This window comes from Hymenobacter guriensis (assembly GCF_015773195.1).
GTDB lineage: Bacteria > Bacteroidota > Bacteroidia > Cytophagales > Hymenobacteraceae > Hymenobacter > Hymenobacter guriensis.
Window position 1 is genome coordinate 684296 of sequence record NZ_JADWYK010000001.1, and the last position, 56347, is coordinate 740642.

Below are 56347 nucleotides of genomic sequence, written 5' to 3' on the forward strand. Positions count from 1 at the left end.
GTTTTCGCCGGTAGCGGCGTCGCGCACGTAGCCGCTGATGGTGTGCTTTTGCTGGGCCTGCGCCAGACCGGGCAGCAGTAGCAGCAGGCCCGGCAGCCAGCCGCGTAAACGTAGTTTCATAGCTGAGGATAAAGGAAAACAGAGCGGCAGGAAGATGACCTCTTGCTCCTGGCAAGAGTCCGGGCTGTGCAGGCAGGTTGCAGCGCGCCTCGGAAAAGTGTTGCGCAAAAAAACACCCTCCGGCCGTTCTCAGCCAGAGGGTGCCGGGCTTCCAGGCGCGGCGGCCCGATTAGTCTTTGGAAGCGGTGGCAATGCGCACAATAGCCAGCAACAACCCTACGCCCAGCACAATCCACAGGGCTTTGCTGGACTTGCCTTTGCGCCGCTTTACCGGCTGCAGGGCCACGGCGGCCTCGTGCGCCGGCGCTACGGTTCTGTGGGGAGCGGCAGGCACAGAGGCCACCACGGCAGGCGCTGGCCCCGTAACCGGGGCACTGGCCAGCACAGCGGCGGCCTGTTGCGCCGGGGCTCCCAGGGAAGCAGGGGCCGCAGCCAGGCTAGCCTGCGGGGCATCGGCAGCCGGCTCCGATGTCGGCGCTACGGGCATTGCCGCATAGGTGGGCACGGCGGGGCGAAACGCGTATTCGGCGCGCTGACAGCTGCCCAGCAGGGCGGTCAACAGCAAGCCGTATAGGAAAGAAGGATATGGGTTACGCATATGAAAAGATAAAAAGTGGCCCCTCCTGAATCCTGTATTCAATCGGGTAAGCCGAAAGATAACGTTACGGCGCACCTTCCCCAAGCCGCGTCCGGTTATTTCCCGGCTCAGCATCAGCAGCTTTGCGCCGCTACCACTTCTCCCTGACGCACAAAGCCCCCGACGCTGGCAGCATCAGGGGCTTTATGGTTACCGCGCAACGGCAACACCTTACTTCTTCTTGTAGGCGGCGTTCAGGTCGGCCAGCACTTCCTTGGTGATGTCGATGTCTTTGCGGCCATAGGCTATGGCGCCGCCGGGCGCCGAAATCAGGATGAGGCGGTAGCCATTGGCTTTGCCGTAGGCTTCCACCTGCTTGTCTACACGGTCCAGCACCTGCTTGGTCATGCGGGCTTCTTCCTCGGCGGCCTGCTGCTGCAGCTTCTGCTGCTCCTGCCCCCCCTTGATGCGCTGCATCTCCAGTTGCTGCTCGGTGGCGGCGCGCTGCTCTTGGGTGAGGGCCCCGGCCGTTTGCTGGTATTTCTGCACGGCGCTCTGGAACTGGCGGCCGATGGCGTCGTTCTGGGCACTCCACTTTTTCACTTTCGCCTCGAAGGCTTTGCGGGCATCCTTCATGGCTTGGTAGCCGTCGAGCAGCTTTTCCGACTCCACGTAGGCTACTTTATCGGTGTCGGCTACCGCTTCCAGGGCAGAGGTGGCCTGGCTAGTAGAGTCGGTGCTGATGGCTACTTTGCGGACCGGAGCCGCCGGGGCAGCCGTGGGCTTGCTGGCAAAGTGCAGGTAAAACAATACGGCCACGGCAATGACCAGTACCGCGTCAATAACGAGGCGCAAAGGGTTGTTCATTAGAAAAAGAAAGAAAAAACGGGTAAGCAGCCGGTCAATGGCTCCCCAAAGAAACGGAAAATGCGGCAAGCTGCCGCATCCCCTACCCTCGAACTACCTCAGCCCGTGCCATCAGACCTGGGCGGGCTGCTCGTTCGCGTCGGGTTCATCGTCTTCCGGCTCGGGCTCGGTGGGGCGACTGGGCTTTTCCTCGAAGGGCGGGCTCAGATCTACCCGGCTGAAGGCAGCATCGGTGCGGCCAATGTGCAGCAGCGCGTCGCCCTGGTTTACCACGGGCATGTGGTTGAGCCCTACCACGTAGCCGCTCACCATCGACTCCAACTTCACCGACATCTGCCCGTAGGGGTCGGTGATGGTACCGAACACCTGCCCTTTTTCCAGGTAGTCGCCCAGCTGCACATCGGCCCGAAACAGCCCCGCGAATTTGGCCCGTAGCCAGGTATGGCGGGGGCAAATGATGCCGGGCCGGGCCACCGGGGCGGCGGGCGGGGCCATGCCCAGGTGGTGCAGCACCCGAAACGTGCCCGCCAGCGCCAGCTCAATCCCAGCCTCGTCAAACCGCAAAGACTCCCCGGTTTCGTACACAATAATGCGCCTTCCCTCCCGCATGGCGGCCTCGCGCAGGGAGCCCGGCCGCAGCCCCGAGTGCAGCGTGAATGGGGCGCCGAATGCGGCCGCCAGGGCATCGGTTTCGGCATCTTCGCCCAGCAGGCACCGCACCTGCGGAGCATTGGAGCGGGCCGCGCCCCCCGTGTGGAAATCGATGCCGTAGTCAACTAAAGGCATGATTTCGCGCATGAAGCGGTGGGCCACGCGGCTGGCCAGGGAGCCGCGCGGGTTACCCGGAAACGAGCGGTTCACGTCCTTGCCGTCGGGCACCTCCCGCGAGAAGTTCAGGAAGCCGTAGATGTTGAGCAGGGGAATGGCAATGATAGAGCCCCGCAGTGGCCGCAGCAGCTCCCGCCGGATCAGGCGCCGGATGGTTTCCACCCCGTTCACCTCGTCGCCGTGCATGCCTGCCATCAGCAGCACTGTGGGGCCGGGCTCCGTGGAGCGGTACACGTTCACGGGCACATCAATGACGGTTCCTGAGGGCAGCTTGGAAATCACCAGCCGCGTGGTGGCCTGCTCGCCCGGCTTAATGGTGAGGCCATTGAGGTGAAAATCGGCGGGCGTGGCGGATGAGGTCATGCAGGAGAGAAGCAAGCCAAGGCAGGAAACATAGTTTTTCTACTAGGCAATGAAATGTAGGCTTCCCTGCCCAGCCGGGCGCATACCCGTCGCAGCCGTAGAGTACTGGGCTGGACATTGTGGTGCAGCTAGGTAGGCTAATCGGCCTGGGTGTCGGGCATGGCCTTAGCCTTGGGGGCAGGCTTGCCGGTTTTGGTGGCTTTGGGCTTGCGCGTACGGGCTATTTCGGCGGTGTACTCGATGATTTTGCCGGCTATATCGAGGCCGGTGGCTTTTTCGATGCCTTCGAGGCCGGGGGAGGAATTAACTTCCAGCACCAGGGGGCCGCGGGCACTCTGGAGCATGTCCACGCCGGCTATGCCCAGGCCCAGGGCTTTGGTGGCGAGCAGGGCGGCGGCTTTTTCGGCCCGCGTGAGTTTCACCAGCTTGCCCGTGCCACCCCGGTGCAGGTTGGAGCGAAACTCGCCCTCCTTGCCCTGGCGCTTCATGGCGCCCACCACTTCCCCGTTCACCACAAAAGCGCGCAGGTCGGCGCCCTTGCTTTCGGCAATGAACTCCTGCACAATGATGCGCGCCTTGAGGTTATGAAATGCCTCGATAACGGACTGGGCGGCCTTTTCGGTTTCGGCCAGCACTACGCCCAAGCCCTGGGTGCCCTCCAGCAGCTTGATGATGACGGGCGCGCCGCCCACCTGCCGGATCATTTCGGGCACTTCCTCGGAGGAGTTGGTGAAGGCCGTTTTGGGCATGCCCACGCCCGCCCGGCTTAGGATCTGCATGGAGCGGAGCTTGTCGCGGCTACGCACAATGGCCTGGCTTTCGATGGCCGTGCGCACCTTCATCATCTCAAACTGGCGCACCACGGCCGTGCCGTAGAACGTAACGGAAGCGCCGATGCGGGGTATAATGGCATCGAAGCCGATGAGGGGCTGGCCCTGGTAGATAATGCTGGGGGCGCCCTTTTCGAGCACCAGGTTACACTGCAAGTGGTCGATGACTACGGCCTCGTGGCCGCGCTGCACGGCCGCTTCCACCAGACGGGTGGTAGAATACAGCTTCGGCTCGCGCGAAAGAATCGCCAGTTTCATGGAGAGAGGTGCTTGGAGAAGGGAGAGAGCAGAAGCGGGCGGCAAAGATGCGAAAAGCCCAACAGGTTTAGCGGGGCCGCGCGGCCCGGTGCGTTTCGCGGTACGACACATTGCGGCGCAGCACATCCACCACCAGCCGCCGTTGCCGCAGCAAAGAACGGCCAATCAAAACCGGATACCGCATATCGGAGCGGTCGGAAAGCGAAAATTCCGTTTCGATATCCTCATTGAACAGGCGCAACACGGCCCGAATGACGTATCGTTCCTGCACTTCCCCGTTGGAGGAGCGAATATCCCGCCGCGAGAAGGCCGCGAACTGCATGGGCCGGCCGTCGAAGTTGGGGTGCGAGGGGTCGAGCAGCTGCACGTGCAGCACCCGCCGGCCATCGGGCCGTACTTCCTCGTGCATGTTGGAGCAGTGAATGGCGCCGGTGTACGCGCCGGTATCTACCTTGGCCTCCACCCCCCAGAGCTGCAATTCCGGAAAATCGACCAGCTCACGCCGTCCCACTACCCGCTTCGGTACCCGCTGCTTTTTCATGGCAGGCAAGATAGAGTTAATGTGCTAATGTGGGTTTAATGTGCTGCGCTTCGCTAATGTGCTAAGGTGGGGAATGTGCTGAAGTGCTAATGAGGGGAATATGTTGAGATGAAGGAAGGTGCTGTTATGGCGAGAAGGCAGGACGACGCCATGCGTCATAGGCAACGTATCAGACCATAAGATGTGAAAAGCCCTTTCCCGCTGCGTACGGGAAAGGGCTTTCTGGTAGAAAAACGGAACGAGCATTGACCAGCCCAGATGGCGTCGCGCTGCTCGCCATGACACATTACCCTGTTAACTCATTATCCACATTAGCACATCAGCGAAGCGCAGCACATTAACTACCCTTTGTAACTGATGCGGTAGACGGCGTCGTTCTGGTCATCGGAGACGAGCAGGGAGCCATCGGCCAGCACCAGCAGGCACACGGGGCGGCCCCAGCTTTGCTGTCCCTGGAGCCAGCCTTCGGCAAAGGTTTCGTAGCCCAGAGCCTTTTTACCGGTGGCATCGAGGCGCACCAGGCTGATGCGGTAGCCGAGCTTTTTGCTGCGGTTCCAGGAGCCGTGCTCGGGAATAAATATCTGGTTGCGGTACTGGGTCGGAAACTGCTTGCCGGTATAGAACTTCATCCCCAGCGCGGCCACGTGCGGCCCCAGCTTCTGGGCCGGTGCCACGTAGGTGCTCTGGGTTTTGCCGGTGCCAAACTGCGGGTCGCGCACGTCGCCAGCGAAAAAGTACGGGAAGCCGAAGTGCTGGCCGGAGCTGGCGGCGCGGTTCAGCTCGTCGGCGGGCAGGTTGTCGCCCAGCTGGTCGCGGCCGTTGTCGGTAAACCACATGGCCTTGTCCTGGGGGCTCCAGTCGAAGCCCACGGTATTGCGCACCCCGTAGGCCACGGTTTCGAGGCCGGTGCCGTCGGCATTGAGGCGGTTGATGGTGGCGTAGATAGGCTCTTCCGGCTCGCACACGTTGCAGGGCGCCCCCACCGGCACGTAGAGCTTGCCATCGGGCCCGAAGCTGATGTACTTGAAGCCGTGCCACTCTTTGTTGGGCAGCTTATCGTAGACCACCACAGGCTTGGGCTTCTGCTTGAGGCGGGCGGCTATGTTGTCGTAGCGCACAATGCGGTGGATTTCGCCCACGTACAGGGCCCCGTTGCGCACGGCCACGCCGTTGGGCGAGTTCAGACCGGTAGCTACTGTCACCACTTCATCGGCACGGCCGTCTTTGTTGCGGTCGGGCAGGGCGTACACCTTGTCATCCTTGGTGCCTACGTACACGGTACCATCGGGGCCTACAGCCAGCTCCCGGGCACTTTTCACGCCCTGAGCAAAGTAGCTGATGACGAAGCCCTTGGGGAGCTTGATTTTGGCGAGGTTGGTATCGGCGGCCGTGGGCGCGGGCGCCGTGGTGAAGGCCAAAGCCAGCGCGGCCAGCGCGGCCAGCGCGGCCAGCGGAAGAAGGTGACGCAGTTTCATACTGCCTGAAACCAACTGACGCCTGCCAAGGTTGCAGCCGGGTCTCGTTTTAAGCCCTGCGGCAGCTGTAGCCACTACAGCTGTCCTTCACGCCGGCGCAGCAGCCGCTCGTACTCGCGCTCCGAGAGCTGCCCGCGGCTGACATTGCCGTAGGTGCCGATGCCCTGGAAAAACACGCCAATACCCCAGAACAGCGTCGACCACACCGGCCAGGGCAGCGGGTCGGCGTCGCGGCCCGTCACAAACCAGATAACCCACAGCAGGGTGTTCACGAACACGTACGTGAACAGGTGGGACTTGAATCTGGCCCGGGCCTTTGCCATACGCCAGAGTTGAGGGTCGCGGGGAGTGGTGGTCGTTTCCATGATGCAGGGCTAGTTTTGAGGTGATTGATGATTCAAACCTACCCGGCTTCTTCGCGCTTTCCTGCTTTACTTTACCGAAGCGTCGATTCCCCAGGTTGAAGCGTTGAAACTGCCTACCGAACGAAAATCCACGCTTCTACTTACGCTGCACTTCGCTCATCTATGCCCTCCCCCACTTCCCCTTCTTCCTGGCGCGACGCCCCCATCTTCGGGCGCATCCGCCTCTACCAGGGCGACATCACCAGGCTCGATACCGAAGCCATTGTAAATGCCGCCAACACCAGCCTGCTGGGCGGCGGAGGCGTGGACGGGGCCATTCACCGGGCAGGCGGTCCGGCCATTCTGGAAGCCTGCCGGCAAATCCGGGCGCGGCAGGGAGGTTGCCCGCCCGGCGAGGCCGTGCTCACCCCTGGAGGCCGCTTGCCGGCGCGCTACGTCATTCACACCGTGGGGCCGGTTTGGCAGGGCGGCCACAAGCAGGAGCCGGAGCTACTGGCCCGCTGCTACCGCAACAGTCTGGCCCTGGCCGAGGAGAAGCAGCTGGAAAGCGTAGCGTTTCCCGGCATCAGCACGGGCATCTATGGCTACCCCAAAGCCGAGGCGGCGGCTATTGCCGTGCGGGAAGCACGGACGTTTCTGGCGGAACATGCATTTCCCGCCACGGTGGTTTTCGTGGTGTTTGATGAGGAAGCCCGTCGCTTCTACGAGCAGGCGCTGCAGACCTGAGCTACCAGCGCACCTCGGGGTGACGGCGCAGGTAGGCAGCCACTTCGTAGAGCAGCCCACCGTGCCCGGCCTCCAGCAGCACAGTCTGCGCTTTTTTGATACTGGCAATAAACCGCGCCAGCCCGGCGTGCGGAATCACCCGGTCGTGGCGGCCCAGGAAAAACGTGACGGGTATCTGGTGCTCGTTGAGGAGCCGACTAAGCTTCGGAAGCTGAAACGTGAGTTGCCGAAAACCCAGCCAACTGCGGTACACGCGCAGGCGCTTTTCGCGGCTGTCGAGCTGCCAGCGGGCAAAGCGCACGAGGCCACTGTGTACCAGGCGGCGCTCCTCCAGTGTATCAAGCAAGCCCAGCAGGCGCTGGGGGCGCAGCACGGCCCGGCCCAGCACCCCGCGCATCCAGGGCGGGTAGGTGGCCAGCGTGTACCAGAACTGGCGTTGCAGACCATCGGGGGCAATCAGCCAGAGCTTTTCTACCCGCTCGGGGTGCTGCTCCAGCAGGGTAAGGGCAAACTTAGCGCCCATGCTAAACGCCAGCAGCCCGAAGCTTTCAACGCCTTCCCGTTCCAATACCTCAGTCAGCAGCTCGCCCAGGCGCTTTTTGGTGAGTGGAGCATCGGCGCGGGCCAGGCGGCTGCGGCCGTGGTAAAACAGGTCGAAGCTCAGCACCGCAACATCCGGCCCCAGCGCATCCAGCCAGCTGCGCCAGTAGCTTTCCTGCTGCCCGTAGCCATGAAACGCCAGCACCACCCGCGGCCCCTTTCCGTAGCGCCGGTAGTGCAGCAGGGTTTTCATGGGGACGGGGATAAGGTAACAAGTAACGGGTAATACGTGACACGGTGCGTAAGCGTCCGACAATAGCCGCAATAAGCGGCGCGGAGCCGGATGGCCGCTGGGGCGGCCGCCAGTCAAGAGACTGGCTTCTATCCGTCGGCGGGCAGACGCGCCCGCGGTACGGGCTAAGTCTGCCGCCAGGGCTATCTGTCACGTGTTGCCTGTCACCTCATCACGCACTTACAGCTTCGAGACGCCACCCGAGACGATGAACTTCATGACTTCGCTGCTGGGCAGCTCTAGGTAGGTTACGCTTTCCTTGGGCACCAGCTGCAGCTCGCCAGAGAAGTTGTAGGAGTGCGGATAGTACACGGCCATCAGCTCGGGGCGGTGCAGACCGGCAATGTCGTCGCAGGTGGCAAAGCCAAGGCGGTAGGCTTTGGTTTCCTCGTTCACGCACACCAGCACGGGGCGGTTGAACTTCTGGTTGTCGCCCACGAAGGCATCAAACAAGTCCTTCAGGCTGGAGTAGATGATGCTGACCAGCGGAGTGCGGTGCAGAATCCGCTCGGCCAGCACCAGCAAGGGGCGCACAGCCAGGGAGCGGGCAATAAACCCGACCACCGTCACGAGCACAAACATGGTGAGCAGCCCCAGGCCCGGGTATTTTTCACTGTCGATGTTCATCAGTCCGTCGACCCAGAAAAACAGGGCCACCAGGATGTACACCGTCAGCACGATGGGCGCTACCAGCAGCAGCCCGTTGAGAAAATATTTAATGAGTTTACCCATGGCAGGCGGAAGCTACGCAAGAAAGCCCGGCCAAAACGGCCGGGCCTGAGAAAATTACTACACTCAAATCAGTTGACGGATCTAGACGGCCGCTTCAGGCACAATCGAAATCCGGTCGGCTACGCGCTGCATCAGCCACATGGGCGTGCTGGTAGCTCCGCAGATGCCCACCGAGTGCGCCTCCTCAAACCAGGATTCATCCAGTTCCTGCTCGTTTTCCACGAAGTAGCTGCGCGGGTTGGTTTGATTAACGACCGAGAACAGGGCCTTGCCGTTGGAGCTTTTGCGCCCGCTCACGAAGATGATAACGTCGTGCTCGGTAGCAAAGCGGCGCAGAGCCGGCTCCCGGTTGCTTACCTGTCGGCAGATGCTGTCGTTGGCATCAAAGGCCTCCAAAGAGCCGCCGGCCGCCTGAATGCGCTCCTCGATAAGCTGCTTCATGCGGTAGAAGCCCGCCGTGCTTTTGGTGGTCTGGCTGAACAGGGTAACGGGCCGCGTGAAGTCAATCTGTTCAAGGTCTTCCTCGTGCATCACAATGATGGCGCGGTTGCCGGTCTGTCCGTTCAGGCCCGTTACCTCGGCGTGGCCAGGCTGGCCGTAGAGCACAATCTGGCCATCCTGGCGCGTGGTGACGTCGAAAGCGTGCTTTACGCGGTTCTGCAGCTTAAGCACCACCGGGCAGGAAGCATCAATCAGCTCCAGGTTGTTCTGCAAGGCCAGCTGGTAGGTTTCCGGCGGCTCGCCGTGGGCCCGAATCAGCACCTTGCAGTCGTGCAGGGTGCCGAGCTGCTCCCGGTCGATGATGCGCAAACCCAGGGCGTGCAGGCGCTCCACTTCCATACGGTTGTGCACGATGTCGCCCAGGCAATACAGCGTCGGCTCGTGCGCCAGCTCGTCTTCGGCCATCTGAATGGCAAATTCGACGCCGAAGCAGTAGCCGGAATTTTTATCGATGGTAACGTTCATGGATTCTGTGTCTACAACGCAAGCCCGCGTTTGGTGCAACTTTCGCGCCCGAATATGAACAGCCGCTAGCGCACGGATTCACTGCCGGCCCACCAGCCCGAGTCGGCGGCGGCCGTAGCCAGTAGTACGGCCGAAACGCGTTCCAGGACGAAATCAACCTGCTCGTCGATGGTGATATGCGAGGTATCGAGCAGCACCGCGTCGGAAGCCCGGCGCAGGGGGCTTTCGGCCCGCGTCGAATCGAGGTGGTCACGCTTCACGAGGTTGTCGATGATGTCTTCCAGCGCTACCTGCTCGCCCTTCACGGCCAGCTCTTCCTGGCGGCGCAGGGCGCGCGTGCGGGTGTCGGCCGTCATGAAGATTTTCACCTCGGCGTCCGGAAATACGGTGGTGCCGATGTCGCGCCCATCCATCACGATGCCGCGCTTGCGGCCCATGCGCTGCTGCTGGCGCACCATGGCGTGGCGCACGGCCGGAATCACCGACACTTCGCTCACAGAGTTGGAAATGCGCATCTGCCGGATTTCGTCTTCGCGAATGGTGCCATCCAGACACAGTTCGTTGCGGCCCGTGCGGCGGTTGCGCTTAAACGAAATCGTCATATCGTGCAGAGCCTGCTCGATGCGCGGCAAATCGTCGAAACTGATGCTGTGCTCCAGCAAATACAGCGTCACTGCCCGGTACATGGCTCCCGTGTCGATGTAGGCGTAGCCTAACTCAGCGGCAACGGCCTTGGCCGTGGTGCTTTTTCCGCACGAGGAGTAGCCATCAATGGCAATGACGAGTTGTTTCATGATGAAATGGATCGGCGCGGGGGCAAAGGTAGCGGTATCCACGTTCTCCGCGTTACGGCTACCGGCGCCAACGTGGGCGCCACCTCCCGAAACAAGCTCAATACGGCGTCGACGGCGCCGTGCAGCAGCTGTTTTTCGACGGTTCCGAAGGGGTTGATAAAGGTGCGGCTGCCCAGCCGGATGCCCACTTCCCCGCTGTCGGTGCGGTGCCAGTGGCCCCCAAACGTGCGGGCAATACACTCGCCCAGGAAACACCCAAGGGCATTGATGACGCCGGCCTGCTCGTTGGCAGGCACGCTGGCGCGCTCTTTTTCAATGAACTGAGCCAGCGTTTGCACGGCTTTTTCGTCGAAGGACGAAATGTTCAGGTTTTGCCGCACTGCTTCGGCGGCTGCACGTAGTTCTTCCACTGCTCGTTGCGACCAGCTTCTCAGCTGACCAGTTTACTCAACCATAGGTGTGTTTCCGGGTGGACTCAGGGTGGGTTGAGTAAGTATATTTAATCAGCGCGGAAAAATGAAATTTTTGTTTGAAAATTCTTATTTAATCCAGCTTTTACGCTGTCCGGTAGTTGCCAAACGGGCCGGAATACCAGCAAAAAAACCGGCCACCGACTGTTCCCGGCCCTTGGTGAGCTGCTCACTCACCAGATAGAAGGGGTTGAAAAATAATTTACCTGCCAGGCCCACACCCGTGCTGCCATCGGGCCCGGCGGCCCACTCGCCCCGGTAGGTATCTACCAGGCACTGGCCCAGAAAACAGCCCAGCGCCATCACCACGCCTTCGCGGTCGGCGGGCTGGATGGTGGCGCGCTGCGCTTCGATGAAGTCGGTGAGGCGCTGCACGGCGGCAGCGTCGAAGGTATTTACCTGAAGCTGCTGGCGCACGGCCTCGGCGGCGGCGTGCAGGGCGGCAAGGGGAGATTCGGAAGGCATGAATGACAAATTTGAGCTATTGCTGGCTGCTGGGTTGTGAGTTTGTACGCTGCCACTGGATGTAGGTGGTCAGAATTTCGCGCAGGTGCTGCTTGCCCAGTTTGCCTGCCTTGATTTTAGTGGCTAGTTCCGGACAATCACCAAACAGGGGCAGCATGGCTTTTTCGAACGCCCCTCTGGCGGCAGGCACCCGCACCCCGTCGCCGGTACGTGGCTGGACGATCAGGCTATACTGTTCCGTGACACCGGAAGCCAGGAAGCCCGCTGCCCCCGGAACTCCATGCTCCAACTCGAAAACGGTGAAACTGCCTGCCCGGTAAAGCTGCCTGGCAAAGGCGCTGGACAGGCGACGGCGGGCCGAAATATCCACTCCCCGCACCACTCTGAAAGTGTCGTTAGCCAACACGAATGTTTGCACTTCGATGGGTTGGTATTCCGTTATCTTTTTATCGTTGGGGTTGCGTACCCGCAGATGCTCGCCGGCATCGGCGTACAGCTGACCGGTATGCCAACTCCCATCCTGCAGCTGGTAAACGCCCGGCTTGTACGTGATAATTTTCGGCAGGGCATTATTTCCGTACTGGGCCTGCGCTGAGCTGGCCAGCAAACCCAGCCCTACGGCAAATAATAGCTTATAGATAGCAGTTGGTCTCATACTGATATGCTTTATGCATTAAAATAAACACTGCCAGCCTAATGACTTTCGCAGGGGCAGGGAATCTTGCCGCTCTTGGCTTTGCGCTTGTAGGAGGCCGTTTTCTTTTGCAGGGACGAGTGGCGCGCGCAGCCTGTAGCGGCACTGCCCACGGAAAGCAGCATGCACGCGACCAAAAACAGGGAAATACTCTTTCTCACGGCGGAAACCTTGCTAAAATGTACGTAAAGTTAAGGTTCTTTACCCCGCAACGCCACCCGTTGCCCTTGTAGTATGCTGCCTATGTCTGCCGATTTCTCCCTGCTGGCCAACGTGGTCGACTTGTTTGCCAACACCATCCGCCCCGCCACGGTGCGGGTAGCCGCCGGTCGCATTGCGGCCATTGAGCCTACCGGTGCTACCGAGCCCGATGCGGCCCTCCCCTACGCCCTGCCGGGCTTTGTGGATGCCCACGTGCACGTGGAAAGCTCCCTGCTGGTGCCCTCGGAGTTTGCCCGACTGGCCGTCACGCACGGCACCGTGGCTACTGTGTCGGACCCCCACGAAATCGGGAACGTGCTGGGCGTGGCGGGCGTGCAGTACATGCTCCAAAACGGGGCTCAGGTGCCGTTTAAGTTCTGCTTCGGAGCCCCATCGTGCGTGCCGGCCACGCCATTTGAAACAGCCGGTGCCGAAATAACGGCCGCCGACATCGAGCTGTTATTCAAAGAGCACCCTGAAATCGGCTACCTGGCTGAAATGATGAACTGGCCCGGCGTGCTAAGCCGCGACGCCGGCGTGATGGAGAAAATCAGGCTGGCTCAGCAGTACGGACGCCCGGTGGATGGACACGCGCCCGGCCTGCGCGGCGCGGAAGCCCGCCGCTACGCCGAAGCCGGCATCAGCACCGACCACGAGTGCTTCACGGCCGAAGAAGCCCTGGACAAGTTGGCCGTGGGTATGAAAATCCTGATTCGGGAAGGCTCCGCAGCCCGCAATTTCGAGGCCCTGATTGACTTGTTGCCGGCGCACTACGAAAACCTGATGTTCTGCTCGGACGACAAGCACCCCGACACGCTGGTGCTGGGCCACATCAACCAGCTGGTGCAGCGCGCCGTGGCCCGCGGCCAGGAGGTGCTGAAGGTGCTGCGCGTGGCCTGCCGCAACCCCGTGGAGCACTACCGCCTGCCCGTAGGTTTGCTCCGCGTGGGCGACGCGGCCGACTTTATCGTGGTAGACGACCTGACCGATTTCCGGGTACGGCAAACCTACCTGGATGGACAGTTGGTGGCCGAAAGCGGGCAGACGCGCATTCCGGCCGTGCCCGTAGCCGTGGTAAACAACTTTGTGGCATCCACCGTGCAGGCTGCCGACTTCGAGCTACAAGTGCCAAAAACCAAAAACCAACAATCAACCATAAGAGTCATTGAGTGCTTCGACGGGCAGTTGATTACGGCCCGCCACGACGTGCCCGCCCGCGTAGGAAACGGCCTGGTGCTGCCGGATGTAGCGCGGGATATTCTGAAGCTGAGCGTGGTGAACCGCTACCAAGCGGCCGCGCCGGCCGTGGCCTTCATCCAAGGCTTCGGGCTGAAAGGCGGCGCCCTGGCCAGCTCCGTGGGACACGACTCCCATAACATCACGGCCGTGGGCTGCGACGATGAAAGCCTGGCTCGGGCCGTGAACCTGGTGATGGAAGCGCGGGGCGGCCTGGCGGCCGTGGGCCCCAACGGGCAAGAGCTGATTCTGCCCCTGCCGGTAGCCGGCCTTATGTCGGACCGAGAAGGCTACCACGTGGCCGAAGCCTACGCCGCCGTGGATGCCCTGGCCAAGCAGCTCGGCTCCCCACTGCAGGCCCCGTTCATGACGCTGTCGTTTATGGCCCTGCTGGTGATTCCCAGCCTCAAGCTCAGCGACAAAGGCCTCTTCGACGGGGAAGCCTTCCGGTTTGTGGAAGCCGTGGTGTAGCTGCAAGTATTGTTTTTCGCGGTCATTGCGAGGCATGTGGCGCATCAAGCCATTGTCCGAAGCAATCCGTCCTGGGCAACGCACCAAACCCTGAGACGTGAAAAGCCCCTGACATCCACGCGGATGTCAGGGGCTTTCTGGTAAAAGAACGGGGCTGGTATTGTTCAGGACGGATTGCTTCGCGCTGCTCGCAATGACACGTTACTTACCCGCCATACGGGTTAAAACCGCTTTTTCAGCAGTTTCTGTATTTTCTCCTCGGTGAGGGGTTTGGCCAGGTACTCCACGCCGGGATACTGGGCCACGCGGGCAGTGTCGGCGGCGTGCATGGAGGTAGTGAGTACGGCCATGACGGTTTTTTCGCGCACCGCCTCGGGCAGCTTATTGAACAGCTCCAGGAACTCGAAGCCATCCATACCGGGCATTTTCAGGTCTACGAACACCAGATTAGGTGCGTCGGCGCGGGGCTCCGCATTTTGGCTGCCCCACAGTTCCTGAAATGCCTGCTCGGCCTTGGAAAAGGTCTGAATCTGCTCGGCCACTTCCAGGCGGTTGAGCAGGCGGTTGTTCAGGAAGCTGGTAGTTTCGTTGTCGTCTACCAGGACGATGCTTTGCAACTTCTGCGTCATAGGAAATACCATAAGGCCGGGGCGAAAACGGAGGTGGCTTACAGCCAGCCCTGGGCGCGCATCCAGTCGTCGTTGTATATTTTGCCGAGGTAGCGCGTGCCGTGGTCGGGCAGGATAATGACCATGGTGTCGCCCTCCTTGAGGTGTTCTTTTGCGTATTCCAGCGCGCCATGTACGGCCGAGCCGCACGACCAGCCCACGAACAGCCCTTCTTCTTTGGCCAGGCGCCGCGTCATCACGGCGGCATCTTGGTCGGTTACCTTGATGAACAGGTCGATGAGGTCGAAGTTAACATTCTTGGGCAGAATATCTTCGCCGATGCCCTCGGTCTTGTAGGGGTAAATTTCGTTTTCGTCGAAAATGCCCGTCTCCTTGTACTTCTTGAACACCGAGCCGTAGGTATCCAGCCCTACCGCCACGAGGTCGGGATTCTGCTCCTTCAGGTACTTGGCCGTGCCGCAGATGGTGCCGCCGGTGCCCACGCCGCAGGCCAGGTGCGTGATGGTGCCTTCCGTCTGACGCCACAGCTCGGGGCCGGTGCTTTCGTAGTGGGCCGCCGTGTTCGACATGTTGTCGTACTGATTGGGGTAGAACGAGTTGGGCGTTTCCTCGCTCAGGCGTTTGGCCACGGAGTAGTAGCTGCGCGGGTCTTCGGGGGCCACGTCAACCGGGCACACCACCACCTGGGCGCCCACGGCCCGCAGAATGTCCTGCTTTTCCTTGCTTTGCTTGTCGCTCATCACGAAGATGCACTGGTAGCCTTTGGCAATGGCGGCCAGCGCCAGACCCATGCCGGTATTGCCGCTGGTGCCTTCGATGATGGTGCCACCCGGCTTAAGCAAACCGGCTTTTTCGGCATCCTCCACCATTTTCACGGCCATGCGGTCCTTCACCGAGTTGCCGGGATTGAAGTATTCCACTTTGGCCAGCACGGTGCCTTTGATGCCATCGGCTACTTTATTGAGCCTGACCAGGGGCGTGTTGCCAATGGCTTCAACAATGTTATTGAGGTACATTATCAGAAAAGATCATCTGGGTGAGAGCCGGCAAAGGTACGGATTTTGGATGGGCGGCTTCGGTAGCGGGCCAGAGTTGGCGGCAGAATCAGGGTAAACACCTTGGTAAGCTCTACCATATTCCGGCCTGGCGGTGGAATGGCAAACAAGGCTTCGCGCTCCACCTAAAAAAGCCTACTTTTGCCCCGCCGCGGCCATTGACTGCTGGCGAAATTCCCACCCTCAACCCGCAATTTTCCGCTAACCCCACTTCTATGAGTGTTCTGGTCAACAAGGATTCCAAAGTGATAGTGCAGGGCTTTACTGGCTCCGAAGGCTCGTTCCATGCCCAGCAGATGATTGAGTACGGCACCAACGTGGTGGGCGGCGTGACGCCCGGCAAAGGCGGCACCCAGCACCTCGACCGGCCCGTATTCAACACCGTGGCCGAGGCCGTAGAGCAGGCCGGCGCCGATACCAGCATCATTTTCGTGCCCCCGGCTTTCGCCGCCGACGCCATCATGGAAGCTGCCGACGCGGGCATCAAGGTGATTGTGACCATCACCGAGGGCATTCCTACCAAGGATATGATTGCGGTGAAGGAATACCTGAAAGGCCGCGAGGGGCTGCGCATGATCGGGCCAAACTGCCCCGGCGTGATGACGGCCGGCGAGTGCAAAGTGGGCATCATGCCCGGCTTTATCTTCCAGAAAGGCCGCGTGGGCATCGTGTCCAAGTCGGGTACGCTGACGTATGAGGCCGTTGACCAGCTCACCAAAGCCGGCCTGGGCCAAACCACGGCCATCGGCATCGGCGGTGACCCCATCATCGGCACCACCACCAAGGAAGCCGTGGAGCTGCTCATGAACGACCCCGAAACCGAGGGCATCGTAATGATAGGCGAAATCGGCGGCGGTATGGAAGCTGAGGCGGCCCGCTGGATCAAGGAAACCGGCAACAAGAAACCCGTGGTTGGCTTTATTGCCGGCCAGACGGCGCCTCCCGGCCGCCGCATGGGCCACGCCGGTGCCATCGTAGGCGGCGCCGACGACACGGCCGCCGCCAAAATGGCCATCATGCGCGAGTGCGGCATCCACGTAGTGGATTCGCCCGCTGAAATTGGTGATACGATGCTGCGCGTGTTGAGCGGAAAGTAATTTTTTCGTTCATTCCTGTTTCCAGAAAAGCCCCGGTACATTTACCAGGGCTTTTTTGTATCCTCAATTATTTACGTCTTACCCTTATGCTGACCACGACCAATCTTTTTCTTGCTGCCTCGGCTTTGCTACTTACTACGGCCTGCCGCAAGGAAATAGAGACAGTTGTAGTCAAGGAAGTAGATAAAGTGTACAGCTGGACGGAGATAAAGCAGGCGGTGGGCACCAGCCGGTACATTCTGAATATGACCAAGGATGAGAACCAGCTTTATCTACAAACCCCTTATTACCTGGGTATTCTCAGCCCAAACAATAAGCGACGTTACTATGAACAGGTTGGAGCTGGATTTCCCACGAACATTGACTTGCGCATGGCTATGTCCAACGTATTTACCGCCTATCCTGTGCGCGATACGGCGGTAACTATCCTACAAACCAAGGCCCCGCTGAGCGGAGGTGGCAGGTCGCTGGAAATTATTCCGCGTCAGCTTGATCCTAAGGCTACCTATGTTCAGACCAATAATGTGCGCATCCATGGCAGTTTCGCTGCTATCAACCGCAACAATTATCTGCTGTTCGCCTATTCTACTGCGGCGGCTCCCGACCCGAACGTGCATTTTATCCTGACTCAGCTTAGTGTACAGGCTGGGCAAATTCAGGCACAGCCCCTGGTAATAACCGCTCCGACGCCGAGCATTTTTCTAACCGGGCGGCTTCGCTGGATTGTATCATTTGATGACTACTTTCTAGCAGATATGGGAGACGCCGGTATTTACAAAATATTGCAGGATGGTACCATTCGGCTCGTGACGGTAAACACACCAGAAAGTACCATACGGGACGCCTGCTATGAATGGCAAGGGCGGTTGTACATCGTAGAGGAGTATAACTCCATGCTGGTGTCGCTGGATAAGGGCGTAACCTGGCGGCGCTACACCGATACTCCTGACGCCTTTACCTTCACGGAGTATTACACCGTTGGAGACAGTCTGGTAGGTATTTCTCATGCTGGAACTACCAATCAATTATTCACGCTGCGCTGGAATAACTTCAGCTACAAGCTTAGAGCACTCGAAAATGACGGCTTAGAGCGGGTTGACATCAGCAACCTGGCGGTCTTGGGCGATACTGTCTATGTGGGCACTAATGGTGGGCTGTTCAAGCGTCCGTTGAGTGCCTTTTTTGAAACCAAGCAGTAAAAGCCTCTACGCTGCCAACTTCTTCTATCCTATAGATGGCAAATAGCTGTGCCCCGCTTACTTTGCGCCATCCTTTCGCCTTATCCTTTCGCCCATGAACGACCCGCACACCGCCGACGCCAACCTTCGCCAGTGGGCGACTTACCTGCACCTTTCCCAACTGGCCGGGGTAGTGGTGCCCGGGGCAGGCTTCATCGTCCCCATCATCCTGTGGCAGATCAAAAAAGATGAAATTCCCGGCCTTGATGCCCACGGCAAAATGGTGGCCAACTGGATTATCAGCACCCTGATTTACGGGGCAGTGGCCGGGCTGCTGTGCATTGTGCTGGTGGGGGTTCCGTTGCTGCTTGCGCTGGGGCTGATTTCGGTGATTTTCCCGATTATCGGGGCCGTAAAGGCCAATGAAGGCACTTTGTGGTCGTATCCGCTCTGCCTGCGCATCATCTCTTAAACTGGCCGGACTCTTACGTATCTGTCCTGCAGCAACGACTGAGAGCTGATGACCCGGCACCGTGATGCAACGGTGAAGCAGCCCTATGCAGTCGGTAATGCTTAAGTAAACCTGTCGTTCTTAATATATATGTCCCGAAGCGTCCTCTCCGCGCACGGCGCTTTTTTGCTGTCCGGCCTGTTGAGCAGCCTTCCCGTCTTTGGGCAGATTTCCCAAGTCGACTCGGTTCTTCTGCACCGTACTTTGCCCGAAGTAGCCGTGCGTATACATCCGAAGGCCCGCCTGCTGAGTGCGCCCGGCGAAACGCGCGGTCTGTACACTTCGTTTGGGCACGAGCTGCTCCCCACCAGCCGCGTGGCCGTGTGGCATGGCCCGCCGGACAGTACGCGCACCTACCTCGTGCGGGCCGTACGCGTGCGGCTGGGCTCCCGAATGCCCGAGAAGGCCAGCGGTTTGTTTGAGACGCGCCGCAATTTCCAGGAAGGCCGCGTGCACCTCTGGCTTAGCCCCGGTACCCGCGCCCAGGCCCCTGAGGCTGCCCAGAACCTGCTGGCGCAAAAGCTGCTGCTGACGCCGGACAATGCGGGCGAAAAGAAGGGCTGGCTGCGCTTCGACGTAGCCGCCCAACGGGTGGTGGTTCCGGCTCAAGGGCTGTTCATCATAGCTGAAGGGCTGACCACACAACCACAGGAAACCTACGTGCGCCGCCGCATTCTGGTGCGGCCCCTGGATGGCCAAACGCCGCCCGAAGACCTGGACCTGCATCACCCCAAACTAAAGAAGGGCGAGAGTGTGAGAACTTATTCCTACGTAGAGGTTTCACAGCCTTCTGGCTCCCAGCGGCTGGCGGCGACCGGGCTGTTTCCTACGCTGGCGTTTCGCATGGTGGAGGGCTCCGGGCAGTGCCAGAGCTGGGTGTGGCGCCCCTTGGTGGTCAACCAGCCCGCCCGGTGGATGCCCGTTACGGAGGTGCAGGCGGGGCTGCGCAAGCGGGAGCCCAAAGCCACCTACGCGCTGGATTACAACTTCGACCTGGAGCTGGAAGTAGAAGAATTGTAAGCCGCTCCACAGCTCAGGCTCGGCTACTTCCCTGCATCCTTCCCTCGGCTGCTATACGAAGAGCCCGCCTGGACGTCCAGACGGGCTCTTGATATAGCAGCCTACAGCGTTTATTTGCTCAGCTTGGCTTTCAGGTTTTCGTCCAGGGCAGCCAGGAACTCCTCGGTGTAGAGGTAGTCGCGGCCGTGCTCCACGTTGTTGCCGTGAATGCAGACGGCCAGGTCCTTGGTCATCTTACCACTTTCCACGGTTTCGATGCACACGGCTTCAAGCGCCTGGCAGAAGTCGATGAGCTCCTGGTTGCCATCTAGCTTGCCGCGGAACTCCAGGCCGCGCGTCCAGGCGAAGATGGAGGCAATGGGGTTGGTACTCGTGGGCTTGCCTTTCTGATGGTCGCGGTAGTGGCGCGTCACGGTGCCGTGGGCAGCTTCGGCTTCCATAGTGCCGCCGTCGGGCGTCACCAGTGTGGAGGTCATCAGGCCGAGTGAGCCGAAGCCCTGGGCCACGGTGTCGCTCTGCACGTCGCCGTCGTAGTTTTTGCAGGCCCACACGAAGTTGCCGTTCCACTTCAGGGCCGAGGCCACCATATCGTCGATGAGGCGGTGCTCGTAGGTGATGCCGGCTTCCTTGAACTTGGCCAGGTAGTCCTGCTCGTAAATCTCCTGGAAGATGTCCTTGAAGCGGCCATCATACTTCTTCAGAATGGTGTTCTTGGTGCTCAGGTACAACGGCCAGCCCTTCATCAGGGCCTGGTTGAAGCAGGCGTGCGCAAAGCCGCGGATGCTTTCATCAGTGTTATACATGGCCAGAGCCACGCCGTCGCTCTTGAAGTTGAACACCTCAAACGACTGCGCCTCGCCGCCGTCTTCGGGCTGGAAGGTGATGGTGAGCTTGCCCTTGCCCTTGGTCACGAAGTCGGTGGCGCGGTACTGGTCGCCGAAGGCGTGGCGGCCGATGCAGATGGGAGCCGTCCAGTTAGGTACCAGGCGCGGCACGTTGCTCATCACGATAGGCTCGCGGAACACGGTGCCATCCAAAATGTTGCGGATGGTGCCGTTTGGCGACTTCCACATCTGTTTGAGGTTGAATTCCTTTACCCGCTCCTCGTCGGGCGTGATGGTGGCGCACTTGATGCCTACCCCGTACTGCTTGATGGCGTTGGCCGCGTCGATGGTCACCTGGTCGTTCGTTTCGTCGCGGTACTCGATGCCGAGGTCGTAGTATTTGATGTCGAGGTCGAGGTAGGGCGTAATCAGCTTGTCCTTGATAAACTTCCAGATGATGCGCGTCATTTCGTCGCCATCAAGCTCTACTACGGGGTTGGCTACTTTGATTTTGGTCATGGTGGTGAGCGGGTTTAGCTGGTGTTTCGGGGTATTGGCGGGCTGTACTGCGGGCCAGCGTATGACTGAGCCGTGCGCGGCCGCGCATTTCTCAGGCCAATAATAAGGGAGTATTCTTCATCACCCGCTACCCGACCTCTACAAACCGCCCGGAAACGGTGCCGGCCGGTACGGTTAGCGCCTTCCCTGCTGCCCGCCCACGCTGAAGATGAGGCCGAAATTGAACACGGAGTTGGCGGCCTTCATGTACTTGCGGTGGCGCAAGCCGAAGTTGCTGCCGCTGATAAACTGGAACTGCACCGGCCCGAACAGCCCCACGCGCGTCCAGGTAATAGGCTCAAGCAGAATGTTGGTTTCATTGGGGCCGGGCTGGTTGTTCAGGCGGAAGTCGTACATGTTCATGTAGCTCACGCGCAGGGCCGTGCCGTAGCTGATGGGCCAGTCGCGCTGGAGTAGGTGCACGGTTTTGCTGTCCTTGGAGGAGTAGTTTACCTGCACGAAATACTTTTCGAGGCGGGCATCTCGGCGGTCCGTAACGAGGCCTTCCCGGGTGCGCTCGGTGCGGTGGCTGGTGCCGAAGCCGTAGCCGGCGTAGGCTTCGATGACGCGCTTATCCTTGAGGCGGGTGAAATAGCCTACGCCCAGCTCGCCGAAGTCGTGGTCGAGGGCCTTTTTCTTTTTATCGGTATGCAGGAAGGAGGCCGTGCCGATGATGCCCAGGTGGTTGGTGGCCGCGTAGGCGCCCTGGGCGGTGAAGTTGCCCTGAAAGTTGACCTGGGCGGCTCCGCTGGCTTCGCCTTTCTGGGTGAGCAGGGGCGCGTTGGGAGCAGGCGGGAAGTACATGGAGGCGCAGCTGCTCAGCGTCAGCGGCAAGCCGGCCAGGGTTACTCGGAAGGCGTTTCGCATCGGTTGCGGGGATGGTGGACGGGGCCAGAACGACGAAAGGGCGGTTTGCGTGTGTGGGCGTGGGGTAGTTAGCGGAATTTGTGGTTATTGGAGCTCTGTACAATTCACTGCCCTACGCTATGGAATCGTCTTCTTTTCTGCAGAAACTTGGTACCTGCCTGGTAGCGGGGCTGGTAGTGGCGGCGCTACTGCTGGTGCTGGGCAACAGTGGCAGCCTGGCGTGGTTTCCGCCGATAGTGGTGTTTTCGCTGGTGGGCGCGGCGCTGCTGGCGGCAGTGGTTTTTCCGGTGGTGTGGCAGGGGCTGGAGCGGCGCCAGCGCATCAACTCGGAGCAGGTGTATGGCTGGCTGTACGGGATTATCCGCTACTGCCTGGCCTTCAACATTGCCAGCTTTGGCTGGAAAAAGCTGTTTGGGCTGCAGTTCGTGGTACCGGCCGAAGTAGCCGCGCAGCCCATGAACCAGCAGTCGGGGGAGTGGCTGACGTGGTACTACTTCGGGTATTCCGTGGCGTTTGGGCTGGTTGTGGCCGGGCTGCAGATCGTGGGTGCCGGGCTGCTGCTGTTTCGGCGGACGCTGCTGCTGGGGGTGTTTGTGCTGCTGGCGGTGATGGGCAATCTGGTGCTTATAAACGTGTTCTACCACCTGAACGCGGGGGCACTGGTGCAGTCGGTGGTGCTGACGGTGGGGCTGTTGTTTTTGCTTTGGACGGAACGGGCGCGGGTGGTGGCCCTGCTGCTGCGGGCGCACTCAGCAGTGCCCACTCCTACGCTGGCGGGCAGCACGAGGCTCCTGCTACGGTTGTCGGCGCTTGGCCTTTCCCTGCTGTTTGTGTGGTATCTGGCTTCGCAGCTGCCGTAACTTCTATCCATACCTTTCAGGCATGTTGCCCTCGGAGCGCTGTTAGCACTTTCAGCCAAGTCACACCGGATTCATATCTCCAATAACAGAAACGCCCGCCGCAACTCTCGTCGCGGCGGGCGTTTCTGTCATTACTATTTCTCCCCTACTTGGCGTAGGATACGGCGCGCATTTCGCGGATGACGGTGATTTTGATCTGGCCGGGGTACTGCATTTCCTTTTCGATTTTCTGGGAAATTTCGTAGCTCAGCTCCTGGGCGCGGTCGTCGGTCACGTTGTCGGCGTTTACCATCACGCGCAACTCGCGGCCAGCCTGGATGGCGTAGCACTGCAGCACGCCATCAAAGCTCACGGCCGTTTCTTCCAGCTGCTTGAGGCGCTTGATGTAGCTTTCCATCATCTCGCGGCGGGCACCAGGACGGGAGCCGCTGATGGCGTCACAAGCCTGCACGAGGGGCGAAATCATAGCCGTCATTTCGATTTCGTCGTGGTGGGCGCCGATGGCGTTGACCACGTCGGGGTGCTCCTTGTACTTCTTGGCCATTTCCATGCCCAGGATGGCGTGGGGCAGCTCGGGCTCCTCGGTGCTCACTTTGCCAATATCGTGCAGCAGGCCTGCGCGCTTGGCGTGCTTCACGTTCAGGCCCAGCTCGGCGGCCATAGTGGCGCAGAGGTTAGCTACTTCGCGGGAGTGCTGGAGCAGGTTTTGGCCGTAGGATGAGCGGAAGCGCATGCGGCCCACCATCTTGATAAGCTCGGGATGCAGGCCGTGAATGCCGAGGTCGATGATGGTCTTCTCCCCGATTTCCACGATTTCCTCGTCGATGTTCTTGCGGGTTTTAGCCACAATTTCCTCGATGCGGGCCGGGTGAATGCGGCCGTCCTTCACCAGCAGGTGCAGGGAAAGGCGGGCCACCTCGCGGCGTACCGGGTCGAAGCCGGAGATAATGATGGCCTCGGGCGTGTCATCCACAATGATTTCAACGCCGGTAGCGGCTTCGAGGGCGCGAATGTTGCGGCCTTCGCGGCCAATGATTTTGCCTTTTACGTCGTCACTTTCAATGTTGAAAATGGACACGCAGTTCTCAATGGCGTGCTCGGCGGCCGTGCGCTGGATGGTTTCGAGCACTACCTTTTTGGCGTCTTTGGTAGCCGTAAGCTTGGCCTGGGCCACCACGTCCTTGATGTAGGAGCTGGCCTGAATCTGGGCTTCGTTCTTGAGACTTTCTACCAGCTGCTCGCGGGCTTCGGAGGCAGTGAGGCCGGAAATGGTTTCGAGCTGCTGCTGCACTAGGCGCTGCTTCTCGCCGAGGTCCTGGCGGGTGGTTTCGAGCTCATCTTCCACTTCCCGCTCGCGCTGCTCCAGCTTCGCCAGCTGATTTTCGAGCACGCTTCTGCGTTTTTCTTCCTGGGCCTCCAGCCGCTCGCGCTGCTGCTGGGCCTGGGTTTCAATCTTTTCGCGGGTGGCGTCCAGCTCTTTTTCCTTGCGCTGAATCTGCTCGAGCTGCTTCTGGGTGGTCTGGGTGAGCTGCTTGATGCTTTGCTCCTGCTCCACGACGGTGGCCCGGCGCTCGGTGAGTTCTTGGTCGAGGGCTTGCTTCTGACGGCGGCTTTCCTGCTCAAACTCCTGCTTGAGGGTGCGGAACTTGTCTTTGGATTGCTGAATCCGCTCGTCGCGCATGCGGTTGGCCTGCTGTTCGGCCTCAGTCAGCAGCTGCTGGGCGCGGGCTTTGGCGTCGGCTTCGTGGTCCTGGCGGGCCTTGCCGGCCAGCAGGCGCCCCAGCACTATGCCAACCCCAAGGGCCAGCACGGCAGCTAAGACGATATAAAGAGTTTCGGACATGAGCTATGGTTTTGGAAGGTGAGGAAACCCATAGCAGAGAACTGCGAAGCCGCGGGCCACGGAGCCGTTTGCTCCCTGGCCCCGCGGGCTCCTAAACGTACGCGGCTACGCCGCTACCCGAGTACTACCCCCGACAACAGCTCGTCCAGGCGCGCGAGGCGCTCGGTCAGGGCTGCGTCGGTACCGTCCTTCTCCTTACCCACTTTCAGGCGGTCGGCCATGGTAGCCAGGGCCAGCATGGCCAGCAAGTCCTGCTTGTCCTGGATGCCGTACTGGTCCCGAAACTCGCGCAGCCGCTCGTTGAGCATGCGCCCGGCCAGGCGCAGACGCTCCTCGTCCTGGGCAGCTACCCGCATGGGGTAGTCACGGTCGGCAAGGCGGATTTTGATGGAAAGCTCGGACATCAGCAGGCGGATGGGCAGGATTGGATGGTGGTTACTCCCTCAAATAGGCAAGGCACTTATCTATTTCGCGGATGTATTCGTTGAGGCGAAGTTTTAGCTCGTTGACGTTGGCAGGTTCTCCTGCTATGGTATTGACAAGTTTAGTGATATTCTCCTGATTCTGGAAATCCTTGAGCTGCCGCTCCCGGTCGCGCACGTCGGCGCGCAGGTGCTGGATGGTGGTTTGGGCATCGGCCAGCTCCTCGCGCAACTGCTGATAGGCAGCCACTAAGGTGGTTACCTGCCGCTCCAGGCGGTCAAGTTGAGCAAGCTGCTGGGTTGAAGCCATTTTTTGGTTATTCGTTGGTGGTTTTTGGTTTTTGGCTGCTGACCGATTTAGGAGTGTTCATGTTTCGCCAGAAACAGCGTGGCTTCTTTCAAAACCCGGCATCAAAACCGAAACCGGTGACCAATAACCAAAAACCAGCGACCAAAAACCAATTTACTTCCGAATCAGCGCCCCGGCCTGCTGCTCGAACTGCTGGATGAGACGCGTCATCACCTGGTCGATGGCCTGGTCGGTGAGGGTTTGGGTAGGGTCCTGAAGCAGGAAGCTCACGGAGTAGCTCTTCTTGCCTGCGCCCAGGTTTTCGCCCTCGTACACGTCGAATACGTTCACCTGCTGCAGGAGCTTTTTCTCGGTGCGGCGGGCAATTTGCTGAAGCTGGTCGAAGGTAATGGTCTTATCCACCACCAAACTCAGGTCGCGGCGCACCTCCGGGAACTTCGGCAGTTCGCGGGCTACCAGCGCGTTCTTGTACTTGCGCATCAGCCAGTCCCAGTCCAGCTCGGCATACCACACCGGCTGCGACACATCCAACTGCTTGAGTACCGCCGATGACACGGCGCCCAGCTGCGCTACCGGCTGGTTTTGGGCCAGCAGCGTGAGGCCGCCCGCCAGGTAGGGGTGCTGCACCGGCTGCGAAGCAGGCTGCGCAAAACCCAAAGAGGCCAGTACCTGCTGCACCGCGCCGGCCAGCTGGTGGTAGGTAGCCTTGTCCGACTTCTGCTGCCAGGTTTCGGCGGCGGTATTGCCGGTGAGGTAAATGACCAGCTTGTTCTGCTCTTCGTACTGACCGTCGGCTTTGCGGCGGTAGGTTTTTCCAAATTCGTAAAGCTTCAGGTCGCGCTGGCGGCGGTTCACGTTGTGGCGTACCACTTCCAGGCCGCTGTGCAGCATGGTAGGCCGCATAATGTTCAGCTCGGCGCTGTTGAAGTTGAGCAGCCGCACCAGCGCCTCGTTGTTTTCTCCGCTTTTCTCGAAGTACAGCGAGTTGGTGATGGAGTTGGTAATGATTTCCGAAAAGCCCTGCCCGCTGAGCAGCCGCGCCGTATTCTGGCGAATGATTTCCGGGTCGGGGTTGGGAAACTGGGCGAGGTAGCTGGCGGAGTTGTGCGGGCGCAAAGCCACGTGGTTGTAGCCGTAGATGCGCAGGATTTCCTCGATGATGTCGGCTTCCCGGGTCACGTCCACTTTATGCGGCGGTACCGACAGGATCCACTCCACTGAAGAATTCTGAATGTTGAATTCTGAATTCTGAATTTCCGTTGCGGGAGCTTGGCTGGAATTCAGAATTCCTAATTCTGAATTCAGAATTTTTTCCTCCACGATGAGAATATCGAGGTCGGTGAGAATCTGGCGGATGCGCTCCGGCGCAATAAACTGGCCTACCAGCTTTTCTACCCGGGGCAGACGCAGGCGCACGGGGGTGTGGCCGATGTGCGTGGGGTATTCATCCACGACGGGCGCGGCCACGGTGGCGCCGGCTACTTCCTGCAGCAGTAGGGCGGCGCGTTTCAGGGCAATGAGTACCATGTTGGGGTCTGTGCCCCGCTCGAAGCGGAAGGAGGCGTCGGTTTTGAGCTGGTGGGTCTGGCTGGTTTTGCGCACTACGGCCGGGGCGAAATAGGCGCTTTCCAGAAACACCCGCGTGGTGGCGTCTGACACGCCCGAAGTTTTGCCCCCGAACACGCCGGCCAGCGCCATTGGCGCCCCGTTGGCATCAGCAATGACGAGGTCTTCGGCTTTGAGGGTGCGCTCCGTGCCGTCCAGGGTCGTGAACTTCTCGCCGGCTTCGGCCCGCTTCACGCGCACCTGGTTTCCGGCAATCTGGTCGGCGTCGAAGGCGTGCAGGGGCTGGCCCAGCTCGTGCAGTACGAAGTTGGTAACGTCCACCACGTTGTTGATGGGCGACAGGCCGATACTGCGCAAACGGCGCTGCAGCCACTCCGGCGACGGGCCTACCTGCACCCCTTCCAGCAGCAAGCCGGCGTAGCGCGGATTGGCCTCTGCATCTTCAATTTTTACGCTAATAGGCTTTGAAGCTTCCGCAGACGCGTGGAAGTGGTTGATATCAGGCAGGTGGCAGGGCTGGCGCAGCAAAGCGCGCAGCTCCCGGGCCACCCCGAAGTGGGAGGCCGCATCGGCGCGGTTGGGCGTGAGGCCGATTTCAAACACCGAATCGGAACCCAGGCCGAAGTAGTTGGCGGCGGGCGTGCCGTTAGGCAGGTCGGTATCCAGCACCATAATGCCGGCGTGCGACTGGCCTAGTCCAATTTCGTCCTCGGCGCAGATCATACCTTCGGAAGCCGCTCCCCTGATTTTGGACTTCTTGATTTTGAACGGCTCCCCGGTGGTAGGGTACAGCGTAGCCCCTTCCAGCGCCACTACCACGCGCTGCCCGGCCGCCACGTTGGGGGCCCCGCACACAATCTGGCGCGGGGTGGCGTCGCCTACGTCTACGGTAGTTAAACTCAGCTTGTCGGCATCGGGGTGCTTTTCGCGGGTGAGCACCGTGCCCAGCACTACGCCACGCAGGCCGCCGGGTACGCTTTCCAGCTCCTCAATCCCCTCCACTTCCAGGCCCGAGCCCGTGAGCAGGCGGCCAATTTCGTCGGCCGGTTTATCAGTGGAAATAAGCGTGCGAAGCCAGTCGTAGGATATTTTCATTGGGTAATCAGTTGCCGGTTGCCAAGTGTCAGGTGCCTGCCGACGGTTTCAGACAACCAGCACAAACTGGCAACCGACAACGCACAACCGGCAACTGACTTCGGGCAAAGGTACGGATTCGGGCGGGCGCCGGAAAACGAACTGACTCGCGGGGTTTCGGTGTATATTTCGGTACAGCAACGCCTGTTTTCTATGTCGAACCGCCCTGCTATTTCGGAAGAAGCTATTGTACTGCGTGGCCCGCTCGTCACCCGCTTCAGCGACGAGGAGTTTTTCCAGTTCTGCCAGGACAACCGCGACCTGCGTGTGGAGCGCACTTCCGACCACGAAATCATTTTTATGTCCCCCGCCGGCTCACTTTCCAGCAAACACAACAATGAGGTGTTGTTTCAACTCACGTTGTGGAACAAACACACCAGGCTTGGTGAGGTACGCGAGTCATCAGCGGCCTACGTATTGCCCGATAAGGCCACACTTTCCCCCGATGCCTCGTGGTTTAGCCACGCTACCTGGGCGCGGGTGCCCGTGTCGGAGCGCAACAAATTCCTGCCGGTCTGCCCCGAGTTCGTGGTGGAAGTAAAGTCGCCTTCGGACCGGACTACCACCCTGCAAGCCAAAATGGAGCAATGGCTGAACAACGGGGCGCAACTGGGCTTCCTGCTGGATTGCGAAACCGAAACCGCCTGGGTGTACCGCCCCGGTCGGCCCGCGGAGGAAATACGCGGCTACGACCAGGAGCTTAGCGGCGAGGCGGTGCTACCCGGTTTCCGGTTGGATATGCGGCCGTTGCGGGCCGAGTAGCCTACTATTTGCCCGTTACTCATCTGCGTGGTCATCGTGGCTATGAAACTCTTTTTCGCCGGCTTCAATGGCCACGGGCAGGCGGTTATCGGTAGGCGGCACAGGGCAGGCGTAGCTGTCGTTGTAGGCGCAGTAGGGGTTGTATGCCTCATTGAAGTCCAGCACCAGCTCGGTGGCATCAGCGGCAGGCAAGGCAGCATCGAGGTAGCGGCCCCCGCCGTAGGTGGTGAAGCCGTTGGTTTTGTCGGTGAAAGGCACAAACAGCGTGGAATCCTGGCCGTCGGCTTTCAGAAACAGCGTGAGCTGGTACTCCTGCTTATCCAGAATGAACTTGGCCCGGCCCCAGCGCAGGTAGGCATCGGCTTTGCCATCGGTGAGGGCCATTTGCACGGTGTCGCGGCGCGGGAAGGTTTCCAGCTGCGCTTCCAGTTGGTACGTCTTGTTGGGCGCAAAGTAGCGCAGGCTGTCGAACGTGTCGCGCTGCTCCTGGCTGAGCGGAGAGCCATCAACCCGGCGGAAGGCGTCGTTTTTTTCCTGCCGGTCTTTGCGCAGACGCAGGGCGTATTGGTTGTCGTTAAACACCAGATCAGCCAGGAAATAGCCGATAACAACCAGTAGCCCAAGGCCAATGAAGAATTTGGGGGTAATGCGCATGCGACAAAGGTAGCGGCCGGGGGGCAGTTGCGCGTTTTCCGCTGTTCACAAAGCGCCATGCCGAGCGCAGCCGAGGCATCCCGCTCGTGTAGTAATCAATAGCACCACAACATCAGCACGCGAGATGCCTCGGCTGCGCTCGGCATGACGTTCTTTTATCACCTGACAACGGGCAACCGGCAGCTACAATGTGCCTTCGTCGGCAAAGCTGTAGTAGCCGGCGTCGGTGTAGATGAGGTGGTCGAGGATGGGCAGGTCGAGGAACTGGCCGGCTTCCTTGAGCTTGCGGGTGAGGGCAATGTCGGCGGCAGAAGGATTGCGGTTGCCGCTGGGGTGGTTGTGCACCAGGATGATGGACGACGCCAGCTGCTCCAGGGCTTCCTTGAAGATGAGCTTGGGGTCGGCCACGGTGCCGGCTACCCCGCCGCGGCTGATGCTCACGGTGCGCATCACCACGTTGGCCCGGTTGAGTAGCACCACCCAGAACTCCTCGTGGGGCAAATCCTGCAGATGCGGCCGGATAACGCGGTAGATATCGGCCGAGGAGGTGATGGTAGCCCGAGCCGGCACATCGGCTTCTTTGCGGCGGCGGCCCAGCTCCAGCGCCGCTATGATGGTAATGGCCTTGGCTTCGCCAATACCTTTTTGCTTCATCAGCTCCTTCACCGAGAGGCGGGCCAGGGCGTTCAGGTCATTCTGCACCGCGTTGAGCACCAGCTTGGCTACATCCACGGCTGACAGCCGGGCCGTGCCGGAGCCCAGCAGAATTGCCATCAGCTCGGCATCGGAAAGGGCCGCACGACCTTTTTGGAGCAGCTTTTCACGGGGCCGGTCTTCCTCGGCCCAGGCCTTGATGCTGAAGGAGGAAGGCGCCGCGTAGTGCAGGGGCGAAGTGTCGGACAGCAGCTCGGATAGCGTCACGGGCAGGAAGAGGTAAGATAGAAAGGGGAATAACTATGTGAAAAATACCATATCCCAAGGAAATCTAAAGTAAAAAGCCAAAATCTTCGTCTGCTGCTTTTGCCGGGCCGGGGCTGAACTAAATGCGCCGCCTACGGTTTTGCCTCCTGTTATGTCTCGACTTACTGGTTCTCTCTTTTTCCTGGCGGCCCTGGTGGCGGCCGAATGGTATAGTTTTCAAGCCGTGCGGATGCTGGCTCCGGCCCCCGGTTCCTCGTCCCGGCGCCTGGTGCTGATCGGGTACTGGGTGCTCACGGTGGCGGTGTGGGCGCTGGGTTTCTGGGCCATGAGCAACCGGCGCGAGCATCCTTCCTTCAAGTCCTACCTTGGGGGCGTGTTGCTGGCTATGCTGGCCGCCAAGCTGGTAATACTTATTCCGCTGCTGCTGGAAGACCTCGTGCGCCTAGGGCGCTGGGCCTGGCAGGCCGTAAGCCGGCCGGCCGGCAGCGGTACTGGCCCGGCTATTTCACGGAGTGAGTTTCTGAGCAAAGCCGCCCTGCTGGCCGGGGCCGTGCCATTTGTGTCGCTTATCTGGGGCATGGTGAAGGGCGGTACCGATTACACGGTGCGGCGCGTGACGCTGCGCTTCCCCAACCTGCCGGCCTCCTTCGACGGCTTCCGGTTACTGCAGATTTCCGACTTGCACACGGGTTCCTTTCACTCCAAAGAGCCGCTGCAGCGCGCCGTGGCCCTCATCAACCAGCAGCAGGCTGATCTGGTGGTCATGACCGGCGACCTGGTAAACAACCTGGCCACGGAGGTGGAAGAGCACATCGACACGCTGGCGGGAATTAAGTCCAAGCTGCCCATCTTTTCCATCCTCGGCAACCACGACTACGCCGACTACGTGGAGTGGCCCAGCCCCCAGGAGAAAACGGCCAACCTGAACCGCCTCAAGCAGAACCACGCCAAAATCGGCTGGCGTCTGCTGCTCGATGAAAGCCACACGCTGGAGCGCAACGGCGAAAAGATTTCCATTATTGGGGTGGAAAACTGGGGTGCCCAGATGCGCTTCCCCAAGTATGGCAACCTGGCCAAAGCCCACGCCACCTCCGGCGACGCGCCCTTCAAAATTCTGCTTTCCCACGACCCCTCGCACTGGGACGCGCAGGTGCACGAGTACCCCGATATCGACCTTACGCTCTCGGGCCACACCCACGGCATGCAATTCGGCATTAACCTGTCGTTTCTGAAGTGGAGCCCCGTGCAGTATGCCTACAAGCAGTGGGCCGGCCTCTACCAGCGCGGCAAGCAGTACCTCTATGTGAATGCCGGCCTGGGCTTTATCGGCTACCACGGCCGGGTGGGCTTCCTGCCCGAAATCACCGTATTCGAGCTCAAGCGCGCCTAATCCGCAGGTTTTCACGTCAATCAAAACGCCACTGATTTTCAGATCAGTGGCGTTTTTGCTGTTGAGCTAAGGGGCCGGAGCAACCGTGCCGCAAACCCCACCGTATAGGCACCCATCTTCCCTTCTCTCCCCTCCCACCAAACTCTCCTTCTCTCATGAAAAAGACCATTCTTTTCCTCTCGTGCGCCGTGGCGCTGACGATGGGAGCCTGTTCGCAGGAAAAAACGACCGACACTGCCACCACCGAAGCAGGTGACGGCATGACGACCACCACGACGACCACTACGACGACTATGTCGCCGGCTATGTACACCAAAGAGGCCGTGGAAAGCCGGGCCGACCGCATTGCGGCCGATATGGCTGCCAAAATGAAGCTGGATGACGCCATGCGCACCAAAGTGCGCACCGTGTACGTGAACCGCGGCATGCGCATGAGCGAGTTGGCCAATAAGTACGCCACCGATACCACCGGTATGGCCGCTGACATGCGCAACGTGTACAGCGAGTCGGACATGGAAATGAAGCAGGTATTCGTAGACCCGGCCATGTACACGCAGTATGAAACTGACCGCATGAGCTATTACGACACCAACTACATGGACGACGCCAGCATGACGGCTGATGCTTCCGCCTCGTCGGATGCCAGCATGGACGCTAACTCGAAAACCAAGTACGACGATGGCTCGAAGGTGAAAGTAAAAAGCGACGGCGACGTGAAAATCAAAGATGCTGAGGGCAATAAAACCAAAATGGACGCCGACGACGGCACCGTGAAGGACAAGCCCGAAGACGGCGACAAAACCGTTATCAAGTAAGCAGCGCCCGGCCCATCTGGCCGGATACTTGCTTTCGTAAAGCCCCTGCCGTGCAACGGCGGGGGCTTTTTTTGCCTCCTTGCCAGCGGCCTGGTCGATGAAACCCGGGCGCTGGCCGGTTTTAGTCAGCTGGTCGTGGTGGCCATGTATTAGCTTTGTAGGTGATGTCGTTTCGTTTGCTACCCGTTGTATTGCGTGCTTTGCTCTGCCTGCTGCCTTTGCTGCTGGCCGGGCGGCAGGCCGCCGCACAGGTACGGGTAACGGGGTCGGTGGAGGAAGCCGCTACGCGCAAGCCTATTCCCGGCGCCTCGGTGGTGGTGCAGCGCACCCGCCAGGGCGTGGTGGCCAACGAAGAAGGCGACTTCAGCATCTCCGTAGCCCGCACCGATACCCTCGTGTTTCGGGCAGTGGGATTCAAGCCCCAGCGGCTGCCGCTGGGCGGCTCGGGTCTTTCGCAGCTGATTGTCCAGATCAAGCTGGTGCGCGACAGCGTGCTGCTGCGCGAGGTGCAGGTGCGCAGCGGCCGCCCCAACGATGCCACCATCAACCGGGCCCTGCGCAATATCAAGCGGCCCAGCACCGCGCCCACCAGCGCCGTAAAGCGCCCGCCCGCACCCAAGCCCCTTTTCCCCGTCGATTCGGCCGCACCGAAGCCGCCCACGCCAACCCTGCAGAGCCCGGTGAGTTTGCTCTACGACCAGTTCTCGCGCGAGGGCAAGGAGCGGCGCAAGATGGAGGAAATCCGGGCCGCCGAAAAAGCCGCGGCGGACGCCGCCAAAAGCCGCCGGGCCCGCCTGAAGTACAACCGCAACTTCAAGGAAAACACCGGCTACGAGGTGGAATAAACGGTGATTTAGTGAATGAGTGATTTAGTGAGTGACGCGGTCATTCACTAAATCACCATTTCCCCGTATAGCCTTTCTATGAAAATCGGGTATCCCTGCGTCAACGACTCGTTGCCGTGCACTTCGACGTCTACTTTCCGGCTGGCTTCCTACTCGGAGGAGCGGCTGGTGCAGGCCGTCAGCAACAACTTAGCCTGTTTGCAGCGCATTCTGGAATATAATGTAAGCCACGGACTGCTGTTTTTTCGGATGGGCTCGGGCATCGTGCCCTTCGGCTCCCACCCCGTCAATACCTTTCCCTGGCAAACGCACTTCGCGGCGGAGCTGAAAAGCGTGGGCGACTACATCAAGGCCAACAACCTGCGCGTCTCCTTCCACCCCGACCAGTTTGTGGTGCTGAACTCGCCCGACCCCGGCATTGTGGAGCGCAGTGTGCAGGAGTTGGTGTACCAGGGCTCGGTGCTGGATCTGATGGGTCTCGACTCCACCATGAAGCTGCAGATTCACGCCGGCGGCCTGTACGGCGACATGGAATCGGCCCTCACGCGCTGGATTGCCACCTACCACACCCTGCCCGAGGCCGTGAAAGCCCGCCTGGTAGTTGAAAATGATGACCGGCTGTACAGTCTCCGCAGCTGCCTGCGCCTGCATGAGGCCGTGGGCGTACCTATTCTCTTCGACAACCTGCACCACGAGTGCCTCAACCACGGCGAGCCGATGGCGGAAGCCCTTGCGCTGGCCTTCAGCACCTGGCACCCGCAGCGCGACGGTGTGCCCATGATGGACTACAGCGCGCAATCGGTGGGCGAGCGGAAGGGCAAGCACACGGCTTCGCTGGATGAGGCGCTGTTCCGGGAATTTCTCACCCACCTGCACGGCCACGATGCCGATATCATGCTCGAAATCAAGGACAAGGAAGCCAGTGCCCACCGCGCCTGCGCCATCATGCACGACGTAGGCTTGCTGGTGCACGCTGCCTCCGTTTCTGTTTAACGTTTACTTTCTTTCATGGCAACCTCTCCCACCACGGCCGAACTCCTGGCCACCACCCTGCAGGCCCTGCAATCGGGCCTTACCAACGTGCCTTTGAGCAGCGCAATGGACGCCACCGAAGCCTGGCAGCAGCAGTTTCTGCAAAGCGGCCAGCCCGAGCTGCAGGATGTGGCCCGCGAAATTGGCAACCTGCAGTCCTTACTCACGGCCAAGCCTCTTGATGGGGCTGCTATCGGTCGCAGCCTGAGCATGCTGGGCAGCCAAACCAACGACCTCAGCAAAACGGCCCCACTCACGCACGCCACCAACCTCTCGGAGCTGAGTACCCAGCTGCTGCGTCTGGGCGGAGAGCTGGAAAATCAGCCCGCATAGTAAGTAAGCGTAAGCGTCATCAACAGTCAACAAAAAGCCCCTCTTGATAACTCGGGAGGGGCTTTTTGCATTATTGAAAGGTAGGAGCAGGACTTACCTTACCTCGACGTTCAACGACGGGCGGGGACAAGCCCCGCCCCTACTTAGGGACGTGCTAGATGTACATGGCAAACGCGTCGTGTTCCCGGGGCACGGCCGCGGCAGCCGCCTCAAAGGCCTGGGTCAGGTCGGCCATGAGGTCCTGTGGGTCTTCCACGCCGATGCTGAGGCGAATCATCTGGGAGGTGATGCCCATTTCGCGCTGCACCTCGGGCATGATGTCGGAGTGCGTCATGGTGGCGGGGTGCTCGGCCAGGCTTTCGGTACCGCCCAAACTCACGGCCAGCTTTATAAGCTTGAGGCGGTTGAGAAACTGGAAGGCCTCGGCCTCGCCGCCCCGGATGTCAAACGAAATCATGGAGCCCGGCGACAGGCACTGCTGCTCGAAAATGGCCTGCTGGCGCGGGTCGTGTTCCAGGTGGGTGAGGTAGTAGGTGCGTTCCACCTGCGGATGCTCGCGCAGCCAGTCGGCCACTACCTGGGCGCTCTGGGCGGCGCGCTCCATGCGCAGCTTCAGGGTTTCGAGGCTGCGCATAAGCATCCAGCCGGTGTTGGGGTCACACATAGTGCCCATAAAGGTGCGCATAGCCTTTATTTCCTTCATCAGCGGCTTGCTGGCCAGGGCCGCGCCGGCAATCAGGTCGGAGTGGCCGCCCAGAAACTTGGTGGCCGAGTACAGCACCACATCGGCGCCGTGGTGGAGCGGGTGCTGAAATACGGGGCCCAGGAAGGTGTTATCGACTACTACCCGAATGGGCTTTTCGGCAGCGCCGTGGCGGCGGGCTACGTTGGCGCAGGCCTGCAAATCCACCAGATGGTTGGTGGGGTTGGCGGGCGTTTCCACGTAAATCATGGCCAGGCGGCCCTGGGTGATTTCAGCCACTTTCGCCGACAGCGCCTCTTCCGTAATCGTCGGCTCGAAGCCCACGGCCGTGATGCCAAAGCGGGGCAGCACGTTTTTCAGGAAGAAATCGGTGCCGCCGTACACGGGCTCGGAGTGCAGCACCACGTCGCCGGGCTGCAGCAGGGCCAGCAGCGTGGTGCTAATGGCGGCCATGCCCGAGGCAAACGAGGCGGCTTCCTCAGCCCCGTCCCACAAGGTGAGGCGGTGCTCCAGAATTTCGAGGCTGGGGTTGTTGAGGCGGGAGTAAATCAGGCCCATTTCCTCGTCGGGGCCCTGCTGACGCAGTCCGTAGGCCAGCTCAAAGAAGGCCTTGCCTTCCTCAGCGCTCTTGAAAACGAAGGTGGACGTCTGGAAAATGGGCGGCTTGATGGCGCCTTCGCTCCAGGCCGGGGTGTAGCCGTAGCTCATCATCAGGCTCTCGGGCCGGAGTTGGTGGCCGTTGATTTCGGCCGCTTCCTTGGGAAGATTCATAGATGGGTGGGTTGGGTGGATGGGGAGGCGAAGGTAGGAATTTGCGCAAAGGCCCGCCCCGGCGCGGTTAGCGGTTTGGTGATGTGGGCCCAGCAGGTGAACTTAGCCTCCGCAGAGGTGCACCCCAGCTTCTTTGCTTTTCCTCGCCGCCATGTCCGCCGATACCCGCATCCAGATTCTGCTCGTGGAAGATGAAGCCGTGCTGGCCCTGGACCTGTGCGACACGCTGGAGGCCGAGGGCTACGCCGTGGTGGGTCCGGCCCGCAATGGCCCTCGCGCCCTGGAGCTGTTCGGCCAGCACCGCATCGACATTCTGCTCTGCGACATTCACATTCAGGGGCCCTGGGATGGTATCGAAACGGCCCGGCGCCTGCTGGCTGAGCGCCCCGTGCCGGTCATCTACCTTACCGCTATGGCCGATAAAGATACCCTGGACCGCGCCCTGACCACTACGCCGGCGGCCTACCTCACCAAGCCCGCCACCACGGCCGGGCTGCGCGCCGCCATTGAGGTAGCTTTCCACACGTTTGCCCGCCAGGCGGCGCCCACGCCTACTGCGGAAAGCACCCCGCTCCCCGACCGCGAAACCCTTTCGCGCGAGTCCATTCTGCAGCTCGACGACCACGTTTTTATCAAGCATAACTATCAGTTTGTGCGCGTGCCCCTGGCCGATATTCTGCTGCTGGCCGCCGACAACACCTATACTACCCTCGTAACGCCCACCCGCAAGTATGCCCTGCGTCTGTCGCTGGGCACAGTGCTGGAGCGGCTGCACTTTGCCCATCTGGTACGCATCCACCGCTCCTACGCCGTCAATATCCAGCGGGTGGAGGCGTTCAGCGAGACGGAAGCCACGGTGGCGGGCCAGGCAGTGCCACTGGGCCGCCAGTACAAGGACGCATTCCTGCAGCATTTCCATTTCCGGTAAGGCGGCGCCTGACGTACCAAAACGGGTTGTTCACCACCCACCCAACGACGCTGGCAGCGGCAGCCCCGCAATCCTGGCAATTGTATTTTACCTTGTTGACTTCCGGCCGTATCGGCCGGGGCCGCGTCTGCCTTTGTCTGCCTTTTCCATGCGCCTGTTCCTCTTGTTGTTCTGCCTTAGCTGGGGTGCGGAAACTGCCGTACTGGCGCAGCCCGTGTCTCCGGATACCAGCCAGCTGCGGCAGTTGTGCCGGCAAACCGAGCGGCAGCTGCTGACGAGCGTCGACTCGGCGGCGCGCAACGGCCGGGCCATCATCCGCCAGTCGCGGCATTTGGGTTACGCCTACGGGGAAGTCCAGGGCTACTACCTGCTGGGCTGCGCGCTGCGCAACCAAAGTCAGTTCGACTCCAGCCTTTACTACGGCCAGCAGGCCCTCACCCGCTTCGAGGCCCAGCACCGCCTCGATGGACAGGCGGCGGCCTACACGCTGCTGGCCCAGAACTACAAGCGCATGGCCGACGGACAGCAGGTGCAGCAGCTCACCCGCAAAGGCCTGCGCCTGGCACTCCGGGCGGCGGCGGTGGCCACGCAGGGCCCGCACTACCGGGAGCTGAGCAGCGCCTACCTGGTGCAGGGCATCATCTACCGCGACCTGGGCCAGCTCGATTCGGCCAAAACCTGTTACCTGCGGGCTATGCGCGTGGCCCGGGAGCATCCGTTTCAGCCTTCCACCCTGCCGGTCTGTTACGCCAACTACGGCCAGTTTCTGATGGACAGTGGCGAGAGTCTGGATGAAGCCATCGGGTACTTCCGGCGGGCCATTCCGCTGTACCGCGCCCAGCACAACCGCAACGGGCAGGAGCATGCCTACCGCAACCTGAGCTGGGCCTACCGCAAGCAGGGCCGCCTGACCCGCGCCGTGGAGCTGGGCGACTCAGCCCTGGCCCTGGGCCGCGCCATCGGCGACCCGCACCGACTGGTAAACTCTCTGCAGGCCGCATACCTGGCTTACCGCGCCGCTGCCCGCTACGAGCAGGCAGTGAAACTGCTCGATGAGTACAAAACCCGCAACGACTCCCTGATGAATGGCGAAGTAGCCCGCGCCGTAGCCGGCGTGGAAGCTGCCTACGCCGCCGAAAAGCAGGAAGCCCGTATTGCGCGCCTGGCTGAAGATAATGTACGGCAGCAGCGGCAGCTGGGCGCCTTGGCCCTGGGAGCGGGGGCGCTGGCACTGCTGTGCGGGGTGGCCGTGTGGCAGTACCGCATCATCCGGCGCACCAACGCCAAGCTCCACGCCACCAACCGCACCGTTTTGGAGAACAGCCAGCGCATCACGGAGCAGGCCGGGCGACTTACGGTGCTGATGCAGGAGCTGCACCACCGCGTCAAGAACAATCTGGCCATCGTCTCCAGCCTGCTGCGGCTGCAGGCCAAGCGTCTCACCGACGAAAGCGCCGTGCAGGCCGTGCAGGAAGGCCAGCAGCGGGTAGAAGCCATGGCTCTGGTGCATCAGCGCCTCTACCAGACCGAGGACGTGACGACCGTAGACATGCCGCGCTACGTGGCCGACCTGACCGACAGCCTGATGACCACCTACGGCTACACGCCCGACTCCCTGGATCTGACAGTGAACATCAACCAGACCCGACTAGAGGTAGATGTGGCCGTGCCGCTGGGTTTGATCTTGAACGAGCTGCTGACCAACGCCTTTAAGCACGCTCTACCGCTGACTCCGCAGCCGGCCCTGCGCATCTACCTAGGCCGGCAGCACGACACCGGCAAGCTGCTCCTGGAAGTGCAGGACAACGGCCCCGGCATTTCCCCCGAAACTGCGGGCCAGTCCACTACCTCTTTCGGCCAGCGTCTCATTCTCCTCCTAAGTGAGCAGCTGGGCGGCCAGACGCATTACCTCAATCAGGCCGGTACCCTGTTCCGTCTGCTGATTCCCTCTGCCGGCGAAGGCCAGGTAGTACCGGAGCTGGCTATCGAGGGGAAGCCAGCGCGGGGGTAGTCAGGGCCAGATGTTCTGCGCCGGCACCTCAAGCTTCCCAATGGCTGCGAGTTGATTTGTCTGCGGAAGCCTGTCAATTCCTTATTGACTGCTTTAATACGCAATGGTTACATAGCCTTTGAACTGGGGCCGGTTGACGAAGTCAATCAGATAGAAATAGACCCCGCCGGGCAAGCCCCCGCCGTTCCAGGCAAAACCCCGGTCAGTGGAGGCGTACACCTGCTTGCCCCAGCGGTTGAACACCTTGATGGAGGCAAAGCGCTGGGCGCAGATATCGGCCGGTAGCATGGGCAGCGTGAACACCTCATTCTGCCCATCGTGGTTGGGCGTGAAGATATTGGGCGGCACAAACGCCTGCGGCGCGGAGTCCGCTACCACGAAGCGTACCGTTTGCTGCCGCGGCTGCGGCTGGCACCCGGCTTCCTGCACCTCGAAGACCACCTCGTACCCCTCCGGAAAAGCCTCGGCACAGCGCGCGTCCCAGCGGAAAGTGCCCGCAGCTTGCCCGGCGCCATTCTGGGCCGTGAAGTGCATACCAGCTGTGGCCAGGTCGAAACCTACTCCGCGGGCGGTGAGCGTAAGTGGATCCAGGTCTAGGTCCAGCCCCGTGAGGGTAGCTTCCAGCGTGGTGCCGGGCAGTTGCCGGAGTAGCAACGGGGCAGGCGCCGCCGCAAACAAGGAGGAAGAAAGGGTGGGCGGGCTATTGGTATCCTCAATCTGCACGGGCACGCGCAGGCCCGCCGTTTTCACCTCTCCGCATGGCACGTCGGTGGCCGTGAATTCGAATTCGTAGCGGGACTTGCCGGCCACCGGGCAGGGCACCTGCCACGTGAAGTGGCCCTGCTGCTGCGCGCCATGGGTCTGCTGCGTGAGTTGCGCGCCTACATCATCAGGCGAAAAGCCCTGGCCGGACCAGGTGAGCGTGACGGCGTTGCTATCGGGGTCAACGGCCAGCAGATCGAAGGAAAGCAGCTGGCCAGGGCGAACCCGCAGCGGCTCCGGGCCCGCCGTAGACGTCAGCACTGGGGGCGCATTGTCCCGGATGACCAGCACCGGTACGCTAACCGTGTCATAGGGAGCATAGTTGCAGAAGAGCGAGCTAGCATAAGGCACGAAGTTATACAGGATACTATCCTGCTCAATACAGGGCACCAGCCAGTTGAAAGTGCCTTCACTACGGCCCGGCCGCCGCTCCCAGAGCAATTCAGCTCCCAAGGAGCTGGCGGGGTACCCTCTGACGCTTACTCCCAGATCAACCGTGTCCTGGTCGGCATCCGTGCCCACCACTTGGAACGAAAGTAGCTGCCCCGGGTGCACTATTATTAGGCGGGTGGTGGGCGCCGTGGTCATCACCTTTGGCGGCACGTTGCTCTCATCAATGTCGATAACCAACTCGACGCGGGCTGTTTCCGGCCGGTCGCAATAACTGGTCGTTGCCTCGAAGATAAACGCGTATTTTTTGTAGTAGCGTTCCGGGCACGGCACCTGCCAGCGGAAAGTGCCCTTCACTTGCCCCTTCCCCGGCGTCTGAGTTAGCTCGGCCTTGCGCCAGTCAGCATCAAAGTCCTTGCCCCGCATGGTGAGCGTCACAGCATCCCCGTCGGGGTCAGTGGCTAGCAGGTCGAAGGTGACCCAGGTGCCGGCGCGCACCTTCAGGGGTTGTTTGGCCGTAGTCATGAGTGTCGGCGGAGCGTTAGGCGGGCCCGTGCCAATGAAGGCAATCCGCACCGTATCGCGCTTGGGCAGGCTGCAGCCATTGTCGGCCACCACCACATCCAGCAGGTACACTTTCCCCTGCGTGTCAATGCACTCAGCAAAGCATAACTGCGAGGTTAAGGTGTCGGGCTGACCGGACGTGCGCACGGTGCCTTGCTTTAAGCTTAGGGTCGGGAGGCCCCCGGTAAAGTTGACCGGGTGCAATGAAAGGGTGAGGCGGGAGGCCGCGTCGGGGTCGGTGAAGCGTAGGGGCACGCAGCGGTCTTGGCCCAACGCCAAACGTAGGGTGTCGCGGCCGGGTTGGTAGGCGCGGGTTTGGCCGGGCAGGCGCGCTGTTAGGTTTGGTTTCTGGTTATCAGGGCAGCTGATGACTTTGAGCTGAAAGTCGCGGCGCACTTCCCCGATTTTTACCCCGTCGCGGTACTCCGAGCAGCGAATGCTAAAAACGAACAGGCCGAGCTGGGAAGGTCGTACCTGCAGGCGGCCCGTCTGCCGGTCGATGTTCAGGGCTGGGTTGCCGGGAATTTGCTGGGCGGTGCTGAAGCCAGGTAGCCAGCGAATGAGGGAGTACGGCGCCGGGCCGGGCAGTTGCGGAATCGGGTCATCATAGGTAGCATGGCCATTGAGAGGAGTAGCCATTTCGTAAACCAGGGAGTCGCCATCGGGGTCGGTGCCAGCAAAGTCATAGTAGAACAACTCCCCTTTGCAGGCGTAGTCGCTCAGGGGCGGAAACACGCGGGGCGAGGAGTTATAGAACGGCTCCCCGTCGCGCACAATAGCCGGAAACTCCAGGTAAAAAGTCTGGCCAGCGTTGCCGGGTTCCTCAATGTTGTTGATGGTCCCGTTGCGGCAGCAGCGCTCCACTACCACGTAATACCCCGCCGGGTCTGCGTAGTATGTTTCCGTTAGCTCTACTTGGGCATTATAGACAAGGTGGCGGGTACGCAGCGAGGAGGCTTCGCAGGCTGGATTGGTGTAGGCGACAAAGGTGTCTTGGGTACGAGGCAAAGCGACACTTTGGACAATCTTATTGGTCCGTTTGGCATAGATTGCCGCTGTCAGCCCATAATCATATGCATCGGGGCTGCCGTTGATGTCGTCAAAGTAAAGGTTGAGTGTGAGCTCATAATAGTTAAAAACGCTATGGCGTAAGTCTAGCTCCCCACCTACGATGTGCGTAGCCTGAGCGGAGTGCATGGAAAACAGTAGCACGATAACAAGCCAACACGCTTTCCAATAGTGGGCCCCCATCAGGCTACTTTCCTGGCAAGCCGCAAATAACTTATCCATCAATATATCAATACTTTTCATCAGCAATTAACGGTAAGAATAAACCAATCTGGCAGATGAAATTTGAAGAGAGGTTTATACACCGCCTCATCGGGGGCTCCATGCCTGCTTCAGGGAAAGATGAGGGCTAAGGTACTTTGCCCCCGTTGATTTACCCAGCGTCTTTTTCAGGAAACCATGTGGGGTGCGGCGGGATAGTAAAGCTGTTAGTGGACTGGCAACCTCATAAAACAAAAAAACCTCGTCTGCCAGAAGCAAACGAGGTTTAGGGTGGAGCTGCAGGGACTTACACCCTCCGACTCTATCCGATTTATGACGACTAAAAAAAGCCTCTATACAGCCTGCAAACCCCCTTTCACTGCTTAGCTTATCGGATGCTGTCAGAATAAGTCGTAATAAATCGGCAAGTGTGTACCCCTACGCGTACCCCGGGATTCGTTTTTCAGTAGCTTTGAAATGGCAACTACTTACCCTTTTCATGGCAACTGTATCTTTTCACTTGAAAGAGCCGAAGGCAGAGCGCCCAACGGCTATCTATGCTCTACTAACCATTGACCGGCGTACCCGTCTCAAGGTCTATACCGGCCTCTCGTTACTACCTGCACAGTGGGTAACGAAAGAGCAGCGGGCCCAGGAGCGCGGCTATCCTCTCAATGGCCTAACCAACGACGCGCTCGACGGCATTGCCGAGCGCCTACGCACTTGTTATATTCAGTGCTTAGCCCAGGGTACGCTCCCTACCTCCGCCTTGCTTAAAGAGGCTGCCGCCTTTGAGGCGCCGGCCACGCCACCCTCTCCCCTTCCAGCGGCTTCGCGCACCTTCTGGGACGTTGCTCAAGAGTGGATAACGCTGGCCCACCAGCGCGGCAAGACCACCTCCGCTTACCTCTACACGACCACCTTCCGACACCTGCGCAACTTTGCTACGTGGGCTGGGCGGGCTGTAGATTTTGAGCTGATTACGCCCAGCTTCGGGGATGCCTATACCAGTTACCTGCTTCGGGAAGTTCGCCTGACAGATAACACGATTGCCAAACAGGTCAGTACCCTTAAGCGCTTCATGCGGTGGGCCGCCGAGCGGGACTACCACCACACAGCCGGCTACGAACGCCTGAGTTGGAAACGTCGCGAGCCCGATATCATGACGCTGACAGCCGAGGAAGTAGAGGCGCTGGAAAGCCTGGCGTTGCCCGAGGAGGGCTATCTTGATAACGCCCGCAACCTGTTTCTGCTCAGCTGTTACACAGGCCTACGGTACTCTGATCTGGTGAGCATTCGCCCAGAACACCTGCGCGGCTCTACCCTGCGCCTGACTACGCAGAAAACACGCGAGGTAGTCTCCATCCCGTTGCAGGCTAGGGCCCTACCTATTGTGCGGCGCATGATTGACGGCCAGATACGTTCGGTCTCCAACCAAAAACTAAACGATTATTTAAAGGAGCTAGGAGAGCGGGCGGGCATCACAGAACCCATGGAAGTTATCCGCTTCCGGGGTGGGCGGCGTGAAAGCCAGACCGTACCCAAGTGGCAGAAGCTGGGCTGCCACACCGGCCGGCGCACGTTCGTTACGCTAAGCCTGGAAAGAGGCTTGCGGCCGGAGCTGATTATGCGCATCACTGGGCACCGGGATTGGCGTTCTTTTAAGCGCTACGTCAACATTACGGAGCAAGCGGTGGAACGGGAGTTTGCCCGCGTGTACGATATGCCTCCGCCGATGAAGGTGGTGAACTAACGGCTGTACCAAAAGTGTACCGTACCAAAAATGGTACATGGTACACGTTGGTACAGGGAAAGTCACTTCTTGGCGCTACGCTCCTATCAAGAATGATGGGCTGCGTCCAGTAGCAAGTGCTTACGTTTACCAACCACTATCCTACCGGCAAAAGCAGTAGCGTACGCTTCTGAGCAAAATGTAACGGTATGTCACGGTGCCGTCTGCTTTTTTACGTCCCGCTAAGCGCCTGTAGCGCTGTGCCAGCTCAATGGCCATCAAGCTGCTGTACCAAACTGTACCGTACCAAAAGTGGTACATGGTACAGTTTGGTACAGGAAAAGGCGATTTCCAACGTTATATGCATTCCTTGAGGGGGCTGTCTGCGCCCAGTGGAATGTGCTTCTTCCTTGTTCGCAGCCCATCCGATCCAAAAAAGCGGCAGGATATGCTTCCGGGGAAAATGTCACGATATGTCACGGTACGTCACGGTAAGCACGAAACTAAGCTACTAACTACCGCGGCTTTCCCCTGCCGCATTGCTCCCGAATAAGCTGGAGAATACCCTAGAGAATAGGCTGGAGAATTTCCAGGGTATTCGGGAGCCATACGGCCTAGCGGCAGATGCTAGGCGGCGGGGATAGCCTTCTGAACTTGCCCAGGCTAGGGGTGGAAAAAGGGGTGGCAAAAGGGGTAAGAAAAACACACCCCCTTTGCCACCCCTTTTTTATTTGTTCACCAACGGACAGCCGCGTTTCACTGGAAAATACCCTGGAAATTATTCAGGATATCTTCTAGTGAAAGCTGGACCAACTCTTCATACGCCGTTAGCGAGCTAACGGGCTCACTCCCTGGGTCAGAAACAAGAATTATTTACCGCTGGCAGCGGGCGTTGTAGGACTAAAAGGTATACTTACGCTCACCTCTACCGGCACGGGCTGCTCACCTTGACGGCCCGGCACCAGTGGCCCAAGCGCTTTTAGGGCGTCGAGAATAGCTTGGTCACAGCTGCGGCAGACCGACTGCGTCAGGCGGGGTTCGCGGACGATGCCGTTGGCATCAACGATAAAGGATACGTTGGCTGTGCCCACAATATTCTCCTTGCGGGCGGTTTCCGGGTAAATAAGCGTTTTGCTCAGCAGTTGGCCCAGCTCCTGCACAGGAGTGCCATCAAGCAAGGACGGCATCTTTTGGGCATAGCGGCCTACGTTTTCTGGCTTGGCAAAGGGAACGCTTGGGTCCGGCAATGGTAGGGGCACGTCCACGTGCTGGCGTACGGCTACGGCACTGCCAGCGTGGTCGCGGGCCGGAACCCAGGCCGGGAAGCTTTGAACCAGCCGCAGCACTTCAGCATCGCAGCTCTCGCACACATGGCTGGTCAGGGTCGGCGAGACGATTTTCCCCGATGCCTGCACCACAAAGTCAACACCCACCCACCCCCGGAGTTTTTCTGTGCTTACGACCGCCGGTACTTTCAGGTGGCGCTGCAGGTAGGAAAACAAGCCGGGCGGCGCGAAACGCGCCCGCGTAGCTACCTCGCGCGTCTCGAATACATGGTCGGGCCGGTAGATGTTCACCAACATAGGATAGTTCACCGACACGGTCCGGCCATTCTGCTTGCCCGGCTCGAAGCGGGGGAGTTTGCCCACAGCGGCCAGCACGGCCGCATCGATGGCCGGGCTCAACCCCTTGGTGATTTTGGCATTGCTCACCTCGCCGGTGGGCTTGACTATAAAACTGATGAAGACCCGGCCTTCAGGCGTATCAGCGGGTAGGGCTACGTTTTTTAAAATGGCGGCCGAAATGGCCGCATTGCCGCCGCCACCGGGCCATTGCGGCATCTGCTCCACGTAGGTATACACCTTTTCCTCGCCTTGCTCTGGCACCTTGTCCGCTCTACCTGCCACCACTTCCTGGACTATGTTGGAGCGGGTGTTGGATTCCCCCGCCGAACTGCCCGCCGGGCTGGGAAGCGCAAGCTGCAGAGGAATGGTGAAGCTCACGGCGACCCGCTGCCCATTTTGCTTACCCGGCTCGAAGCGCGGCAGCTGGCCCACAGCGGCGAGGATGGCCGCGTCGATACTGGGCGACAGGCCCTTCACGACGGTTGCGTCCTGCACCTGTCCGGTTTCGTTTACAGTAAACTGCACTACCGCCCGGCCCTCCACCTTGGCATCGGCTGGGTAGCGAAAGGCCTTGAGAATAGCCGCCTGAAGGGCCCCGGGACTAACGCCCCCCGGCAGGTAGGGCATCTGCTCTACGTAGGTGTATACTTTCTTGCTTTCTTGCGCACGCAAGAGTAGTGGGCTACCACCCATAAGACAGGCCGTCAGCAGCACGCTGCGCAGAAGGGAATGGATCATGTTCAAAATTACCCTTGTATCGTGTTGCTACTACTAGGCAGATGCTCCTTTAAGATAAGCAGGCAACGCAGGTTGCTGGTAATTTAGCACTTTGTCCGATCTTTAGTCTTTGGCAATCCGTGTGTTCTATAGCCGAGTGATGATGTCGCACCCGCAAAAACAGTCCACTTGCACGGCCCTGATGCCTGGCTTCGGGTGGGCACTGTGCGTCGCTGCTATACTGGCAGGCGGCCTACAGGCACAGGCGCAAGATTTTGTGCCGACTTCCTACGACGTGACCAGCGACCAGCTGTATACCCGGCCGGTGGTGGAGGAATACCGGCGGCACAAGGTTCGCACCGTGCGGGTGCTGCAACAGCGGACGGATGAGCGCCACCGGGATGTAGTGCCCCCCTTTACGCTGGCTACCTACCAGGAATGCGATGCGCAGGGCCGCACGGTGCGCCGATACTGGGCTGAGAATGGCCACCTGACCCAGCGCATGGATCTGGAGTACACTGCTGCCGACGAGCTTCGGATGGCCACGGTTTTCCGTCGCCTCAGTGTCCCCGCAGACACCACCTTGCTCGGCCGCGTGTGGCTCCCGGCCTCCTGCACCCACTACCCGCCCTTACCTGGCACCGGCATTGCCGCCCTGTGGAGCGAGCGAACGGGCGACTGGGAGCCCTATGAGCGCTCACAGACCTGGAAGCAGCGGGATACCACCTATGTCGTCACCCGCAGCTACCGGACTGGCAAGGTGAAAACTATTGACCGCAGTTATTACGAGGGGGCAGGCGAAACCCTGTGGAGAAACGATAAGCTTACCTTTAATGACTCTGGGTTACGCGAGGCGCAATACGACTACATGCGGCTTAACAAGAAGCAGGTATTGGAAATAGGGCAGCTTGACTTCCGCAAGGAGTTCATCGACTATATAGCGGCACATCCCCAGGCAGGCCCCTTGCAAGCAGACCAAGTTACCGCGTGGCAGGACGACCTGGCCCGCCACGCCAAGGGGCACCGATTGCCCCTTTTTACCCAGAGCTACGCTGCAAGCGGCGGAGTACTGGTCAGTGACGGGTATGGCCGGCGCAGCACCTTTAGGCGCAATGAGCAGGGCCAGGTGCTGGAAAGCCAGCACTACCTTTACAACGAGCTGGTGCGGCTGACCAAGTACACCTACTTGCCCAACGGCCTGCTCGACCGGCTCGTCAGTTATGACAAACAAGGCCAACTGACTGGCACGGCGCAGTACCGCTACGGTTACTGGTAGGTTCGTTTTACAGGCGCAGAAGTCGGGAAACGACCTTCATACCCACGTGCTAGGAGATTATAGAATTCTAGTTCACGAAAACGGTGGTGGCTGTTGCAGAGCTCAGGTTAGGAGTATATTAATAATCTGTTGATGCGCTGAATGCCAAGGGAGCTAAAATGCCAATAAAGCAAAAACACAGAAAAGAAGTATTGCGATTGATAGTACATGAAGAATAACTATCAATATCTTAAGCCATGCGTGTTTTTCCCTAGTTCGAAATAAGGGCCTAGTAACATCTTTAAATACGATAATATTAACAATGAATGAATATAATACACCGCTTGCCATTTGCGTATTTTCCGAGAAATAGATTTCCAGTATCTTATAAAAAAATACATGAAAAATAATAATCTCTAATTCAAAGAGAAAAATTGTAGATATCAGAAGTGCTACTAAAAACCATTGTTTATTTATACTCATAATGCCATCAATTTTGCAAGTAGTCGTATGTGATTATACTTTTGGCAAGAACAAGCTGCTGAAGCTGGGGCTCTTTGTACTGTTTCGCTATGCTCACAAGGTAATACATCCAGCTCTTCGCGGGGCATCGGTACTCTCCCCGCTTCAAACAGTGGGGCGTACAGCTAGCTGAGTTTGACACCTCCTACAGCTACGGAGAAACCAGTTTCGCCCCGGTGGAAGAGTTGCCGGATGAAGGGTTGGCAGAGCTGCTGGCGGAGGCATGGGAAGGTGAGGCGGCAACTAGCCTTGCGACTCACATCCACTCAAAGTAAACAGTCGTACCGCCGTGTTGCTTAACCAGGAGCAGAAAGTAACGAAAGGCCCGCAGGTCTTGCCCGAAGTTGTTATCTAGATGATCCAGCTCACCTTCCCCGGCTGGCTTGAGGAAATCGGCGAAGTACACAGTGTTGTCTAGTCTACCCTGCTCATCATCTAAGTGAGCTGGTAAATTGTCTACGATAGCAAGGGCCCCTAATAAGCCTTCCACCGTGGCCAGAACCCGATCAACGTTGCCTGATAAGCGAGTCTTGGCTTTTTCCGTTTGCCGCAGCATATCTTGTCGCTCGGTTTCCTCGTCAACTTCTTCCAGCTCCCACTCAGGCCACAACTGCCCCGAGTAGGTAATCATTTCATGGAGCGGTTGAATATCAATACCGGTCAGTTCACCCAACTGGTCGATTTCCAGCTTTGGGTTGAACATACTACCCGCAGACACGAGGTTACAAAACGTTCGGCTAAGTGCCCACCGGTGCCAGTCATACGCCTCAGAAAGGCGTTCAGATAGTTCGTCATTATCCGTTACCAAGTAGATATCAATTCCCATAAGGTGTGGAGTAGGTGGCTGCTAGGGGTATGTGGGCGGTGGTTAATAGAATTAAGGGACAGAGGCCTGCACTTTTGCCTCAAGAATCAGGACACAGCCGCTGTCGGGAAGGCAAGCAGAAGCAAGTCAGCTATGGCTTTACAAAGCGCTGGCCATTGAACTTGAGGGCTAGCGTTCTAGTCTCCGTTAGATTGATAAATCCCCATTGCTTCAACAGCTGGTAGGGTTCGTCTTCTGGTTGGAAGTAATCAAAATCAAAGTCCGTTACATCCAGGCGTAGCACCTGCTGGCGGGCATCAAACTCCAGTGTGACATTGCACAGGGTCAGACTCGCACGTTGATCAAAGGCAGGAGTGTCGAGTAGTAAATAATCGCCATTCACGGCCACGACATGGGCTATATAGTGCATATCGCGGCTACTTCCTTGCTCTTGACCAAGCAAGAGGTACATCGTTCGGCCAAGGCTGTTTAGTTTGTGAATTTCATAAAAGCCGCATTCTATCGCCGGCGCATATGCAAACAGCTTACCGGCTTGGTTTTTCCATTGCATCACCGGTCTATTGACCTGACCTCGGGTGCCGCCGGAATGGTAATCAAAGGTGTATATCCTGAACTGGGTAGCGTCCTTGGAGTCTACAGAGAGCTCAAGCCCTAGCTTGTTAGCTTCAGCCGCTGAAAGCTCATGGCTTTTAAGATATGTGGCTAACCTTTTGGCTGTCTGCTCAATCAAGACATCCCCGTCCCCTTCCTCTCCTTGGCTGTTAATCTGGGCTATGTTTTTCTTCAACTCGGCGGCTGTGGGAGCGGGTTTGCGCGCCTGTTGCGCAGAGCTAATGGATATACTGGCTAACAAGCCAAGTACGATCATCCCCAAGCGCAGCAGGTTGGTGATTATCATGCTATTTACTCCTCAATTTCAGGAAACTCCCTGGGTATAGTGACCGTCTTGCCTGAACAACCTTCGCAGCCTACATGAATCTGAATGGGATATTTTCCGGGTTTAGATACCCGCTCATAGGTAACGTCTTCTGGTGAAGCTATATCTACTGAGCCTAAATTGACCCGCTTCGTGCTTCTGCCCCAACCACCCAAGCGAGTGTAATATATCTCTGCAGTACTGTATGGGCGATCTACCCCGTTGTGCTCCTCTATGGCTACGTATAGGTAGGTTCTTTCAGCCCCATTGACGACAAAGCCGTGTTCTGGCGGTGCATTAGGAGAAACAGGAGAATCAGAAGAAAATACCAAGTAACCCACTACTAGCAGGAACAGACCGAAGAAGAACATGCATCCTCCAGTTACAACGTTGGGCTCTGGAGTAGTATCCTGCTTTGTCATACGGACTAAGATACGTGGGCGGAGCTACAGGGCAACAAAAGGTTGAGGTGCGAAAAGCCTACACTTCTGCTCTGAGCCGACTCGAAAAGAACGGGTAGCTATAAGGAGGGGAAGTAAGAGGAGTGTTCAAGCCATTCAAGAAAACCGCGAAGCATAGCGGCGTTGCCGAAACGAACACTTGCTGAATGCATAGCTAGGCGACTTCGCCCACGCCTTAAGCCGACCTCTACTCTCACGCTCTGCCTGTTGTGCGGAGTTAGCGCTCATCCCACAACTGGCGGCCGCCGCGCGTGAGGTATCCTTGCGTGGTAGGCAACACGCCGTGTGTCCGCCAAGCCCTGCTATAGTCGAAGCGTGGAATGTACGCCCATGCCCCCTGACCAGGTAGTTTTACTGGTTGGCCTGCATCTGTGTACAGGACAAGCGTGGTTGGCGCAAACCATCCCCCCTCGAAAACAGCCTGGTAAGTGACCGGCACTTGGTATACCCACCCACTGCGCAGGATCTCCGTACGGACTGACATATCCACCGGCAAGAAGATGGTTGTCTGTTCATGCAAGCGGGGGTCGAGTACCCGCACCCGGCCCGGCTCGCGCAGGTAGAACCCACCAGCAGCTTGCGCGGAAAACGGAACGAGAGGCAACTGCCAATAGGGTGCGTATTCGGCGTCCTGTGCGCCTTCGTTTAGCGAGGCCTGCACGGTGGCCCAGTACGCATCGGCTTCTGGCTGCTCAATGCGCTTTGGCGAGGCGAAACCTACGCGGCCGGTCGAATCGCGCAGGTTCCACCCGCTGGCGTCGCTAGTAAGCAGCCAGCCTCCAACTGTCGGATAGCCCTTGCCCAGTATCCACGGCGTTTTCAGCCGACCAAGTGTATCCAGCAAGGCCCACGCCGCGGGGGATTCGCGCACGACATACAGCAGGCGTTCGCGGGGTGTTCGAAAATCGATCCCATCGTAACGGCCCTGCATAGCAGCTCCGGTCGCCGCAATCACGATGTAATCCTGTCTTCCCCGGCGCAGGCATAACACGCCGCGCCGGGCATTCGCTACCACGCTGTCGTAAATGGCTGGTACCACCTCCCGGCCCGAGCGCCGCTCCACCAGCCCGTACCGGCCTTGCCGCCGAGCTATGAGGTAGGCTGTGTCGGGGCGCAGCAGAACGGCTACCGGGTCTGGTCGTGGCCGGGGCGCCCCTGGCTCCTCAGCGTCAACTGAGGCGTCGTTCCATGCCCTGTCGGCGTAGCGGTCGAGTTCTTCCCCTTCCTTCGGCAGGCTACGTATCCGCAGTGCTGTCACCAGCCGCTCGTAGGGCACGGGGGTCACGAACTGGCCGGCTTCGTTGATGAGACCCACCCGTGCTCCTTGCCGTACCCAGGCCCGTCTGTGCCGGAACGGACCCGCCTCGTCAAAGGTCAAGGCGAAAAACCCTTGACGACCTGGGGGCGGCAAGTAGCGCGTGCCCGTCGGCTGCCCGGTAGCAGACACTGCTTGGCGGATGAACCCCGACTCATCCGGGTCGCTCAGGGCAGCTATTCCCGGCGCTAGCACGTACGCCCCCTGTTTGTCGATGACCCCAGCTTGCCCGTTGGTATAGACCACGGCGCGGCCGCGCCGGAACGCCGAGACACGGTCGAAGCGTGCGGCCACCACTTCCCGACCAGTCGTATCGAGGAACCCGTAACGCATACTTCCCCGGGGCCCGCCGGACGGAGAGACTCGCTGCCCGAACGCCGCGCGGTTTTCGCTGAAGGGTTGCACGCTGGCATATCGGGCTTCGGTCAGGCGACGCCCGCTCATGTCGGCAAGTAAATACCGACCGGATGTCCCACGCGTTTCCCCCGGCTTCGCCCGCAGGAGATTCGTCGTACTCCAGCTAACGCGCCGGGCCCCCAGCAGGCGAACATCGGCTGCTCCCTCCGGCAAGTTGGCGGGCCAGTCATTACCGGGGTGTACCCGCTGGTAGACGTGGGCGCTCACGCCGGTAGCTTCCTCAGGCAACTGGTAGATGGCCCGCAGTTCCCAACGCCCATGGGCCTGCCAACGAGGCTGGACAAGCAGGCTGCCGTCGGGTTGCCGCACAGCAGCTTCGCTGCTGCGCACGCGCAGCAGTTCGCCCCGGGTGTTGATGATATGGAGGCGGTACTCATTGCCCGGATGTCCGATAGGACCACGACCTGGCAACCACCGGACAGCGCTGGTCGGCACCGGAGGAGCTACGACCGCAAACCCGTCGCGAAATAGCACCGTTTGCTGCACACCCTGTGCCTGCCACACCAGCGGAAGCACAAGGCGGCCCGTGGTGTCTGCATAGCCCCATAAGTTGCCCCGCCGATAAGGAATCAATCCCCCCGGCGGTTCGGGTGTACGCTCAAGGCGAGCGACTTCACGTAGCATTGCTCCGCCAGCCGGGGTGGGTTGTGCCACCGAAGCCAAGTCATTTGAGATTAGGCAAAGGGTCAGGAATAGGACAGCATAGTAAAGACGCTTCATCCCAGGAAAGATACATTTCCCGGCTACACTGTAACAAAAGGTTGTGGCATGAAAAAGCCCCGGCCGCATTAGCAGTCGGAGCCTTTATTGGCTCGGTGCAAGGATTCTACTAGGACAAAGTGTTATGGGCTTGTATCTGTGTGCCACATTACCCGATTGGAAATAATCCCTCCTAAGCCCTTTTTGACGGTATAGGTGTCAATTATTCGTCTACTATCCGGCGATAAGTCGTGCGCAAAAAACTTGTAGACCACCGTGTCGCCATCACTTAGCTCACATGTCAGCTCGACATCATAGGCTGACCCAGAAGAGTTCGGGAGAAGGGCAATGAGAGAGCAGTTGACTTTCCCCATCTTATAAAGCAATGTATTGACATGGGCGTCACTCCACCCGACGTGGTCAAAAGCTTTCTTTACTTCTGGATCGTCTACCTCTCTATCATATAACTCATAGAGGAGATCAACATTCTCTGCATCGGCAATTAGCACACTCACTTCGTCGCCTTCTTTTTGGAACCTTCTGATTGGGTTTACTTTATACCATTGAACCAAATCTTCAAACAGGGGCAGCTTGGACGCATAAAACTTCTGAGGGTCTACCTGTTCCTCTCGCGTGCAGCTTGCTACAGGCAGCAGGAGAACAAACATGACGCAGAACAAAACCCTGTTAGCTAACAACATTGCTTGTAGGCTTCTGAGAATGGTGAAGTAAGCTGCAGGAGAGGTTCTAGCCACATGCTCTCCAATACTACACAGGCTTTCTTTGTAATTTGGGGAAACTCGCTCTATGCCCCTGAACCACTACGTCTTTCTGGCCATGCCGCTGGAGGAGCAGCTTACCACGCTCTGGCAGGAAGGCGTGTACCTGGCCGTGCGCCACGAGGGAGCACATCGGGTGGCGCTCCACCACCTGGGCAGCTTCTTTGTCGAGGCGTACTACAGCCCGGAGCACAACCAGGTAGAGCGCCTGCGCAGCTTCGTCACGACGCAGGGATTGGAGGCGTATGTGGCAGGGTTGCAATTGCCGGAGGAGTAAGAAGAGACAGCGGGCAAAGACGTGTTTCTAGCTTACACGATTGGAACGGGCAGGTATGGGGAGAGGAAGTAGTATTAAAGCCGTTCGAAAAAAGCGAAGCATAGCGGTGTCGTCGAAACGACCGTTTTCGTGAACGGGTGCTGCTTGGTTGGTCAAGAATAGACTCCGGCGGGTTACGTTTGGCCGCGTGGGGAATCAACCTCCCCCGCTATGCGTCACCAATGACTATACGTTTTTATAAGCGTCTGCTGACCGGCTTACTGGTCGCCTTCTCTGTGGGCCTGCAGTCCTGTCAGTCGCCTCCAATGGATGCGATAGAATTGTACGTGACGAACCGCACCGCCGACACGCTTCTTGTGAGCGTGGGCTACGATTCCGACTCAACCTTAGTGGCCCTGCCAGATGTGCCCCGGCAGCGCCAGGCGCAAACAGCTGATTCACTGTTACTGGACTCGACCGTTCAGCGCAGCCCTAAACGCTTATTTCGATACTTGGCTTGGCACCGCAAACGCTGGTACTGGGTGTATAGACATGCACCGCGCGACCCCACCTGGCGCGACGCAGCAGGAAACCTGCACGCCGCCACGGTGAACGACACGACGAGCGAGGTTACCTACAAGGTGATGCCCGGCGACAAGCTCCAGTTGTCAACGTATGAGTCATCCGCCCTACCAGATGACACGGACCCTCCCGAACTCGTGTCTGTTGTAAGCCTGCGCCTGCGCCAAGGCCAGGCCCGCCGCGCCCTGCCCCTGGGCCCGGAACTCAACCAACTGTTCCAGGCGCAATTCAGCTTTTGGCAAGGGTGGTTCGAATTGGGGCCTACTACATACCGCTATGAACTGCGCGTGAGCCCCGGCCTAGCGCTCAACGACGATTAACCGACCGTACGGGGCTGCGCTACCAAAAATGTCTGCGCCTATGAACAAATGAATAACGCTCATTTTGCCGTACCGTTCCCCATTACACAAGTTCACGAAACGCATCCCCACTAGGCATCTCCTGAACGTTGAAAAGTGAACGGGTTTCGTAAACTCATCAGGCACCGCAGCAACTGCCAGCCACCTAGTATCGGGCGGCTGCTAGTCGTTTGAGGAAAGGAGCCTATGCTTATCGGTTGGTCGGTTATTAATCCGTTCCCCGTACATGGAAGTTATTGGCTAGCATTATCTCAAGGAAATACTGCTTAAGTACCTTCTTCAATTCGGCATTAGGCCCTTGAACTCTACGTAAGGCTTGCACATCCTTGAGAACTACGAAATATACCCCTGCCCAGTATCCGGTGGACTTCCATTCCCGATTGATCCAGACGGATTCTTTCCCTACCACCGACCTGCAAGCGCACAGCGTGGCACTGAACCGATAAATTTTAGCTCTGTAGCCTTCCCCTTCAAGACGCACCGTGAAATCACGCGCTTCACGCCCACCTTCCGAATCTTGCGCTAATAGCTCATAAGCAGCTCTCCGTAGGGAGTCGTGATGTGCTAGCAGGCCCTGGTCCACTTCCAGGGTTGACCCCGGGAATACTTCCTGTTTCAGCTTACAGCAGTTCCGGTCATCAATCGGTGACACATATCCTGGCCTTAGCCGGGATAGGTAATACGTTTTTTGAGAACTTATCCGCTGTAAAGCGGTCGAAAAGGGTTGGTCTGCTATTACAACCTGTTCACTCAATAGGTAATGAGGAGTAGTAGAGTAGAGTTGGACGATGTATCCCGTAGTTTGCCCCCAACAGGCCGTAGGAAATAAGATAGTAAGGGCGAGTAGGAGTAAAAGTGCGGGTCTTTGGCAGAACATAGCGTTGCATTATATGCCCGGTGCAACCGAGGCGAGTGCTTACAAGTAATGTATAGAGCAAAGCAGCTTCCTCCCCTCTACCTCATATGCAGGGTTCAACTGACAACAGGTGTTACTGCTTTGGAAATCGAGTGTATGCCCTTGCAACTTGCCATTGCCGTTGCAAAGTGGCCAAATCTTGTTTCAGCAGGCGAAAAAATGCGGTGCGGCTCGTGTTCTTAGTCTTCGCCAATATATAGCCAGCACTTGGTCCGTGCTCAATCAGGTAAGGCTGACCATCTATTTCCAACCAAGCGATGTCCGTTCCCCTTGCATTAGCAGGCGGCACAAACCGGAGACGATTTTCGGATTCACGAATCGCTAGTTGGGGCAAATCCAGGACTGCTGAGAAACGCTGTGATCGGCAGATTAAGGGAGCGGAAAGGGTGGAATCTGTGATTTGCACTACCTGCATGCGGTGGTTCTCAAACCAGATGAAGTACGTGATGTCGTGGTGCTGGTGCTGGGTTAGCAGCGTAATGAAGCGAGTGCTGAGCCCGTTGCGTTGCAGGCTGTCTTGCAGGGGGTGAGTCAGGCGCTGATCCGGGTAGTAGGGGGCGTGTCGCACGTAAGGATCCTGACCTTGTACATTCCAGGGAACGAAAAGCAAGAAGATGAGCGCCACGATAGGGCACATCCACTGTTTGTACAGGTAATTACCGACTACGTCACTGCTATTCGATGACAACATTCAAATTGATTTTGGTAACGTACCCTAGTTCAGGGAAACGGTCGAATAGCAAAAGGAGGGTTCAGCTGCTATTGCTCTTCTGTTGTGAGAGTGTAACCCTTGTCACAACAAGCGTGCACGATATAAAACAACGGCCCAATGTTGTAGGGCATCCCAATCAGGCAAACATTTATCTGAAACCAGTCGGGATCACTAGCGGAACTCCACCACTTCCATTCGCGGGCACATAGGGTCGCCACCCATGATTCGAAATGCCACTGGTCCGGCATGGCCCATATCTCCTGCGGAGTATACCGGGTCATGCTCGTGACAAACCACTCCGGCAGCAAGGCCGTCCATTGTGATTCCTTTCCCTCTTCCCAGAGCAGCGCTGGGATGGACAACACCGCCTGCATGACTTCAACCACGGAGGCCAAACAGCGCGTTGGGTCTTGCACGCCTTGT

The 56347-nt window shown here is 59.1% G+C and carries 53 protein-coding genes and 1 pseudogene (2 of these 54 cut by a window edge); 19 read left to right on the plus strand and 35 right to left on the minus strand.

The genetic code is table 11. From position 1 onward, the window contains the following. The 8 genes from I5L79_RS03050 to I5L79_RS03085 form a co-directional block, all read right to left on the minus strand. Positions 1–120, minus strand: partial view of a TonB-dependent receptor gene (locus tag I5L79_RS03050; RefSeq protein ID WP_196953535.1) — the 5' portion only. 2244 nt of this gene lie to the left of the window's left edge; 120 of the gene's 2364 nt are visible here — the first part of the coding sequence; it begins with the start codon at positions 118–120; the stop codon falls past the left edge of the window. A gap of 169 nt (positions 121–289) precedes the next feature. Further along, positions 290–718 (minus strand): hypothetical protein, encoded by a 429-nt coding sequence (locus I5L79_RS03055; RefSeq protein ID WP_196953536.1) that lies wholly within the window; start codon positions 716–718, stop codon positions 290–292. Positions 719–928: 210 nt separating this feature from the next. Continuing rightward, complete coding sequence (locus tag I5L79_RS03060; RefSeq protein ID WP_196953537.1) at positions 929–1564, minus strand: OmpH family outer membrane protein; 636 nt, start codon at positions 1562–1564, stop codon at positions 929–931. A gap of 111 nt (positions 1565–1675) precedes the next feature. Further along, positions 1676–2755 (minus strand): succinylglutamate desuccinylase/aspartoacylase family protein, encoded by a 1080-nt coding sequence (locus I5L79_RS03065; RefSeq protein WP_196953538.1) that lies wholly within the window; start codon positions 2753–2755, stop codon positions 1676–1678. A gap of 137 nt (positions 2756–2892) precedes the next feature. Beyond that, positions 2893–3843 carry a 30S ribosomal protein S6--L-glutamate ligase gene (gene rimK, locus I5L79_RS03070; protein WP_196953539.1) on the minus strand — a complete coding sequence of 317 codons (951 nt, stop codon included), beginning with the start codon at positions 3841–3843 and terminating at the stop codon, positions 2893–2895. A 67-nt stretch (positions 3844–3910) separates the two neighbouring features. Beyond that, positions 3911–4384 (minus strand): ATP-dependent zinc protease family protein, encoded by a 474-nt coding sequence (locus I5L79_RS03075; RefSeq protein WP_196953540.1) that lies wholly within the window; start codon positions 4382–4384, stop codon positions 3911–3913. Between the two features lie 341 nt (positions 4385–4725). After that, positions 4726–5859, minus strand: coding sequence for a PQQ-dependent sugar dehydrogenase (locus I5L79_RS03080; protein ID WP_196953541.1), 1134 nt, complete (start codon positions 5857–5859; stop codon positions 4726–4728). A gap of 74 nt (positions 5860–5933) precedes the next feature. Continuing rightward, positions 5934–6224, minus strand: a complete 291-nt coding sequence (locus tag I5L79_RS03085) for a 2TM domain-containing protein (RefSeq protein ID WP_196953542.1) — start codon at positions 6222–6224, stop codon at positions 5934–5936. Positions 6225–6386: 162 nt separating this feature from the next. Here I5L79_RS03085 and I5L79_RS03090 point away from each other — a divergent pair, with 162 nt between their 5' ends. Next, on the plus strand, positions 6387–6950 hold the full coding sequence (locus I5L79_RS03090) for an O-acetyl-ADP-ribose deacetylase (RefSeq protein WP_196953543.1): 564 nt from the start codon (positions 6387–6389) through the stop codon (positions 6948–6950). Position 6951: 1 nt separating this feature from the next. Here I5L79_RS03090 and I5L79_RS03095 read toward each other — a convergent pair whose 3' ends face one another. The 7 genes from I5L79_RS03095 to I5L79_RS03125 form a co-directional block, all read right to left on the minus strand. Beyond that, positions 6952–7743: an alpha/beta fold hydrolase gene (locus tag I5L79_RS03095; protein ID WP_196953544.1), complete on the minus strand. Its 792-nt coding sequence runs from the start codon at positions 7741–7743 to the stop codon at positions 6952–6954. A 219-nt stretch (positions 7744–7962) separates the two neighbouring features. Further along, a complete protein-coding gene (locus I5L79_RS03100) occupies positions 7963–8514 on the minus strand; it encodes a DUF502 domain-containing protein (protein WP_196953545.1) in 552 nt (183 codons plus the stop codon). A gap of 81 nt (positions 8515–8595) precedes the next feature. After that, positions 8596–9480, minus strand: coding sequence for a 4-hydroxy-3-methylbut-2-enyl diphosphate reductase (locus I5L79_RS03105; RefSeq protein WP_196953546.1), 885 nt, complete (start codon positions 9478–9480; stop codon positions 8596–8598). A gap of 65 nt (positions 9481–9545) precedes the next feature. Next, positions 9546–10274, minus strand: coding sequence for a (d)CMP kinase (gene cmk / locus I5L79_RS03110; protein WP_196953547.1), 729 nt, complete (start codon positions 10272–10274; stop codon positions 9546–9548). Next, positions 10271–10684: a hypothetical protein gene (locus I5L79_RS03115; RefSeq protein WP_196953548.1), complete on the minus strand. Its 414-nt coding sequence runs from the start codon at positions 10682–10684 to the stop codon at positions 10271–10273. Before I5L79_RS03115 ends, cmk begins: the two co-directional genes overlap by 4 nt. Before the next feature lie 129 nt (positions 10685–10813). Beyond that, the gene (locus tag I5L79_RS03120; RefSeq protein ID WP_196953549.1) at positions 10814–11209 is read right to left on the minus strand and encodes a hypothetical protein; all 396 of its coding nucleotides are present in this window, start codon (positions 11207–11209) and stop codon (positions 10814–10816) included. A 16-nt stretch (positions 11210–11225) separates the two neighbouring features. Then, positions 11226–11864 (minus strand): hypothetical protein, encoded by a 639-nt coding sequence (locus I5L79_RS03125; RefSeq protein ID WP_196953550.1) that lies wholly within the window; start codon positions 11862–11864, stop codon positions 11226–11228. 282 nt (positions 11865–12146) lie between these two features. On the opposite strand from I5L79_RS03125, the gene ade reads away from it, so the two are divergent. Continuing rightward, a complete protein-coding gene (gene ade, locus I5L79_RS03130) occupies positions 12147–13811 on the plus strand; it encodes an adenine deaminase (RefSeq protein WP_196953634.1) in 1665 nt (554 codons plus the stop codon). A 221-nt stretch (positions 13812–14032) separates the two neighbouring features. On the opposite strand, the gene I5L79_RS03135 is transcribed toward ade, so the two are convergent. Both I5L79_RS03135 and I5L79_RS03140 read right to left on the minus strand, forming a co-directional pair. Next, entirely contained in the window at positions 14033–14440 is a 408-nt protein-coding gene (locus tag I5L79_RS03135) for a response regulator (protein WP_196953551.1), read from the minus strand. Between the two features lie 41 nt (positions 14441–14481). After that, positions 14482–15456 (minus strand): annotated as a pseudogene (locus tag I5L79_RS03140) (PLP-dependent cysteine synthase family protein); the annotation flags it as partial. A gap of 254 nt (positions 15457–15710) precedes the next feature. Between I5L79_RS03140 and sucD the strand changes: the two are divergent. The 4 genes from sucD to I5L79_RS03160 all read left to right on the plus strand — a co-directional run bounded on the left by sucD (position 15711) and on the right by I5L79_RS03160 (position 19301). After that, positions 15711–16592: a succinate--CoA ligase subunit alpha gene (sucD, locus tag I5L79_RS03145; protein WP_149072193.1), complete on the plus strand. Its 882-nt coding sequence runs from the start codon at positions 15711–15713 to the stop codon at positions 16590–16592. A gap of 86 nt (positions 16593–16678) precedes the next feature. Then, complete coding sequence (locus I5L79_RS03150) at positions 16679–17791, plus strand: hypothetical protein (RefSeq protein WP_196953553.1); 1113 nt, start codon at positions 16679–16681, stop codon at positions 17789–17791. A 94-nt stretch (positions 17792–17885) separates the two neighbouring features. Next, positions 17886–18242, plus strand: coding sequence for a DUF4870 domain-containing protein (locus I5L79_RS03155; protein ID WP_196953554.1), 357 nt, complete (start codon positions 17886–17888; stop codon positions 18240–18242). Positions 18243–18371: 129 nt separating this feature from the next. Further along, on the plus strand, positions 18372–19301 hold the full coding sequence (locus tag I5L79_RS03160) for a hypothetical protein (RefSeq protein ID WP_196953555.1): 930 nt from the start codon (positions 18372–18374) through the stop codon (positions 19299–19301). A 110-nt stretch (positions 19302–19411) separates the two neighbouring features. Here I5L79_RS03160 and I5L79_RS03165 read toward each other — a convergent pair whose 3' ends face one another. Both I5L79_RS03165 and I5L79_RS03170 read right to left on the minus strand, forming a co-directional pair. Then, the gene (locus I5L79_RS03165; RefSeq protein ID WP_196953556.1) at positions 19412–20644 is read right to left on the minus strand and encodes an NADP-dependent isocitrate dehydrogenase; all 1233 of its coding nucleotides are present in this window, start codon (positions 20642–20644) and stop codon (positions 19412–19414) included. A 174-nt stretch (positions 20645–20818) separates the two neighbouring features. Next, a complete protein-coding gene (locus I5L79_RS03170) occupies positions 20819–21550 on the minus strand; it encodes a hypothetical protein (protein WP_196953557.1) in 732 nt (243 codons plus the stop codon). 119 nt (positions 21551–21669) lie between these two features. Between I5L79_RS03170 and I5L79_RS03175 the strand changes: the two genes are divergently transcribed. Further along, positions 21670–22410, plus strand: coding sequence for a hypothetical protein (locus I5L79_RS03175; protein ID WP_196953558.1), 741 nt, complete (start codon positions 21670–21672; stop codon positions 22408–22410). Between the two features lie 145 nt (positions 22411–22555). Here the strand turns inward: I5L79_RS03175 and rny are convergent, their stop codons facing one another. From rny to pheT, 4 genes are all read right to left on the minus strand, one after another. After that, the gene (gene rny, locus I5L79_RS03180; RefSeq protein WP_196953559.1) at positions 22556–24253 is read right to left on the minus strand and encodes a ribonuclease Y; all 1698 of its coding nucleotides are present in this window, start codon (positions 24251–24253) and stop codon (positions 22556–22558) included. Positions 24254–24366: 113 nt separating this feature from the next. Beyond that, positions 24367–24657 carry a cell division protein ZapA gene (locus I5L79_RS03185; protein ID WP_196953560.1) on the minus strand — a complete coding sequence of 97 codons (291 nt, stop codon included), beginning with the start codon at positions 24655–24657 and terminating at the stop codon, positions 24367–24369. A 31-nt stretch (positions 24658–24688) separates the two neighbouring features. After that, positions 24689–24985 carry a hypothetical protein gene (locus tag I5L79_RS03190; RefSeq protein WP_196953561.1) on the minus strand — a complete coding sequence of 99 codons (297 nt, stop codon included), beginning with the start codon at positions 24983–24985 and terminating at the stop codon, positions 24689–24691. A 153-nt stretch (positions 24986–25138) separates the two neighbouring features. Next, entirely contained in the window at positions 25139–27646 is a 2508-nt protein-coding gene (gene pheT, locus I5L79_RS03195; protein WP_196953562.1) for a phenylalanine--tRNA ligase subunit beta, read from the minus strand. Between the two features lie 192 nt (positions 27647–27838). Between pheT and I5L79_RS03200 the strand changes: the two genes are divergently transcribed. Beyond that, on the plus strand, positions 27839–28447 hold the full coding sequence (locus tag I5L79_RS03200; RefSeq protein ID WP_196953563.1) for a Uma2 family endonuclease: 609 nt from the start codon (positions 27839–27841) through the stop codon (positions 28445–28447). A gap of 15 nt (positions 28448–28462) precedes the next feature. Here I5L79_RS03200 and I5L79_RS03205 read toward each other — a convergent pair whose 3' ends face one another. Further along, positions 28463–29101: a DUF1684 domain-containing protein gene (locus tag I5L79_RS03205; RefSeq protein ID WP_196953564.1), complete on the minus strand. Its 639-nt coding sequence runs from the start codon at positions 29099–29101 to the stop codon at positions 28463–28465. A 183-nt stretch (positions 29102–29284) separates the two neighbouring features. Then, positions 29285–29986, minus strand: a complete 702-nt coding sequence (gene radC / locus I5L79_RS03210) for a RadC family protein (RefSeq protein WP_196953635.1) — start codon at positions 29984–29986, stop codon at positions 29285–29287. 187 nt (positions 29987–30173) lie between these two features. On the opposite strand from radC, the gene I5L79_RS03215 reads away from it, so the two are divergent. The 5 genes from I5L79_RS03215 to I5L79_RS03235 all read left to right on the plus strand — a co-directional run bounded on the left by I5L79_RS03215 (position 30174) and on the right by I5L79_RS03235 (position 34437). Continuing rightward, a complete protein-coding gene (locus tag I5L79_RS03215) occupies positions 30174–31412 on the plus strand; it encodes a metallophosphoesterase (protein WP_196953565.1) in 1239 nt (412 codons plus the stop codon). A gap of 155 nt (positions 31413–31567) precedes the next feature. Continuing rightward, a complete protein-coding gene (locus I5L79_RS03220; RefSeq protein WP_196953566.1) occupies positions 31568–32227 on the plus strand; it encodes a hypothetical protein in 660 nt (219 codons plus the stop codon). Between the two features lie 164 nt (positions 32228–32391). Then, complete coding sequence (locus tag I5L79_RS03225; RefSeq protein ID WP_196953567.1) at positions 32392–33072, plus strand: carboxypeptidase-like regulatory domain-containing protein; 681 nt, start codon at positions 32392–32394, stop codon at positions 33070–33072. A gap of 78 nt (positions 33073–33150) precedes the next feature. Next, positions 33151–34065, plus strand: a complete 915-nt coding sequence (gene uvsE, locus I5L79_RS03230) for a UV DNA damage repair endonuclease UvsE (protein WP_196953568.1) — start codon at positions 33151–33153, stop codon at positions 34063–34065. A 15-nt stretch (positions 34066–34080) separates the two neighbouring features. Further along, the gene (locus I5L79_RS03235) at positions 34081–34437 is read left to right on the plus strand and encodes a hypothetical protein (protein WP_196953569.1); all 357 of its coding nucleotides are present in this window, start codon (positions 34081–34083) and stop codon (positions 34435–34437) included. A gap of 154 nt (positions 34438–34591) precedes the next feature. On the opposite strand, the gene I5L79_RS03240 is transcribed toward I5L79_RS03235, so the two are convergent. After that, positions 34592–35911, minus strand: coding sequence for a cystathionine gamma-synthase family protein (locus tag I5L79_RS03240; RefSeq protein ID WP_196953570.1), 1320 nt, complete (start codon positions 35909–35911; stop codon positions 34592–34594). 151 nt (positions 35912–36062) lie between these two features. On the opposite strand from I5L79_RS03240, the gene I5L79_RS03245 reads away from it, so the two are divergent. After that, positions 36063–36839 (plus strand): response regulator, encoded by a 777-nt coding sequence (locus tag I5L79_RS03245; RefSeq protein ID WP_196953571.1) that lies wholly within the window; start codon positions 36063–36065, stop codon positions 36837–36839. 148 nt (positions 36840–36987) lie between these two features. Next, the gene (locus tag I5L79_RS03250) at positions 36988–38850 is read left to right on the plus strand and encodes a histidine kinase dimerization/phosphoacceptor domain -containing protein (protein WP_196953572.1); all 1863 of its coding nucleotides are present in this window, start codon (positions 36988–36990) and stop codon (positions 38848–38850) included. Positions 38851–38943: 93 nt separating this feature from the next. Here the strand turns inward: I5L79_RS03250 and I5L79_RS03255 are convergent, their stop codons facing one another. Continuing rightward, complete coding sequence (locus tag I5L79_RS03255; protein ID WP_196953573.1) at positions 38944–41763, minus strand: gliding motility-associated C-terminal domain-containing protein; 2820 nt, start codon at positions 41761–41763, stop codon at positions 38944–38946. Between the two features lie 571 nt (positions 41764–42334). Here I5L79_RS03255 and I5L79_RS03260 point away from each other — a divergent pair. Beyond that, positions 42335–43588: a site-specific integrase gene (locus I5L79_RS03260; RefSeq protein WP_196953574.1), complete on the plus strand. Its 1254-nt coding sequence runs from the start codon at positions 42335–42337 to the stop codon at positions 43586–43588. Between the two features lie 848 nt (positions 43589–44436). On the opposite strand, the gene I5L79_RS03265 is transcribed toward I5L79_RS03260, so the two are convergent. Beyond that, positions 44437–45930, minus strand: a complete 1494-nt coding sequence (locus tag I5L79_RS03265) for a TonB family protein (protein ID WP_196953575.1) — start codon at positions 45928–45930, stop codon at positions 44437–44439. Between the two features lie 256 nt (positions 45931–46186). On the opposite strand from I5L79_RS03265, the gene I5L79_RS03270 reads away from it, so the two are divergent. Further along, entirely contained in the window at positions 46187–47185 is a 999-nt protein-coding gene (locus I5L79_RS03270; protein ID WP_196953576.1) for a hypothetical protein, read from the plus strand. Between the two features lie 757 nt (positions 47186–47942). Here I5L79_RS03270 and I5L79_RS03275 read toward each other — a convergent pair. The 5 genes from I5L79_RS03275 to I5L79_RS03295 form a co-directional block, all read right to left on the minus strand. Next, positions 47943–48512: a hypothetical protein gene (locus I5L79_RS03275; protein WP_196953577.1), complete on the minus strand. Its 570-nt coding sequence runs from the start codon at positions 48510–48512 to the stop codon at positions 47943–47945. A 130-nt stretch (positions 48513–48642) separates the two neighbouring features. Continuing rightward, positions 48643–49410 carry a hypothetical protein gene (locus tag I5L79_RS03280; protein ID WP_196953578.1) on the minus strand — a complete coding sequence of 256 codons (768 nt, stop codon included), beginning with the start codon at positions 49408–49410 and terminating at the stop codon, positions 48643–48645. Positions 49411–49415: 5 nt separating this feature from the next. Continuing rightward, complete coding sequence (locus tag I5L79_RS03285) at positions 49416–49850, minus strand: hypothetical protein (protein WP_196953579.1); 435 nt, start codon at positions 49848–49850, stop codon at positions 49416–49418. 256 nt (positions 49851–50106) lie between these two features. Next, positions 50107–52194 carry a WG repeat-containing protein gene (locus tag I5L79_RS03290; protein WP_196953580.1) on the minus strand — a complete coding sequence of 696 codons (2088 nt, stop codon included), beginning with the start codon at positions 52192–52194 and terminating at the stop codon, positions 50107–50109. Positions 52195–52463: 269 nt separating this feature from the next. Further along, the gene (locus tag I5L79_RS03295) at positions 52464–52988 is read right to left on the minus strand and encodes a hypothetical protein (protein WP_196953581.1); all 525 of its coding nucleotides are present in this window, start codon (positions 52986–52988) and stop codon (positions 52464–52466) included. 139 nt (positions 52989–53127) lie between these two features. On the opposite strand from I5L79_RS03295, the gene I5L79_RS03300 reads away from it, so the two are divergent. After that, entirely contained in the window at positions 53128–53376 is a 249-nt protein-coding gene (locus I5L79_RS03300; RefSeq protein ID WP_196953582.1) for a hypothetical protein, read from the plus strand. Positions 53377–53681: 305 nt separating this feature from the next. After that, positions 53682–54257 carry a hypothetical protein gene (locus I5L79_RS03305; RefSeq protein ID WP_196953583.1) on the plus strand — a complete coding sequence of 192 codons (576 nt, stop codon included), beginning with the start codon at positions 53682–53684 and terminating at the stop codon, positions 54255–54257. Between the two features lie 1028 nt (positions 54258–55285). On the opposite strand, the gene I5L79_RS03310 is transcribed toward I5L79_RS03305, so the two are convergent. Then, positions 55286–55837, minus strand: coding sequence for a hypothetical protein (locus I5L79_RS03310; RefSeq protein ID WP_196953584.1), 552 nt, complete (start codon positions 55835–55837; stop codon positions 55286–55288). Between the two features lie 134 nt (positions 55838–55971). Next, a protein-coding gene (locus I5L79_RS03315) for a hypothetical protein (protein ID WP_196953585.1) crosses the window boundary here: on the minus strand, positions 55972–56347 show its 3' portion. The gene runs 14 nt beyond the window's last position; the window shows 376 of its 390 coding nt (coding positions 15–390); its start codon lies off the right edge, out of view; the stop codon is at positions 55972–55974.

Bases quoted from the DNA above. Each gene is read 5' to 3' on its own strand.
- I5L79_RS03265 (WP_196953575.1), bottom strand. From the start codon at position 45,930: ATGATCCATTCCCTTCTGCGCAGCGTGCTGCTGACGGCCTGTCTTATG.
- I5L79_RS03235 (WP_196953569.1), top strand. From the start codon at position 34,081: ATGGCAACCTCTCCCACCACGGCCGAACTCCTGGCCACCACCCTGCAG.
- I5L79_RS03305 (WP_196953583.1), top strand. From the start codon at position 53,682: ATGGATGCGATAGAATTGTACGTGACGAACCGCACCGCCGACACGCTT.
- I5L79_RS03175 (WP_196953558.1), top strand. From the start codon at position 21,670: ATGGAATCGTCTTCTTTTCTGCAGAAACTTGGTACCTGCCTGGTAGCG.
- I5L79_RS03260 (WP_196953574.1), top strand. From the start codon at position 42,335: ATGGCAACTGTATCTTTTCACTTGAAAGAGCCGAAGGCAGAGCGCCCA.
- I5L79_RS03250 (WP_196953572.1), top strand. From the start codon at position 36,988: ATGCGCCTGTTCCTCTTGTTGTTCTGCCTTAGCTGGGGTGCGGAAACT.
- I5L79_RS03055 (WP_196953536.1), bottom strand. From the start codon at position 718: ATGCGTAACCCATATCCTTCTTTCCTATACGGCTTGCTGTTGACCGCC.
- I5L79_RS03200 (WP_196953563.1), top strand. From the start codon at position 27,839: ATGTCGAACCGCCCTGCTATTTCGGAAGAAGCTATTGTACTGCGTGGC.
- I5L79_RS03255 (WP_196953573.1), bottom strand. From the start codon at position 41,763: ATGCACTCCGCTCAGGCTACGCACATCGTAGGTGGGGAGCTAGACTTA.
- rimK (WP_196953539.1), bottom strand. From the start codon at position 3,843: ATGAAACTGGCGATTCTTTCGCGCGAGCCGAAGCTGTATTCTACCACC.
- I5L79_RS03105 (WP_196953546.1), bottom strand. From the start codon at position 9,480: ATGAACGTTACCATCGATAAAAATTCCGGCTACTGCTTCGGCGTCGAA.
- I5L79_RS03185 (WP_196953560.1), bottom strand. From the start codon at position 24,657: ATGTCCGAGCTTTCCATCAAAATCCGCCTTGCCGACCGTGACTACCCC.
- I5L79_RS03165 (WP_196953556.1), bottom strand. From the start codon at position 20,644: ATGACCAAAATCAAAGTAGCCAACCCCGTAGTAGAGCTTGATGGCGAC.
- I5L79_RS03155 (WP_196953554.1), top strand. From the start codon at position 17,886: ATGAACGACCCGCACACCGCCGACGCCAACCTTCGCCAGTGGGCGACT.
- I5L79_RS03120 (WP_196953549.1), bottom strand. From the start codon at position 11,209: ATGCCTTCCGAATCTCCCCTTGCCGCCCTGCACGCCGCCGCCGAGGCC.
- uvsE (WP_196953568.1), top strand. From the start codon at position 33,151: ATGAAAATCGGGTATCCCTGCGTCAACGACTCGTTGCCGTGCACTTCG.
- I5L79_RS03245 (WP_196953571.1), top strand. From the start codon at position 36,063: ATGTCCGCCGATACCCGCATCCAGATTCTGCTCGTGGAAGATGAAGCC.
- pheT (WP_196953562.1), bottom strand. From the start codon at position 27,646: ATGAAAATATCCTACGACTGGCTTCGCACGCTTATTTCCACTGATAAA.
- I5L79_RS03285 (WP_196953579.1), bottom strand. From the start codon at position 49,850: ATGACAAAGCAGGATACTACTCCAGAGCCCAACGTTGTAACTGGAGGA.
- I5L79_RS03205 (WP_196953564.1), bottom strand. From the start codon at position 29,101: ATGCGCATTACCCCCAAATTCTTCATTGGCCTTGGGCTACTGGTTGTT.
- I5L79_RS03075 (WP_196953540.1), bottom strand. From the start codon at position 4,384: ATGAAAAAGCAGCGGGTACCGAAGCGGGTAGTGGGACGGCGTGAGCTG.
- I5L79_RS03170 (WP_196953557.1), bottom strand. From the start codon at position 21,550: ATGCGAAACGCCTTCCGAGTAACCCTGGCCGGCTTGCCGCTGACGCTG.
- I5L79_RS03275 (WP_196953577.1), bottom strand. From the start codon at position 48,512: ATGGGAATTGATATCTACTTGGTAACGGATAATGACGAACTATCTGAA.
- I5L79_RS03135 (WP_196953551.1), bottom strand. From the start codon at position 14,440: ATGACGCAGAAGTTGCAAAGCATCGTCCTGGTAGACGACAACGAAACT.
- I5L79_RS03060 (WP_196953537.1), bottom strand. From the start codon at position 1,564: ATGAACAACCCTTTGCGCCTCGTTATTGACGCGGTACTGGTCATTGCC.
- I5L79_RS03085 (WP_196953542.1), bottom strand. From the start codon at position 6,224: ATGGAAACGACCACCACTCCCCGCGACCCTCAACTCTGGCGTATGGCA.
- I5L79_RS03215 (WP_196953565.1), top strand. From the start codon at position 30,174: ATGTCTCGACTTACTGGTTCTCTCTTTTTCCTGGCGGCCCTGGTGGCG.
- I5L79_RS03240 (WP_196953570.1), bottom strand. From the start codon at position 35,911: ATGAATCTTCCCAAGGAAGCGGCCGAAATCAACGGCCACCAACTCCGG.
- I5L79_RS03090 (WP_196953543.1), top strand. From the start codon at position 6,387: ATGCCCTCCCCCACTTCCCCTTCTTCCTGGCGCGACGCCCCCATCTTC.
- ade (WP_196953634.1), top strand. From the start codon at position 12,147: ATGTCTGCCGATTTCTCCCTGCTGGCCAACGTGGTCGACTTGTTTGCC.
- I5L79_RS03150 (WP_196953553.1), top strand. From the start codon at position 16,679: ATGCTGACCACGACCAATCTTTTTCTTGCTGCCTCGGCTTTGCTACTT.
- I5L79_RS03125 (WP_196953550.1), bottom strand. From the start codon at position 11,864: ATGAGACCAACTGCTATCTATAAGCTATTATTTGCCGTAGGGCTGGGT.
- I5L79_RS03220 (WP_196953566.1), top strand. From the start codon at position 31,568: ATGAAAAAGACCATTCTTTTCCTCTCGTGCGCCGTGGCGCTGACGATG.
- sucD (WP_149072193.1), top strand. From the start codon at position 15,711: ATGAGTGTTCTGGTCAACAAGGATTCCAAAGTGATAGTGCAGGGCTTT.
- I5L79_RS03080 (WP_196953541.1), bottom strand. From the start codon at position 5,859: ATGAAACTGCGTCACCTTCTTCCGCTGGCCGCGCTGGCCGCGCTGGCC.
- I5L79_RS03295 (WP_196953581.1), bottom strand. From the start codon at position 52,988: ATGTTTGTTCTCCTGCTGCCTGTAGCAAGCTGCACGCGAGAGGAACAG.
- I5L79_RS03095 (WP_196953544.1), bottom strand. From the start codon at position 7,743: ATGAAAACCCTGCTGCACTACCGGCGCTACGGAAAGGGGCCGCGGGTG.
- I5L79_RS03225 (WP_196953567.1), top strand. From the start codon at position 32,392: ATGTCGTTTCGTTTGCTACCCGTTGTATTGCGTGCTTTGCTCTGCCTG.
- cmk (WP_196953547.1), bottom strand. From the start codon at position 10,274: ATGAAACAACTCGTCATTGCCATTGATGGCTACTCCTCGTGCGGAAAA.
- rny (WP_196953559.1), bottom strand. From the start codon at position 24,253: ATGTCCGAAACTCTTTATATCGTCTTAGCTGCCGTGCTGGCCCTTGGG.
- I5L79_RS03100 (WP_196953545.1), bottom strand. From the start codon at position 8,514: ATGGGTAAACTCATTAAATATTTTCTCAACGGGCTGCTGCTGGTAGCG.
- I5L79_RS03280 (WP_196953578.1), bottom strand. From the start codon at position 49,410: ATGATAATCACCAACCTGCTGCGCTTGGGGATGATCGTACTTGGCTTG.
- I5L79_RS03190 (WP_196953561.1), bottom strand. From the start codon at position 24,985: ATGGCTTCAACCCAGCAGCTTGCTCAACTTGACCGCCTGGAGCGGCAG.
- I5L79_RS03160 (WP_196953555.1), top strand. From the start codon at position 18,372: ATGTCCCGAAGCGTCCTCTCCGCGCACGGCGCTTTTTTGCTGTCCGGC.
- I5L79_RS03065 (WP_196953538.1), bottom strand. From the start codon at position 2,755: ATGACCTCATCCGCCACGCCCGCCGATTTTCACCTCAATGGCCTCACC.
- I5L79_RS03300 (WP_196953582.1), top strand. From the start codon at position 53,128: ATGCCCCTGAACCACTACGTCTTTCTGGCCATGCCGCTGGAGGAGCAG.